Origin of the sequence: Dokdonella soli (assembly GCF_039523175.1) — a bacterium.
Classification (GTDB): domain Bacteria; phylum Pseudomonadota; class Gammaproteobacteria; order Xanthomonadales; family Rhodanobacteraceae; genus Dokdonella_A; species Dokdonella_A soli.
In genome coordinates, this window is sequence record NZ_BAAAEU010000001.1 from 1 (window position 1) to 56,660 (window position 56,660).

Below are 56,660 nucleotides of genomic sequence, written 5' to 3' on the forward strand. Positions count from 1 at the left end.
CCTCTTCGTCGCGGAGCGGGAATCTTGTGACCGGTTGACGAGGGCGGCGAAATGGTGACCCCTGTTTTGACGCAGGACAGGCGGCCTTCAGGGTCGCCAAAAGAGACGCCAGGTCGCCACAAAGCGCTCGCACCACCTCTTCGTGGCGAGGTTCAGAATTCAACGTCACAACGAGAAAAATGGCGGCGCTTGTAAGCTTGGCGACAACCGGCTGCGGAATGACGGAAGACACTATCCACCCCCTCACGAATTGTCTTTCCCAGTATGGCCGAGCTCGATGGATCTCCAAAACGAGCTGGAGCCTAGCCTCCTGACAATTGCATCAAAGGGAGAGAAAGTCGACTCTGACCCCTGTTTTGCGGACCCCTGTTTTGCGACCCCTGTTTTGCGCTTATTCGGACTCCGGTTTCATTCTGGCGTCCGCAGCATCGGCGGACTGCGCAGTTTCCGTAGAAAAATTCCGCGGAGACGTGTAGCGCACAAAGAGCGCCATCGTCACGGGTACGACGGTCCGAGCTTTACCGTACGTGATGAGCAAACGATGAACTTCCTGGCGCGCGAAACCGCCGCGGGGGACCGAAAACTCCAGCTGTGCACCTACCCACGGTTCAGCGCTCATGGGGTTCCAGTCCCTCCGCATCGGTTCAACGGCATCTCGGAGCGACGCCGCGAGCGCCTCATGCGGACGCGCATCCGCACGGTTTGCCGCCGCGTCACCAACAGCCCGCAACGCTGTACGCATCGCCTCGAACGCATCCGACATCCTTGGTCTGAGCACCGTACGTGCGTGGACTCCCAACGGGTACTCGACGTGACGCAAAGCCTCCACCATCGGCATCCACACTGGGTCCATGCCGTCGCGTGCCGCAACTGTGTGCTCGTGAAGCTGACGCCAGTAGATCGGCACATCCGTGTACACGATGGAGCCCGTCAAAGTGGCAAGATACAGCGCCCCCTCAAGCGGGCACCCCTTGATCACACGCAATTGCGCGTTTGCCGTGCCCACCTCCAACGGTTGGAGCAACGCAATGGGATCATCGTTGAGCTGCGCTTTCATGTGCGCGACGACCTCGTCGAGTAGCGCGTCTGGAATGCTCGGCGTCTGCTGCTTGATGTAGTGTCTCAACGCCGGCTCAGGCAGCCTCCGAACATAGCGAAGCGCCTCGTCGCCATACATGCCCTGGAACCGTCGCGCGCTTTCCTCATCGAGCTCCATGGCGGAGGTTCGTTCTTCGGCCATCCGCATGGCGTTCCATCCGAACTCAGCGTTGAAGTCGCCCGGATCCGGGATGACATGGAGCAAGCCAAACCCAATGTACGGCTCCAGCTCCAGAAACAGCAGGACGTTCTTGAGCGTTTGTTCGCGATGCTGCGCTGGGGATACGACCGGGCTGTATTCGGGCCGTACCGATACGGGGTTCGTGAAGGGATGCACGATCACGATCTCGTCGAAGTACGCGAGCCATCCCGTGATGGTCGGCTCCAGCATTCGAAAGTCCGGCACGCCGAAATACAACGCGCGCAATCGTCCGCGTTGCGGACGGGGCAACAGCGCTTCGAGATCGGTGTCCGGCGGCCATAGGTCTGCAATGGCCTTATGAATGGCGACGACATGATCATCGCTCAGCTCGCGCCGCACGTCCTCCCAAGTCTTTCCTTTATCGAGGCCGAGGATCTCCTCGATGGCGGTTATGAGCGTGAGGTTGCGTTCTCGAATGCCCAACACGGCCCATGAAGGTCGGTCTTCTGGGGCCAGAGATGCGCAGCATTCCCCGAACGGCCGATTGCTGCCGCAGCCGCACGGTTCCTGCGGCGTGGGATCCGCGTCTCGTCGGGGTTTGGCGAGGTACTCATGCGAGCGTGACGTCCGACCGAACGCATCCTGGTAGCTAACGCTGCCGTCGTTATGACCGATGTACGTCTCGCCGCCGAATAGGAAAAGCTCATCACGAGGCTGTAGCACGTTCCCGATGGCGAGCCCATGAGCTCAATGAGCGGGTCGCTTGGGTACGAACAAGCTGAGGACGCTGGCGGAAACGCGGCGTTGTAGGTCGTAACAGGGTGGTCGCTGACGATGAACTTGATGTCTGAGTTCTCGGCCGAAACGATTTCGCGCACCCCTTCCATCCACATCCGGCAATGCATCAGCCTTAGCCCCTGCATCTCCAGCATCAAGTTCGCCTGATCCAGTGTCGGGTAGCGCGTCCGGATCCATTCGAGACCCTTGGGCGTTCGCAGCTTCTGCGCGTCCATGTACTCGAACAAGTCTTGGAAACGGTCGTGCATCGCACGTGCGTCTCCTTCGATGTAAGCGCGCACCGCGCGCGATCCGCGGTCGTCGATGCCCCCGAAGAGTCGCCTCTCGATCTCGTCGTTGACATGCGTGCCGAAGAACGTCGTGTAGAGGTCGCACGCGGCGAACGCGCCGACCGGGGGCAACCGCCGCCTGGCGTTCGGGGTCCACGTGCGCCCATCGGCGAGGACGTTGACGTCCGGCCGGAGGTCGAGTACATGCAGCTCCGTCGCTTCGTGAGCAAGGAAGCCGCGCTGATACCAGACGGGTACGTAATGGTTTTGGCGGGTGATCTCGTCGGACATCGTTCGTCGAGGCGGCAGCGATTCTAAGTTCAGGGGTACAGTCAGCTCACCTGCAGGTCCTGTGTCGGGCGTCCCTTCAATCGGTGGACGCTTGTGCGTCTGACCGAGCCGTCATCTTTACGCCCTCACCCAACCCGATCTCATTTAGTTCAGCTACGACTTCGTTGATCGGTCTACCTGAATAGACATGCCTTATGCACCTATGAAATAGAAACGCATTGACCGTTTCATTCAGGCCAAGCGGCAGGCGCCCGTAAGTATGACCGCGATCCAGCCGGTCACCGAGTGTCATCAAGGCACGTTTAGGACCGATCGGCACACATGCAATTGAATCATGCCGTCCGGGACCGCCACCACGCAGAAAGACGACTGGCCGATCGGACGTTATGAAGACATCGCGATCCGCATCGACCACGACCCAATGGGGCTCCGAGAAGAGATTCGTCATCTTCTCCGCATCACGCATCAGTGTTGCAGCGAAAAATCTACCGGAATCCGTGGGATCAGGGGCACCTGGCGGTAGTCGCGCGATAGTTGTATCGGAGAGCGGTCCCCAAAGCTTTGTTCTGAGCTCGATGATGTTATCGATCGATGTATGGACCGCTACATTTCTTAGATGCAGCAGGCCAACAAATCTCGCGACAGTCTCGCGAAGCACAGGGTCGCTCAAGTCTGGTTTCCCGCTAGTCAATTCCGACCAGACAGAAGCAGCGGCAGACTCCACGCGTCCGAGGAATTCCTCGGCGGACCAATCGCGAACTCCACTCGCGCCTTCAGGAGCATAGAGGTATCGTTGTCCAGCGACATTGCGGATCGCCGTAGGCGCATCTGGCATCTCTAGCTGCTTGGTCAACACCCAGATCTTGGGCGCGCCACCCTTGCCAACGTCTTGTAGCGAGAAGTTCCGAAGGTAGAACTGCGGAACCCAGTGATGATGCTTTGATTTCGCCATGGGCAGCTAGACATCAATCCAAGTCTCCGAATGGACATTCACTCCATCGGCAACTTCAACCCCTGCTCCTTCGCACACTTCACCGCAATCTCATACCCCGCATCTGCATGCCGCATAACGCCAGTTCCCGGATCGTTCCACAGCACGCGCGCAAGCCGCTTGTCCGCTTCTTCCGAGCCGTCGCAGACGATGACCACGCCGGAGTGTTGCGAGTAGCCCATCCCTACCCCGCCGCCGTGATGCAGTGAAACCCAGGTCGCGCCACCTGCAACATTGAGCATCGCGTTGAGCAGAGGCCAGTCGCTGACCGCATCGCTGCCGTCCTTCATCGCTTCGGTCTCGCGATTCGGTGAGGCGACCGAACCGGAATCCAGGTGGTCGCGGCCGATCACGATCGGCGCCTTCAGTTCGCCGTTGCGCACCATCTCGTTGAAGGCGAGGCCGAGCTTGTGGCGCAGGCCCAGGCCAACCCAGCAGATGCGCGCGGGCAGGCCCTGGAAGCTGATGCGGTCCTTGGCCATGTCGAGCCAGTTGTGCAGGTGCTTGTCATCCGGGATCAGCTCCTTGACCTTCGCATCGGTCTTGTAGATGTCTTCCGGGTCACCGGACAGCGCCACCCAGCGGAACGGGCCGACGCCGCGGCAGAACAGCGGGCGCACATAGGCGGGCACGAAGCCTGGGAAGTCGAACGCGTTCGCGCAACCTTCGTCCTTGGCCATCTGGCGGATGTTGTTGCCGTAGTCGAAGGTCGGGATGCCCTGCTTCTGGAACGCGAGCATCGCCTCGACGTGTACGCGCATCGATTTCTTCGCCGCGTCGCGCGTGCCGTTCGGATCGCTCTTCCGGCGTTCGAACCACTGCTCGACGGTCCAGCCTAGCGGCAGGTAGCCGTTGACCGGATCGTGTGCGCTGGTCTGGTCGGTGACCGCGTCGGGCTTCACGCCGCGCTTCACGAGCTCCGGCAGGATCTCGGCTGCGTTGCCGAGCAGCGCGATCGACTTCGCCTCGCCCGCCTTCGTGTACTTCACGATGCGCGCGAGCGCGTCGTCGAGATCGCTGGCCTGTTCGTCGACGTAGCGCGTGCGCAGGCGCATGTCGATGCGGTCCTGCTGGCATTCGATGTTGAGGCTGCACGCACCGGCGAGGCTCGCCGCGAGCGGCTGCGCGCCGCCCATGCCGCCGAGACCGGCGGTGAGGATCCACTTGCCCTTGAGCGAACCGCCGTAATGCTGGCGGCCCATCTCGACGAAGGTCTCGTAGGTGCCCTGCACGATGCCCTGCGAGCCGATGTAGATCCACGAGCCCGCCGTCATCTGGCCGTACATCATCAGGCCTTTCCTATCGAGCTCGTTGAAGTGTTCCCAGGTCGCCCAGTGCGGCACCAGGTTCGAGTTGGCGAGCAGCACGCGCGGTGCGTCCTTGTGGGTCGGGAACACGCCGACCGGCTTGCCGGACTGGATCAGCAGGGTCTCGTCATCGTTCAACTCGCGCAGGGAGCGCAGGATTGCGTCGAAGCATTCCCAGTTGCGCGCGGCGCGGCCGATGCCACCGTAGACGACGAGTTCGCTCGGCTTCTCGGCGACGTCCGGATCCAGGTTGTTCTGGAGCATGCGGAACGCGGCTTCGGTCAGCCAGCTCTTGCAGGAAAGCTGCGTGCCACGGGGCGCGCGGATCACGCGCGTGGTGTCGATGCGGGTGGGGGCGTTCATCGCAGGCTCCGGTAGGACAGGCGGCGATTATATGCGGCTGCCGCCGACGCTTCTTGCCTGCGCTATCGATGCATTGCTCAACCTTCCAACCGTTCGCCCTGAGGTATCGAAGGGTGAACGGCATCGGACGCCGCCGTTCATGGTTCGATACCTCACCACGAACGGCTCTACACAATTCCGAACTGGCGCTCGTTGTAGGAGAGGCATCTACAGAGTTTCGACGCGCGCGCGCTCGACCGGTGGCCGCAACTGCGCCAGCCAGTCGTTCGCGTTGGCGACCTGCGCCTCGCGCTTGAACGCATCCAGCGTGGCAAGATCGAGTTCCGCGAATGCCCAGTCGTCCGCCGCCTGCGCACGCACGGCGACGCCGTCCGATGGAAAGCCGCGGTCGATCGGCGTGTAGATCCCCGCGCGGCCGGTATTCACGTCGAGCGCCGGACTCCATGGGGCCTCGCCTGTAGTGACCGCGCAGGCAACGTAGACCTGGTTCTCCAGCGCGCGCGCCTGGCAGCCGACGCGAACGCGCGTTGCGCCCGCTTCGGTATCGGTGCAGCTCGGTACGAGGATCACGCGTGCGCCGGCTTCGACCTGCGCGCGCGCATAGAACGGAAACTCGACGTCGTAGCAGACATCGATGCTGATGCGACCGAATGCGGTGTCGAACACCTTGAGCGCGTCACCGGGCTCGATCACGCCGGCGCTGCCCTCGAATCCGGTCAAGGTCAGCTTGTCCTGGAACGCGAGCTTGCCGTCCGGCGACACGAAATACGCGCGGTTGCGGTAGCGGCCGCCGCCGATGTCGAGCAGGAACGTGCCCGCGACCAGATACAGCGCGTGCCGTGTCGCCAGCTCCCGTGCGAGTGCGACGTAGCCTTCGTGATGCGCCTGCAGCGCCGCGAGCGAGCGCACGAAATCGGCGCGTACCTGATCGCCCTGCCCGGCCGCCGCTTCCAGCGCGAGATATTCCGGCAGTACGACGAGCTGCGCACCCGCGCGCGCGGCAGTCGCGACGCGCGCGCCGACGCGGCCGGCAAACGCCGCAAAGTCCGAGGGCGCGCCGATGCCGTACTGCGCAGCGGCGATCTTGAGTTTCATTGCTGGTCCAGAGGGCGCAGCCAGAAGCGGAGTCGATGGCAGCTCGCTACATCGTGGCCGATCTCCTGCCATTCAAGCTGGCAGAACATGTCGTCCTGGCGGCGGTAGCCACGCTTGCTCCAGAACACGTCGTTCGGCCGGTGCGTCGCGGGTCGTCGCGAGTCGTCCGCATCGCGCTCGACCGCGCAGAATGCGGTCAGGTCGAAGCGCCCGAGATGGCGTGCGTAGCGCTCGCGCTCGTCGAAGAAGCGGTGGCCGAGACCGAGGCCACGATAGTCGTGCAACAGCACCGATTCACCGAAATAGAAGACATCCTCGAGCGCGATGTCGCGGTCGAGGAACGGCTGCTGGAATGCGGCGGTCTCGTCGGTCAAGGGGATGCCGGTCGAGGCGCCGATCACCTGATCATCGTCGAACGCAAGCACGAACAGGCTCTCCGCCGATTGGGCATAGGTCGCGAGGTATTTCTTCTCATAGCCGGTGTCGCCCGCGTACAGATAGGGCCAGTCGCGGAATACCGCGATACGCAGCGCCGCGACCGCATCGAGATGCGGCGCAACCTGGGAACCGATGAAGGTCTGGATGTCGATCATGCCACCTGCGTTAGCGGCTCTGCCGCCATGTACCCAGCACGAAGCGTGCCACCGGTCTTGTCGGACTCATCGGATGTCTGCTGACACATGGTGTCAGCAGGAGGCCCGCACAGTTCCGGATCTGTCCGACGGAGCCTGCTCCATGCATCTGCGCCACACCGTGTTCAGCGCGATCGCTTCATTGCTCGCAGCCGTCGCCACCGCTGGCGCGAGGCCCGCATCGGCCGCGCCCGATCCATCATCCAGCCGCGGAAACCCCATGACCGACATTGCCCAGGCCCCCTGTTGTTCCATCATCGAACTGCGCCAGTACACGCTCCATCCGGGCCAGCGCGATGTCCTGATCGACCTGTTCGAACGCGAGTTCGTGGAGACGCAGGAAGCCGTCGGCATGCACCTCGTCGGCCAATTCCGCGATCTCGACAAGCCCGACCGCTATGTCTGGATCCGCGGCTTCCCCGACATGCCCTCTCGCGCGCAAGCCTTGCAGGCGTTCTACGGCGGCCCGGTCTGGCAGGCGCATCGCAATGAAGCCAACGCGACGATGATCGATTCGGACAACGTGCTGCTGCTGCGCCCGGTCGATGCGACCGCCGCGTTCGCCGCACCGACGTCCGCGCGCGCTCCGGTCGGCACGACCGTGCGGCCTTCGTCACGTGTGATCGCGACGATCTACTATCGCGACCAGCCCATCGACGACGAGTTCAGGCATTTCTTCGACACCGAGGTGCAGCCACGGCTCGTCGAGGCCGGTGCACGCCCGATCGCGCGCTTCGAGACCGAGACCGCCGAGAACACCTTCCCGCGCCTGCCGGTGCGCGCCGGCGAGCATGTCTTCATCTGGTTCGCGAAGTTTCCGAGCGATGCGGCATGGCGCGAGGCCGAGGCGCGCCTGGCCGCATTGCCCCAGTGGAAAGCTCACGTGCTGCCGGACCTGACCAAGCGCCTGAAGTCGCCGCCGGAACGGCTTGTGCTCGAGCCGGCAGCGCGCTCCCTCTTGCGCTGACAGGCGCGGAGTACACTCGCTGTCATGCCCGGCACCACCACGCTGCTCGAACGCGGATCGCTCTCCGTCATCGATTACCGGTGCAGCGCCGGGCCGGGCGACACGCCCTACGTCGAACAGCACCGCAACTTCTCGGTCTCGTACGTGCGCACGGGCAGCTTCGGCTACCGCTGCCGTGGCGAAGCCTTCGAACTGGTGGCTGGCTCGGTGCTGGTCGGTTATCCCGACGATGAGTTCGTCTGCACGCACGACCACCATGTCTGTGGCGACGAGTGCCTTTCGTTCCACCTCGCGCCCGCGCTGGTCGACACACTGAGCCGGGGTTCGGCAGTGGAAATGCGCACGGCCTGGCGCGTCGGCGGCGTTCCGCCGCTGCCGGAGCTGATGGTGCTCGGCGAATTCGCGCAGGCGGCGGCCGACGGCCGCAGCGATATCGGCCTCGACGAAGCCGGCCTGCTGTTCGCGAACCGCTTCGTCGAGATCGTTTCGGGGCGAACGCGGGAACCGCCACGGCTGCACACCCGCGATCGGCGCCGGGCTGTCGAGGCGGCCCTTCGCATCGACGCGCACTGCCACGAATCGATGGATCTGGAAGACGCCGCAAACGAAGCCGGCCTCAGCACTTTCCACTTCCTGCGAGTATTCGCTGCCGCTCTCGGTGTCACGCCTCATCAATACCTGGTTCGTTGCCGCTTGCGCCGCGCGGCACGCCTGCTGGCCGACGACGTGCACTCGATCAGCGACATCGCGTTCGATGTCGGTTTCGGTGACTTGTCCAACTTCGTGCGCACGTTCCATCGCGCGGCCGGCGTGTCACCCCGACGGTTCCGCCAAGCCAGCCGGGGCGACCGCAAGATTTTCCAAGATCGGCTTCGGGGTGGAGTCGTACCCTGACCTCCCATTCACGAATCGGAGGTTCCATGTACGACCATATCGGCTTGAAGGTGAACGATATCGACGCCAGCGTGCGCTTCTACGAACGCGCGCTCGCACCACTCGGCTTTGTGCTGTGCTCGCGCGACGCCTCGGGTGCGGGCTTCGGCCCGGAAGGTGCGCCCGCCCTGTGGCTCTATGCCGCAAAGGGCTCGAAGGGTCCCGGCGTGCATGTCGCGTTCCGCGCGCGCGACCGCGCGACGATCGACGCGTTCCACAAGAACGGTGTCAAAGCCGGCGCCCGCGACCACGGTGCGCCCGGCCTGCGCGCGGACTACAGCCCGACCTATTACGCGGCGTTCCTGCTCGACCCGGACGGCAACAATGTCGAGGCGGTCCATATCGCCTAGGGAACCTCTGAACAAGCCGTCATCCCGGCGAAAGCCGGGATCCAGCTCTACGGCAAGTCGTTGAAAAACTGGATTCCGGCCTTCGCCGGAATGACGAGCCCTGACTTGTTCAGACCTTCCCTAGCGGATTGCTTGCGGAGCATCGTCCCGTCTGCACTCTTCCGTTGCCCTCGACCAGGAGTCCATCCATGTCAGTGAACATGCCACAAGCATTCGCCGTACTTGCTTCCGCCTTGTTGTCCATCACTGCGGCGCTATCCCATGCCTCCGATGCCGAGGACATGAAGCTCGTCGCCGCGCTGGACGAGCAATATCAGCAGGCTGTCAAAGACCGTGACGCTGCGACGATGGATCGCATCCTCGCCGACAACTTCGTTCTCGTCCTTGGCAAAGGACAGACATTCGGAAAGGCCGACCTGCTGAAGGAGGCTCGCGGAAAGATCGTCTACGAGCACCAGGAAGACACCCACCGGACCGTCCGTGTCTGGAAGGACACCGCGGTGGTGACCGCGCTGCTGTGGGTAAAAGGCACCGACGATGGCAAAGCATTCGACCACACGCTGTGGTTCAGCGACGTGTACACGCGCACGCCGAATGGATGGCGCTATGTGTTCGGCCAGGCCTCGCTGCCGATCGCCGGCACGCTCTGACTCAAGGATCGTTTCGCCTTGGCGAAACATGCGGATCGGAGGTGGTCGCGGCGAGCCAGCTCGCCGCGCCCGCTCCCGCAATGCGTCCGCTTGCGAAACAGGCGGTCAGGAGATAACCGCCGGTCGGTGCTTCCCAGTCGATCATCTCGCCGGCACAGAACACGCCCGGTAATGCGCGCAGCATCAAGTGCTCGTCGAGCGCATCGAAGCGCACGCCGCCGGCTGTGCTGATCGCCTCGTCAAGCGGACGCGGGCGCAGCAAGGTCAGCGGCAGCGACTTGATGGCCGCAGCCACGCGCGCGCTGTCCTCGCGCTCGTCCTTCGCGAGCACCTCGTACAGCAGACCCGCCTTGACGCCCTCGATACCGGCGTGGCGCCGCCAGTGCTCGCTCAGGGAGCGGTGGCCGCGCGGACGCGCGAGCTCGCGGGCAAGACGCTCGAGCTCGCGTCCCGGCGCGAGGTCGAGGCGGATCTCAGTCGCGCCGTGCGTAGCGATCGCGTCGCGCAGTTGCGCGCTGAAGGCATAGATCAGGCTGCCCTCGACACCGTTCGCGCTGATCACGAACTCGCCCTGACGACGCGTCGGCGAGCCGTCCGCGCAGCGCCATTCGAGGACGACCGGCTTGACCGGCTGGCCCGCATGACGCTTCGCGAAGTGTTCGCTCCACGCGACGTCGAAGCCGCAGTTCGCCGGCGCCAGCGGTGCAACGTCGACACCACGTTGCTCGAGCGGAGCGACCCAGCGACCATCGGAACCGAGCACCGGCCAGCTGCCGCCGCCGAGCGTCAGCACGACCGCGTCGGCGGCAACGCGCCGCTCTTCCCCCTCGTGCACGAAACGAAGCGCACCGCTCTGGTCCCAGCCACGCCAGTCATGGTGCATGTGGAAGCGCACGCCGCTCGCGCGCAAGCGGCGCACCCAGCCACGCAGCAGCGGTGCGGCCTTGAGATCGATCGGGAACACGCGACCGGAACTGCCGACGAAGGTGTCGACACCGAGTCCGCGCGCCCATTCGCGCAGCGCATCCGCATCGAACCCGCGCAGCCAGCGCGCAATCTCCGGCTGGCGCACCCCATAGCGCGCCGTGAACGTCTCGAACGGATCGGAATGGGTCAGGTTGAGACCGCCCTTGCCGGCAATCAGGAACTTGCGCCCGACCGAACCCATGCGATCGAAGAGATCGACCTCCGCGCCCGCCGCGCGCGCGACTTCGGCTGCCATCAGGCCGGCCGGTCCGCCGCCGATGACGGCAACATGAGCGATTGTGGCGGGCGCGCCGCATGCGGCCGCGCGCAACGAACCGCGCTCTGTTTGCATCATGCGTCGTTCCTTCAGGCGTACCCGTCGCGGCCGCACGCGCGCAAGGGCTCGGGCAGGAACTCTATCGTAGCGCACACGAAGCACGAGCAAGATCGTGCGACGGGGCTGGCTTGAGCCTCGAACGAAGCCGGGAACGACCGCTCAATTTCGCGAAACGCCTGCGCTATGGACAACCATCGAAGCCGTTGTTGAATACGATATCGTTCTGCTGCAGTTCGTAAGCGCCAATATCGGCCGCACCGTGATCAACGCGCGCATACGGCGAGCCACGCTGATCGAAAGCCAGCCCCGCCGGACTGCTGCCGGCGTCGATGGCGGGACTGTGGCTGAGCAACGCGTGGGTCTGCGTTGGTCCACCATTGTTGCGCAGGGATCCAAGCAACGGGCATTGGTTGAGGATCGTGCCCGGCGGCGCACCGCTCGTTGCCACGCCGATCATGTTGTTCGCGCCGCTGACGGTGACGGTCTTGCCGCCGCCGCTGATCGCGGCGAAATCGGCCTCGTTCGTGCCGTATGTATTGCTGGACAGCAGTGAACTTCGCAGGTCGGCGGAAATCGATCCGTAGCTCGGTATCACCGTCAATCCAGCAGCGAGGAAATAAGGACCGGATTTGTTCGTGGCTGCCGTGTTGAAGGCAATCGTGCTGTTCCGCAGGACGACCGGAACATCCGAAGCCACGCCGCCCACGGCGTTCGTATGCGCGCTGTTCCCGGAAATCGTGCTGCTGTGGATGTAGACGGAATACGCTGCGGGGCTCTTGGAAAACACCGCCATGCCGCCAGCCTCGAACTCCGCGCGGTTGCCGGATATGGTCGAGGCAAAAATATCCACGTTCTTCCGCGCGTAGACGCCGCCAGCTAGGCCATAGCCTGCGCTGCCGCTCGATTGATTGCCGCTGATGGTGCTGTACCTCGCAGTGAAGTTTCCGGCGGCCCAAACGCCGCCGCCGTAGCTATGCACCTTTCCGCTGGAGATCGCCGAATTTCCGCTGATCGTGCTGTACTCGACGGCAATGTTGCCGGCTGCGGCTATGCCGCCACCGGTGGCTCGGCCGACCGTGGATTGAGCGGTGCATTTGGATACCGTGGTACGCAACAGGTGCACGCTGCCTGCTGACGCTATACAGCCGCCGCCCACGGAGCCTGCGCTGGAATACTGTGCACCATAGGTGATGTCGAGGTCGGTCAGTCGCAACGTGCCCTTGCCGGAATGACCGAAGATGTAACTGTGTTGCACGCTGCCGTTGTACTTGCCGGTGATGGTTACCCGGCCGCTCGGCCCCTGCAAGGTCAAGTCACCCTGGCTGATCTTGATCGCACCGGTATGCAGACTGATGGTGCTGCAGGACAAGCTGCCCATGTCCACCGTATCTCCGCTGCTCGCGGAGATAATCGCGGCGCGCAAGCTGCCGATGCCGCTGTCGTTGCAATTGGATACGGAAATCGTATTCGCCAGCACGGCGGGCGACGCGACAGCGATAGCGACTGCCATGCAGGCCGCGAGCGGCTTCTTGCGGATGCGTGTGATGGTGTCCATGGGCTGCTCCATTCGCGGCTAATCGAATCCGTTATAGAAAATCTCGTCGTCGGGATCCTGACGCTCGTAGGCACCGATGTCGGGCGCCGCGCCGACCGTGCGAAACTATCCGGGGCCGCGCTGGTCGCGCCCGGCAGTCAGCGCCGTATCGACGCCTCGATCGACAGCCCGACTGGTCGCAAGCAGCGCATGTGTGCGCGTAAGACCTCCGTGATTGGACAATGGCACCAGCTGCGGGTCACTGGCGATCGTGTCGGCGCGAGCGGCTTGAGCGGAAGATGGCGTGCAACGGACGCGATCTGCATATGCCCTCCGAACTGTCGAATGCCGAACCAACGGCATGGAAAATGGGCGGCCCTACCATGGAAACGGAATACGGCGCAGTTCGCGACATGCCGGCTGTGCTAGGGTTGCCTGGGCGAAAAATCACAGACGGCTATGACGGATCCGGTTCCACTGACTGCATGGCTTCGCGCCGCGGCCGGCGGCGACGGCGACGCCGGCGACCGTGCCTATGCGCAGATCTATGCCGAATTGCGTCGCCTCGCCGCACGCCAGCTGGGAGCAGCCAACGGCCAGGCAACACTGACCCCTACGGCGCTCGTCAATGAGGCGTTCCTGAAATTGGCCGGTGGGTCACTTGCCGCGCTGAACGACCGACGCCATTTCTTCAATCTCGCCGCGCGCGCGATGCGCCAGACGGTGATCGACCACGCACGCGAGCGACTGTCCCAGAAACGCGGCGGCGACCTGGTGCGCACGGAGTTCGATGAGAACATTGCCGACCGCACGCTCGATGCGCCGCAGACGCTCGCGATCGAGCAAGCGCTTACCGCACTCGAACGGCAGGATGCGGAACTCGCCGAGGCCTTCAGTTGGCGCTTCTTCACCGGATTGTCCGTGCAACAGATCGCCGAGCTGCGCAGCGTGACCGTGCGCACCGTGCAGCGCGATCTTGCTCTGGCGCGCAACTATCTGCGTCTTGCGCTCGGCGACATGCCATGAACGATGCACAAATGCCGCCGCTGTTCAGTGCCGAACGCTGGCGCGAACTTCGCGCGCTGATCGATCGCCTCGACGCGTTGTCTGCTGTTGCGCGCGCGAAAGAACTCGACGACATCGCGTTGATCGATGCGGAACTCGCGAGCGCTGCGCGCGCGCTCGCGACCGCGGAGAGCACCGTTCCGCAAGATCCCGCGAACGACGGTCCGATGCAGGTACAGGAAGCGATGCCGGCGCAGATCGGACCCTTCCGCCTGTTGCGCCCAATCGGCGTCGGCGGCATGGGCGTGGTCTATCTTGCGGAGCGCCACAGCACCGATTTCACCCAACGCGTCGCATTGAAACTCCTCGACGGCGGCGCGTCGCAGGCGTCGCGCCTGGCCTCTCGTGAACGCAGCATCCTCGCCTCGCTCGTGCACGCGAACATCACTGCATTCGTCGATGCAGGCATCGAGGGCGGTCGCGCCTGGCTTGCAATGGAATACGTCGATGGCGAGCCGTTGCTTGCCTGCTGCGAGCGTCTCGGTCTCGACATGCAAGCGCGCGTTCGCCTGTTCGACCAGGTTTGCGCGGCGGTGGCGCACGCACATTCGCGACTCGTCGTGCATCGCGACCTCAAGCCGACGAACGTGCTGGTGAGCAGGGACGGCACGGTCAAGCTGCTCGACTTCGGCATTGCGCTGATGCTCGATCCCGGCGAGGAACAGACGGCAGTGACTCGTGTTTTCACGCCGGAGTACGCCGCGCCGGAGCAGCTGCGCGGTGAACGCGCCACCACAGCGACCGACGTGTACGCGCTGGGGCTGATGCTGTACGAACTGATCTGCGGCAAGCGCCTGCCGACAATCGAGCACAGCGGTGAATGGACCACCGCTGAGCTTGCACGCTATGCGACGACGGGAACGGAAACCGCGACCGCGTCGCACACCAATACGAAAATTGCCACGCACCTGTTGCGCGGGGACCTGGGCCGCATCACCGCACACGCGCTGGCGCCGAACCCCGGGCAGCGTTATCAATCCGTCGCCATGCTGCGAGAGGATTTGCAACGCTGGCTCGACCATCGGCCGCTGGGTATCGGACGGCCTGGACTCGCCTATGTCACAACGCGCTTCATGCGCCGGCATCGCGCTGCCGTGGCAATTGCGGCGCTTGCCATCCTCGCGCTGATCGGCACCAGCAGCGTCGCTCTTTGGCAAGCGCACGAAGCCAGACTCATGGCCACGCGCGCCGACCACGCCAAGACGTTCCTGGCCGCGCTATTCGCCGACGCCAACCCTTTTCAATCGAAGCGAAGCGGCAAGACCACGGTCGACCTGCTGCGCGATGCCGCGCAACGCATCGACAAGGAATTCGCCGATGCGCCCGAACTGCAGGTCGACTTGCGCACGACGCTGGCTGGCGGATTAATGCGGCTCGGCGAGCCCAAGCTCGCGCGCCATCTGCAGCAACACAGCGTTGATCAGCTGAGACAGATGCATGGGGAACGTGCTCCGCAGGTGGGCGCGGCCTTGGGGCAGCTGGCGATCGCGATGGAGGAAAGCGGGGACATCGACGACGCGCGAGCGCAGTTCTCCGAGGCGTACACGATCCTGCGTGGCGCAGACGACGCGTACGGGCGCGATCGCATCAGCGTCATGACCGGGCTCGCGAAGATGGCCAATCGCCAGAGCGATCACGCCGAGGCGCTGCGCTGGCACGAAGCCGTGCTGAAGGAGCGCGAAGCGAAGGAAGGACCGGAAAGCGCCGATATCGCCATGGATTTGATGAATCTGTCGGCCGACGCCGCCTACCAGGAAAACTTCGCCCGTAGCGAGACCCTGGCTCAGCAAGCGCACACGATGCTGGAACACGTACTCGGCCCGGGGCATGCCCGCAGCATTTACGTCGACAACGAACTGGGAGCATCGGAAGTCGATATGGGGCATTGCGCAGCGGCGATCACGACGCTCGGCAACGCTGTCGGCGTCGCGCGACGCGCCCTGCCACCGGGCGCTGGCATGCTCGGCATCACGCTGTCAAACCTCGGTCACGCAGAGTCCTGCACCGGCGACGATGAAGCGGCGATCGTTACGCTGCGTGAGGCGAGGTCACTGCTCGCCGCAGCGAACGACCCGAGCGTCGGCACCACCGAATTGAAGCTGGGTATGGCCGAACTGCGCGCGCATCACGCCGAGGCATTGCAGACACTGGACGCCAGCCGGGTCCATCTAGCCGGAGTCACATCGCGTCTCGCGAGCGCCACGGAAACCGCCTTGTGGGCACAGGCTGCCTATGGCGCGGCATTGGCATCCAGCGGCCGTCTGGCGGAGGGAGAGCGTTTCGCACGCGAGGCACGCACCATGTTGCTGGCCAGAAAAAGCGCCAGTCACGTCACGCAGGCCGAGATCGACAAGCTGCTCGCCGACGTGCTCGACCACGAGAACGCTGCAGGCGAAGCAAGGGCGCTGCGTGAGGAAGCACTTGCGGCGTACCGGCGTGTTTATGACGCCGAGCACCCGAGCATCCGCGCATTGGCGAGGGAACTCGATTCCACGGCTGGCCGCTGAACATCGATGCGCGGGATGCGCGTCGTCTCGATACGCCATGCGCATCGGAGAAGGCTGATGCCAATAGGGGCTCAGGCGCCGCCGACCTGCGCGATCCAGTCCTGCAGGTTGTAGTAGTTGGTCACGCGCGCGATGCGGCCGTCACGGATCTCGAAGAACGCGCCACCGGGCAGTACATACTTCTGGCCATGCGCTGGTGGCAGGCCCTCGTCGCTGATCTTGTAGGTTCCGTGCACGACGTATTCGGCCGCTGCGCGCGTGCCATCGGGATTCGACGCGACGACGATGTCACGCAACTGCTCGGAATAGCTTCTCTCCATGCGTGCGAGAAATGCGCGAAACGCCTCGCGGCCCGTTTCGCGCGGACCCTGGTTGAGGTCGTGCACGACGTCGTCGGTCAGATGGTTGAGCATCGCGCTCCAGTCGCCACGGTTGAATGCGGCGTAGTAGTTCCCGATCAGCGTGAGCGCATCCTGCATCGTCATCTTCGTCATCCCGGCAAGGTCCGCCGGCATTATCGGTGCGTGGTGCGGAAGTTTGTACCCGGAAGACGTGCGCATCACCACCCATGGTGGCCGAGCCCGCTCCAATGGAACGCCCGGAACAATCCGAACGCAGTCCAGAACAGTTTCTTCAGCCCGCGCGCGAGCAGCCACGCAACTGCGATGGCCAGTACGAACGGCAGGTACTTTTCGAGCGTCTCGCGCTGCGGCGACGAGAGATCCGGAAGCTCGATGTTCATGATGTCTCCTCCCGCACCATCGGTGGTGCGGGAGGATCATCGCGATTCGCGGTGAGCCGGATCAGGCACAGGCGTCAGCGATCGCAGGTGACGGCGGTCATGTGCAACATCGCTGCACACCATGGCATTCGGCCGTGCCTCAATCTGGACCCTCACGCCGTTCGCCTGTCCGGGCCGGCGTTCGCTCCTTTCAATCCTTGACCGGAAACACTTCCGCATCGGGCTTGACGTCGCCGACCACGTCGACGCCTTTCGGTGGCACGAACTTGAACGTACTCGTGGGCAGCGCAGGATTGCGTTTCCAGTCGCCGAAGCGGATTTCGGTGGTGTTGCCGAGCTGGTCCTTGAACCGCATGCGCTGCAACGTGCCTGCGTCGAAGCCGAGTTCGGCGTATTCGAACTCGGGCTCCTTTGCCTTCGAGGCCAGCCTGAGCCACGTCAGCCCATCGCGCTCGCCGGCCTCACCTGGCGTGAACTGCCGATCGAGCTGGGACAGATCGGTCAGCACGGTCAGCGGACTGTGCGCTTCCTCCGAACTCTGGTTGCGCACCGAAACCTGCTGCAGGTCCGGTTCGTAGACCCAGACCTTCGCGCCATCGGCGACGATGGTCTGCTGGTATGGCGCGCTGGTCTCCCAGCGAAACTGGCGCGGCGCCTCGAGCGCCAAGGTTCCGCGCGACTCGTCGCCGCGATGGCCATTCGCGTCGGTGACTGACTGGCTGAAGCTCGCGGTGACCGAATGCAGGCCCTTGGAAAATGTTTCCATGCGCGAGCGTGCGCTGTCGGTGGCCAATGCAGTGGTGGCGGCAAGAAGTGCGAGAAGCGGAACGAGAACACGCATGGAATGAGTCAACCTCGGAAGCGCAGAGCGTCGATTATCCGGGCTCTGCATGAATGCGGACAGGATCAGGCATCGCCATCAGGCCGCAGGACCGCGTCGATGTTCCGCGACACCTGCCTGCGGGTCCGCGCCCCGATCCGTCCGAGCGGCTCGGCATCGCGTGCGTCGATCGTCGCGACCTTCGCAGTGCGGATCACCGACGGCACCGGCAGCCCCGCCTTGACGAGGTCGGGAACGGCCACGTCGCCGGGCCAGCCGCGGTTCTCGGCGCTGGTGATCATCAGCACCCAGAGCAGGCCGTGTGTGTCCTGCAGGTTCGCAGCGGAAATCACCAGCGCTGGACGGCGCTGCCGCGTAGCGCGATCCGTATACGGAAACGGGACTTTTACGACATCGCCCGGCTCAAAGTTTTGCATACGCGCGCCGATCCGCCTCGCTGTCCCACTCGTCGAAGGTGCGGAACGGATCGTCAACCGGCGCCGACCTTGCCTTGGTCAGGATCACGCGATCCCCGTCAATCTCGTAGGCAATTTCGTCGCCGTCACGTACGCCGAGCGCCGCGCGTACCGGCTGCGGGATCGTCGTCTGCGCCTTGGTCGTCAGTTTGCTCGAAATCATTGCCGGATCTTCATAAAGAAGCGGATTGAAGTGTAAGGAAATTCCTTACCACCTTCAATCCCCGGCAGGACGCACTAATCAGATGGCGGCGGCGGTGCCAGTACCGTGCGGTTGCCGTTGGTTTCCGGCGGCGTGACGATGCCTTCCCGTTCCATGACCTCGATCAGGCGCGCGGCGCGGTTGTAGCCGATCTTGAGGCGACGCTGCACGCCCGAGATCGAGGCGCGACGCGATTCGGTGACGATGCGCACGGCCTGGTCGTAGAGCTCGTCGTAGTCGCCATTGCCGCCTTCGCCTGCAGCGTCCTCGGGCAAGCCGGATTCGCCGATGACCTTGCCGTTGCCGAGCGACTGCACTTCCTCGAGCACACCCTCGATGTATTCGGGTTCACCCTGCGCGCGCAGCCAGCTGACCACCTTGTGCACCTCATGGTCGTCGACGAACGCGCCGTGCACGCGTTCCGGCGCGGCGGTGCCGGGCGGCAGGTAGAGCATGTCGCCGTGGCCGAGCAGCGTCTCGGCGCCGGACTGGTCGAGGATTGTGCGTGAGTCGATCTTGGAGGACACCTGGAACGCGATGCGGGTCGGGATGTTCGCCTTGATCAGGCCGGTGATCACGTCGACCGACGGGCGTTGCGTGGCGAGGATCAGGTGCACGCCGGCCGCGCGCGCCTTCTGCGCGAGGCGTGCGATGAGTTCCTCGACCTTCTTGCCGACGATCATCATCATGTCGGCGAATTCGTCGATGATCACGACGATGTACGGCAGCGGCTGCAGCGGTTGCGCGGTGACGTTCGGCTGTGAGGCATCCGGACGGAACAGCGGATCGAGCAGCGGCTGGCCCGCGTCGTCGGCGTCCTTGACCTTCTTGTTGAATCCGGCCAGGTTGCGCACGCCGACCGCGGACATCAGCTTGTAGCGGCGTTCCATCTCGGCGACGCACCAGCGCAACGCGTTGGCAGCCTCCTTCATGTCGGTGACGACCGGCGCGAGCAGATGCGGAATGCCCTGGTAGACCGAGAGCTCCAGCATCTTCGGGTCGATCATGATCATGCGCACATCGCGCGCGCTGGCCTTGTAGAGCAGGCTCAGCACCATCGCGTTCAGCGCGACCGACTTGCCGGAGCCGGTGGTTCCGGCGACCAGCAGGTGCGGCATCTTCTGCAGGTCGACCACGACCGGCGCGCCGCCGATGTCCTTGCCGAGCGCGAGCGCGAGCGGTGACTTCAGCGCGTCGTACTTGCCCGAACTCAGGATCTCCGACAGATACACGATCTCGCGGTTCGAGTTCGGGATCTCCAGGCCGATCACCGACTTGCCCGGGATCACGTCGACCACGCGCACGCTGACCACGGACAGACCGCGCGCGATGTCCTTGTCGAGGCTGGAGATCTGGCTGCCTTTGACACCCGGTGCCGGCTGCATCTCGAAGCGCGTGATGACCGGTCCCGGGTGCGCGCTGACCACCTGCGCGTCGATGCGGAAATCCTTGAGCTTGAACTCGACCTGGCGTGACAGCGCCTCGAGCGTTTCCTCAGAATAACCCTTGGTCTGCGGCATCGGCTCGTCGAGCAGCGACAGCGGCGGCAGCTCGCCGTCGTGGGAGGCACCGGCGAACAACGGAATCTGCGTCTCACGCTGCGCGCGCTCGCTCTTCTCGATCGGTGCGAGCGTGGGTTCGATCTTGATCGGCTCGCGCTTGGATTGCTTGACCGTGTCGATCTTGCGCACGACCTCGCGCTCGGCACGTGCTTCGCGTGCGGCGTTCCAGTCCTCGGCACGGCGCATCTTGCTGGCGACACCGGCCCCGGCACCAAGCAGGAAGCGGCCGATGCTGTCCATCAGCTTGAACCACGAAAGGCCGGTCGCGAGCGTGACCGCGATCAACAGCAGCGCGAGCAGGAACAGCCCGGCGCCGAGCGGCCCGAACGTGCGCATCAGGCTGCCGCCGACCAGTTGACCGAGGATGCCGCCCTCGCCGGCCGGCAGGATCGTCGGCTGGGTTCCGTGCAGGAATGCGAGGCCGGGCGCAGCGATGAAGAACGCCACGAAACCGACCAGGCGCAGGGTCGGTTCGAGTGGCGAGCGCTCCTCCGTCGCGACCCCGCGCAGGACGACACCGCCGACGACCAGCAACAGCACCGGCAACGCGTACGCGACGATGCCGCTGAGGTAGAACGCGAGGTCCGCGATCCACGCGCCGAACGCACCGCCGAAATTGTGGATGCCGTGCGCAGGCTCGCCTGCGTGCGACCAGCCAGGATCATTCTGGCTGTAGCTCAGCAAGCAGGCGAACAGGTAGATCGCGAGCGGCAGCAACAGCAGAAACGCCGCCTCACGCAGCCGCTTGTGCCAGTGCTCATCGAGGCGGGGAGCCGGTTTTGCCGCTTTCAGGACGCGCGCCACCAGGACAATTTACCCGAAGTTCCTGCAGTAAGCCATTGTTATAAATCAGGACTTGAGCGCGGGATGGACGATCTTTCCACCTTCGACGTTGATGCCGCTCTTCAGCGGCTCGAACTTGCGCCAGTTCTTGTCCGACGCGAGACGGTTCACGTACGGCAGGATCGCTGCGCAGATCGCCTGTGACGACGTCTGCGGCACCGCACCCGGCATGTTCGTCACGCAGAAGTGAATGACGTCGTCGACGACATAGGTCGGATGCGCCCAGGTGGTCGGCTTCGAAGTCTCGAAGCAGCCGCCCTGGTCGATCGAGATGTCGACCAGCACCGAACCCGGCTCCATCGACTTGACCATCGCGCGGGTGACCACGCGCGGCGCCTTCGCGCTCGGGATCAGCACGGCGCCGATCACGATGTCGGCATCCTTCACTTCGCGCGCCACAGTTTCCTCGTACGGATACAGCGCGGTCACGTTGGCGCCGAGCGCCATCATCTGTGCGAGACGGTCCGGGCGCATGTCGAACACGACCACGTTCGCGCCGCCGGCCGCAGCCAGCGCTGCCGCGTTGCCGCCGGCCGCGCCTGCGCCGAGCACGACGACCTTGCCGCGTTCGGTCGAGGGCAGGCCGCCGAGCAGCTTGCCCTTGCCGCCGGACGGCTGGTGCAGCAGGTGCGTGCCGATCTGCGTCGCGATGCGACCGGCGATGATCGACATCGGCGCCAGCAGCGGCAGCGAGCCATCGGCTTCGGTCACGCTCTCGAACGCGACGCCGGTGAGGCCGATCTCGAGCAGGCGCTCGGTCAGCTTCGGCTCCGCAGCGAGATGCAGATAGCAGAACAGCAGGTGATCCTTGCGCAGCAGCTTGAGGTCGCCGGCGATCGGCTCCTTGACCTTGACGATCAACTCGCCCGCTTCATAGAGCTTCTTCGCGCTCTGCACGAGCTTCACGCCGACACGCGCATAGTCCTCGTCATGGAAACCGCTCTTCAGGCCGGCGCCGGCCTGCACGTACACCTCATGGCCGCGGCGCACGAGATCGGCGCAGGCGGCGGGAACGAGGGCGACGCGCCCTTCCAGGGTCTTGGTTTCCGAAGGTACACCGATGCGCATTGCGAAAATCCTCACTAAGGGCGTTCTATACGATCACGGGTGGCGCCTTGAATCACGCACGCATTCCCCTCATTCTCCCGGTTCCCGCACGACCGCATGCCGCGATGCGACAGACGGACAGTGACCGGGAATCGGGTTCGCCGGCGGCATTCTTGATCGCGCCAGCGTCGGAAAAAACGTTACGAGATGGTCGCCTTGAAAGCGGCCCGGATTATACATGAGCACTGCCAAGCACTCGCGTCTGATCATCCTGGGTTCCGGCCCGGCCGGCTACACCGCTGCCGTCTATGCGGCGCGCGCGAACCTCAAGCCCACGCTCATCACCGGCCTCGCCCAGGGCGGCCAGTTGATGACGACGACGGACGTCGACAACTGGCCCGGTGACGTCGAGGGCCTGCAGGGCCCTGACCTGATGAAGCGCATGGCCGAGCACGCCGAGCGCTTCCATACCGGGATGGTGTTCGACCACATCCACAGCACCGATCTCTCGAAGCGCCCGTTCCGCCTCAAGGGCGACAGCGGCGAGTACACCTGCGACGCGCTGATCATCGCGACCGGCGCGACCGCGAAGTACCTCGGCATCGCGTCCGAGGAGCATTACAAGGGCAAGGGCGTCTCCGCCTGCGCGACCTGCGACGGCTTCTTCTTCCGCGACCAGGAAGTCGCGGTCGTCGGCGGTGGCAACACGGCGGTCGAAGAAGCGCTGTACCTGTCCAACATCTGCAGCAAGGTCACGCTCGTGCATCGTCGCGACAAGTTGCGCGCCGAGAAGATCATGCAGGACAAGCTGTTCGAGAAGCAGCGCGCCGGCAAGATCGACATCGTCTGGAACCACGCGATCGACGAGGTGCTCGGCGACCACAGCGGCGTCACCGGCGTGCGCCTGCGCAGCGTCAACGACAACTCCACGCGTGATATCCCGGTGACCGGCACATTCATCGCGATCGGCCATACGCCCAACACCTCGATCTTCGAGGGGCAGCTCGAGATGCACAACGGCTACATCCAGATCCAGACCGGCCTGCACGGCGGCGCGACCGCAACCAGCGTGCCGGGCGTGTTCGCGGCCGGCGATGTCGCCGATCAGGTCTACCGGCAGGCGGTCACCTCGGCCGGCTTCGGCTGCATGGCCGCGCTGGACGCCGAGAAGTTCCTCGACAAGATCTGACGACGCCGTCCCATCGTCCACGTTTCCGTAGGAGCGGCTTCAGCCGCGATGCGTTTGCTCCTGAGCGCATGTCATGGCAAAAGCATCGCGGCTGAAGCCGCTCCTACAAAGCAGCGTACGACGACAATATCCGACGCATGGTCCAAGCCCGCTTCCATCGTGCGCTCGATGAGATTCCGGAAGGTGCCTGGAACACGCTGCTGCCCGACGATAATCCGTTCGTCGACCACGCTTTCCTTGCCGGCCTCGAACGCCACGGCTGCATCGATGCGCGCACTGGCTGGCGGCCGCATCATCTGGGTCTCTACGAAGGCAGCCGCCTGATCGCGGCCGCACCGCTGTACCTCAAGGGCAACTCGCACGGCGAATTCGTATTCGACTGGAGCTGGGCGCACGCCTATGAGCAGCACGGCCTCGACTACTACCCGAAGCTGCTCTGCGCTGTGCCCTACTCGCCCGTGACGGGGCCGCGCCTGCTGACAGGGCGTGGAGCGGATGCGCAGGCATTGCGCGCGGCATCGATCGCCGCGATCCATGCCGAAGCGCAACGGCTGGGGCTGTCGTCGGCACACCTCAACTTCACGGGCAGCGAGGACACCGCAGCATTCGCCGGCAGCGACTGGCTGCCGCGCTTCGACTGGCAGTTTCACTGGCACAACGAGGGCTGGCGCGATTTTGATGACTTCCTCGCCGCGCTGAACCACAAGAAGCGCAAGAACATCCGCCACGAGCGCATGCAGGTCGCGCGCGCCGGCGTGCAATGCGAGATTCGCCACGGCGACGAACTCGACGATGCCGACTGGCAGGCGCTGCACGATTTCTATCTCGCGACGTTCGACGACAAGGGCAACTATCCGGCGCTGACGCTGGATTTCTTCCGCCACCTCGGTACATCGATGCCGCGCCGCGTCGTCGCAGTGCTGTGCCGCCGTGGTTCCGGATTGGTCGCCGGCGCGCTGCTGCTGCGCAGTTCGACGACGCTCTACGGACGCTACTGGGGCTGCCACGAGCACGTCGAAGGCCTGCATTTCGAGGCCTGCTACTACCAGGGCATCGAGTACTGCCTGCGCGAAGGCCTGACGACGTTCGAGCCCGGCGCGCAGGGCGAGCACAAGGTCGCGCGCGGTTTCCTGCCGGTGTGCACGCGCTCGTTCCACTGGATCGCCGACGCACGCTTCCGTGCCGCGATCGCCGAGGCGCTGCGGCAAGAGGCGGAAATGCTGAATGGTTATCGCGACGAGGTGCTGGAACACTCGCCGTTTGCGCACACCGCGACACGGGCGACGCCATCCCCTTTCGCCCCTTCGATTGAGCGGAAGGGCGTTCAATGATTCGCCTGCCCTTTCTCGATCTGGCGCGACCGGATGCATTTCCGCCTGTCGAGACCGCGCTGGACGAACCGGACGGTCTGCTGGCGGCCGGTGGCGATCTTTCGTCCGCGCGCCTGCTTGCCGCCTACCGGCGTGGCATCTTCCCGTGGTATTCGGGCGACCAGCCGATCCTGTGGTGGTCGCCTGCGATGCGCACCGTGTTCGATACCGCGAACATACACGTACCGCACCGCCTCGCACGCTGGTTGCGCGGCTGCGATTGGGAAATCCGCGCCGACAGCGCATTCGCCGAGGTCATGCGCGCCTGTGCGGCCCCGCGCGCGCGCGAACGCGGCACCTGGATCACCGACGACATGCTCGCTGCCTACCAGCGCCTGCACACACTCGGCCATGCGCACTCGGTCGAAGCCTGGGACGGCGAACGCCTCGTCGGCGGCATCTATGGCGTCGCGATCGGGCGCATGTTCTACGGCGAATCGATGTTCAGCGCGGCGACGAATGGATCGAAGGTCGCGCTGCTCGCGCTATGCCATGCACTGCATGAGTGGGACTTTCCCTTGCTCGATGCACAGGTCGCCTCCGACCACCTGCTCACGCTCGGTGCACTCGAGATGCCGCGCGCCGCATTTTGTCGGGAGGTCTCGCGACTCACGGCGGAACCCGGGATCGTCGGCTCCTGGCGCACGCGCTTCGGGTCGCCGCGACCAGTGGAACTGGCCTGACCGGGTGCTGGCTGCACCCCGTGATTCCTGTCGTCCGGTGGCGTACCTCGATGTGTATGCTGCCGGCCTGTCGCCATCGCAGCCGGCGGCGGATGAGGATGGCATGTCCGGGTTCACCACGACATTACTGTTGAAAACGCCGACCGTCGCCGTCCACGACATGTGTTGCCGCGGCGACGGGCAACATGAACACCTCGACGACGTCACCCATCTCGTGTTTCCGTACCGCGGCATCTACGTACGCCATCTGGCGAACGCCGCCGTGGTCGCCGAGGCGGGACAAGTGCTGTTTTTCAACGCCGGCGAGAGCGATCGGATCAGTCATCCGGTGCCGGGCGGCGACCGCAGCCTGGCCGTGTTCGTCGAGGAAGGCATGCTGGGCGAGCTCGCGCCGAAAGCCTTGCGGCGCGAAGGCACAGGCCTGGTGTTCCGGCAGCGGCGGCTGCGCATCGATGCACGCGCGCAGGCACTGGTCGCGTTGCTGCGGCACAGCCTGCGCGAAAAGATCGCCGAATCCCTCGAAGCGGAAAGCCTGGCCCTGACGCTCGTCCAGCGTTCGCTCGGACCACGCACCACGCATGCCGTGGGCGCCAGCGCCGGCCGCCAGCATCTGGTCGACCGCACCAAGCTGGTGCTGGCGAGCGATCTCTCCCGGCGCTGGGCGCTGGCCGACATCGCCGCCGAGGTCGGCGTGTCGCCGGTGTATCTCACGCAGGTGTTCCAGCAGGTTGAAGGCCTGCCCCTTTACCGCTACCAGTTGCGCCTGCGTCTGGCACGCGCGCTGGACCTGCTCGCGCAGTACGACGATCTCAGCAAACTGAGCCTCGATCTGGGCTTCTCCAGCCACAGCCATTTCAGCGCGGCCTTCCAGCGCACCTACGGCCGTTCACCTTCCGAATTCCGTCAATCCGCATTGCAGCGCTGACGGCGGCGCAGGATCGCTAAAGATTCTGACAGCGGGATCTCCCTCCGAAGGTGTCCACTATGTCTGCTCGGATTTCGAGCGGCCCGGAGAATGTGTCATGGCAGAGAAAACATGCGCGGCATGCGACTGTCCGCTGGATGAGAATTCCTTCAAGGTGAAGATCGGCGGCCGGACCGTCGAGGTGTGTTGCGACGAGTGCGCGCAGAAGTTGAGAGAGGCGCACGACTCAGCGACGTCGTCGGGCGGGAACTGAGCGATGACGAACCTTCCTCGGCCACGTTTCTCCGCGATGCCGGAACGGTCCTTCGTCACTGGCGTCGGTGCGTCATGAATCGCCGAAACTTCATCGCGGCATCGGTCTGCGCGTTGACGCTGACCGCCCTGGCGGGCTGCAAGCAATGCAGCCTCGCCGGGGTAGCGTCCGCCTCACGGGAGTCCCTGGATTCCGGCGACTACCGTGCGCTGCGGCGCTTCACGAAGACGCGTTTCGGTGATGTCGCTCACGTCGATGTCGGCATCGGTCCCGTCGCCCTGTTCCTGCACGGGTTTCCACTCAACGGATTCCAGTGGCGCGGCGCGATTGCGCGGCTGTCGCCGTATCGCCGCTGCATCGCGCCGGATTTCCTCGGCCTGGGCCATACGCGTGTCGCCGAAGGAGGAAACGTCGCACCGGCAGCACAGGTCGAGATGCTCGTATCGCTGCTCGACGCATTGGCGATTCCGAGCGTCGACCTGGTCGCCAACGACAGCGGCGGCGCCGTAGCCCAGTTGCTCGTCGTCCGGCATCCGCAACGCGTGCGCACGCTGTTGCTGACGAATTGCGACGTCGAGACCAACAGCCCGCCACCGGCGTTGCTGCCCGTCATCGAGCTGGCCAGGCAAGGCCGGTTTGCGGATGAATGGCTGGCGCCGTGGCGGGCCGACAAGGCGCTCGCGCGTTCGTCGAAGGGCATCGGTGGCATGTGCTACGCGGATCCCGCGCAGCCCACCGACGACGCCATCGAGACCTACTTCGCGCCATTGCTGGCGTCGAAGCGCAGCAGGGAGCTGCTGCATGCGTATGCGATCGCGCTCGAACGCAATGCTTTGACGGGTATTGAAGCGGAGCTCAGGCGCAGCACGGTTCCGACGCGGATCGTATGGGGCGCCGGCGATACGATTTTCTCGCCGGCCAGTCCTGACTATCTGGACCACACGTTCGGTGCATCGCGCGGCGTGCGACACCTGCAGGGCAGCAAGCTGTTCTGGCCGGAAGAGCGTCCGGATGTCATTGCCGAAGAAGCTCGGCGGCTCTGGAACGCATGGGCGCCGCAAGCCGCCGGATGGCGATAGCGCTCAGGCCGACACCTTAAAGCTTTCCGTTTCACCAGGGATTTTCGATAGCGCCAGAAATCGGCGCTCGGGTTTCTGTTCGCTTTTTTCCAAGAGGCTCTGACGACAATGCAAGGCATACCCAGCTTGATGACACGCATGCGGCGCTTTTTTGTCATGGCTCCGCTCGCTGCGATCCTTTCCTTGACCGGAATCGGCTCGCACGCATCCGACCACCTCGATACGCCCACCGTGATCGCCAATCCGAGCGCGGACATCGGCGACATCTACGCCTGGACTTCGCCCAATGGCCGGCAGCTCAACCTGGTGATGACGATCGTGGGCCACACGTTCTCCGACAAGCTCGACTACGTGTTCCACGTCGACAGCGGGAAGCGGTTTGACCGGACCACCGCAACGACGACGATCGCTTGCCATCTGGCAAGCGCTTCGGTGATGGAGTGCCGCGCGGGCTATGGCGACTACGCGCGCGGCGACGCCAGCATTCCCGACGGTCAGGAGACATGGAATTCACGATTCCGCGTTTTCGCCGGATTTCGGGACGATCCGTTCTTCAACAACGTCAAGGGAACGCGAGCCGCCTACCAGACGGCCGCCAAGGCGCTGCGCAACGGCGCCGGCATGGATGCGGCGGGCTGCCCGAACTTCGATGCCACGACCGTGCACGAGATTCTCGACCAGTGGAGGCACACCGATGGGGGTCCGGCGAGAAACTTCCTGGCCGGCTGGACGTCCTCGGCACTGGTCGTCTCGATCGATCTCGATGTCGTCGCCAAGGGCGGCAAGCTGCTCGCGGTCTGGGGCGCGACGTCCCGACAGGGCAAACAGATAGACCGCGCCGGCCGGCCGCTGACGGGCAACGCACTGCTCGGCACGATCGCACCCGACGACATCAGCGACGCCCTGAAGGAGCAATACAACGCGGCGACTCCGGCGACGTCGGCGCGATTCATTCCGGAGATTGAGAAGGGCCTCCAGTTCTACGATGGCCTCGACGGCACGTGTGGCAACCAGTGGCTCACTGACCGCAAGGCGGCACCACCCGGCCGCTATCGTGCGCTCGCAACCCTGCTCGCCGACGACCGACTCTGGGTCAACAGTGCATCGGCCGTCTGCAATCAGTTCTTCGCGGTCGAGCTCGCCAGCCTGTCCGCGCGCAACGACCTCAGTGGCGACTGCGGCGGGCGGACACCCACCATCGATGCGATCGACGTCTATCGGTCGTTGTTGGTGAACGGCACGACCTCCGGCGTCGATGACGGCGTCGATCGTGACGATCGCGAGCATTCGTCGACCGTGTTTCCGTTTCTCGCCGCACCAGACCCGATGCCACCACATGGACATTGAGCGGAGCGCAGGCGACGCGAACGCTGAACGCATGCGGCGGGTGCAACCCGCCCGCAAACGATTCCCGATCCGCAAAACGAGCCTCGCCATGCATCCATTCCGGAACACTGCCTGCCGTTTTCGTTCGACGCCGACCTGCGCCCTGCTCGGCATCACCATCCTGACCTTTGCGAGTCCGGCCACCGCGCACATGGGCACGGGGCTGTCCGGCGGATTCGCCTACGGATTCCGCCATCCGTTCACCGGACTCGACCACCTGCTCGCGATGGTCAGTGTGGGCCTGTGGGGCGCCTTTCTCGGACCGCCGCTGATCTACGTGCTGCCGGTCGTGTTTCCGATCGCGATGGTCGCGGGCGCGGTGTTGGGAATGCTCAGTGCGCCACTGCCTCCGGTCGAGATCGGCATTGCGCTTTCGGTGCTGATGCTGGGCGCCTGCATCGCATTCGCGCTCAAGGCGCCGATCTGGGCGGCCTCGCTCGTCGTCGGCCTATTTGCGCTGTTCCATGGGTACGCGCACGGCAGGGAACTGCCATCGGCGGCCGACCCGTTCGGCTACAGCGCGGGATTCGTGTTCGCTACGGGACTGCTGCATGTACTCGGCATCGGCATCGGCGTCCTCAACGCGCGCCCAAGCGGCCGCGTGGCGACGCGCGGCCTTGGCGGATTCATCGCCGCGTTCGGCATCTGGTTCCTGTACCGGGCGGTCGGCACATGAGGAGCGCATTCGTTGCGGCATTGATGCTGTGCGCGGCGACGGGGCTGGCACTCGCGGTGGCGCCACGCAGCGCGCGGATACCCGGCCTCGTCGCACTCGCGCTGGCATCGACGGGGGCCGTCTTCGCACCGGTTCCATCCGGCTGGACCGACGCGGTATTCCTTGGTTGCTGGATCGGCGTGGCTGCGAACGCCGCAACCGTGCATCTGCGTCGCGGGCTGCGTGCGCGATGGGCGGTCGCGCTATCGCTCAATGCGGGAGCCTGGGCGGGTGCCGTGGTTGCGCTGGCTGGATCGCGATTCGAACTGCTGGAGGCCCTGCCCTGCACCCTGGCGCTGCTGGCGACTGCATCCATCGCCGGGCGACGCCTGCCGATCACATTGAAAGTGGTATCGAGCTGGCTGATCGCCGTGGCGTTGCTCGCCGCGATATTGCCGTTTGTATCGGTGACACCCGGCTATCTGCCGGACCATCTGGAGTAGTACGAATGTGTCCGAAGATTCGCGCGCGCATCGATGTGTCTCGCCGTGTGTTCCAGCTCGTGCTGCCGGCCGCGTTCTGCTGCGTCTCCTCCGTCATGGCGCACGATTTCTGGCTGCAGCCGGCTGCGTACTGGCAGCAACCGGGTGCGACCACCGCGCTGACGCTGCAGGTCGGTCACGGACCGTTTCGCCAACGATCGCCGATCCCGCTCGGCAGGATCACCCGTTTCGGAGCGATCGCGCCCAACGGAAGCGCGATCGACCTGCGCGGCAACCTGCATCCGGGGCGCGCCACCGAGGACGGCATCCTGCGCTTTGCGGATCCCGGCACCTACGTGCTGGCGCTGGAAACGGATGCTCGCGCACAAAGCCATCTGCCGGCCATCCGCTTCAACGACTACCTCGAGGTCGAAGGTCTCACGCCCGCATTGGAGCAGCGGCGACGCACGCACCGGATGGATGCCGACGGCTCCGAAAACTACAGCCGATGCGCCAAGTCGATCGTGCAGGTGGGACCTGCGGACCCCGTCGCGCAGGCGCAGGTGACCCGGCCGCTCGGCCTGCCACTCGAAATCGTGCCGGAACAGAGTCCTTACCTGCAGCCGCGGTCTGCGACCCTGCCCGTACGCGTGTTCTACGAAGGCCAGCCCCTGCAGGGCGCCCTGGTCAAGCTCACGGACCTCGAACACGACGAAACGCCATTCGAAACGCAGCTGACCGACCGGGACGGACGCGCGCGCTTCAGCATGCCGCCAAGCGGCGACTGGCTCCTGAACGTGATCTGGACCAAGCCACTGCCGAAATCGAGCGAAACGGATTTCGAAACGGTCTTTTCGAGCCTGAGCTTTGGCCTGCCTGCGATCTCCAAATGAGCCAGCCTGATCGCTCCGTTGGCGCCGCACGAGCGAACCCGGACGCGGCGTGATGGCGGTTTTGCTTCCCGCGACCGCCCGATCGTGGCAGAATCGCGCGCCTTTCCGGGCCGCCCGGCCCAGCCATCCTCAGGGAACAATGTCCAAAGACGACGTCATCGAGATGGAGGGTACGATCCTCGAAACCCTTCCCAATACGATGTTCCGCGTGAAGCTCGAGAACGGGCACGTGGTCACCGCACACATTTCCGGTCGCATGCGCAAGAACTACATCCGCATCCTGACCGGCGACAAGGTCAAGGTCGAGATGACGCCTTACGACCTGACCAAGGGGCGGATCACGTACCGCATGAAGTGACGCAGGACTGGCTATGGCGCCAGCTCCACGAACTCCTTGAGCAGGTTACGCCGGGATCCATAGCGTGATTTTCAATGGATTCCGGCCTGTACCGGAATGACGAGCAAAGAAAAGCCGCGCACCTGCGCGGCTTTTCCATTGACGGGCTCACGAGGCGTGCGCCGGCAAGCAGCACTCGCTGCCTACTCCACGACCGCCGGCATCTTCTCCGCCGCCTCGCTCTCGACCGCGAGCTTGCCGTCCTTGACCGACAGCAGCACCTTGCCGCCGCTGGCGAGCTTGCCGAACAGCAGTTCGTCGGCGAGCAGGCGCTTGACGTTCTCCTGGATCACGCGGGCCATCGGACGGGCGCCCATCTGCGGGTCGAAGCCGTGTTCGGCGAGCCAGCGCCGCGCGTCGCCGTCCACGTGCAGGGCAACGTGCTTCTCCTGCAACTGCGCCTCGAGTTCGATCAGGAACTTGTCGACCACGCGCAGGATGTGCTCGAAGTCGAGCGAATTGAACTGCACGACCGCGTCGAGACGGTTGCGGAATTCTGGAGTGAAATTGCGTTTCAGCGCTTCCATCGCATCGGTCGCGTGGTTCTGCTCGATGAAGCCGATCGTGCGCCGCGCGGCCATCTGCGCACCGACGTTGGTCGTCATCACCACGATCACGTTCTTGAAGTTCGCCTCGCGACCATTGGTGTCGGTCAGCGCGCCGTGATCCATGATCTGCAGCAGCACGTTGTAGACGTCCGGATGCGCCTTCTCGATCTCGTCAAGGAGCAGCACGCAATGCGGATGCTTGACGATCTGTTCGGTGAGCAGGCCGCCCTGGTCGAAGCCCACATAGCCCGGAGGTGCACCGATCAGGCGTGACACCGAATGCGCTTCCATGTATTCGGACATGTCGAAGCGCACCAGCTCGATGCCGAGCTGCATCGCCAGCTGGCGCGTGACCTCGGTCTTGCCGACGCCGGTCGGGCCGGTCAGGAGGAAACAGCCGATCGGCTTCTCGGGGTTGCCGAGACCCGAGCGCGCCATCTTGATCGCGCCGGCCAGCTTGTCGATCGCGGCGTCCTGGCCGAACACGACCATCTTCAGGTTGCGGTCGAGATTGCGCAGCACATCGCGGTCCGAGGCGGAGACCTGCTTCGGCGGAATCCGTGCCATGCGCGCGACGATGAACTCGATGTCGGGCACGTCGACCTTGCCGGTGCGCTGGCTTTCCGGCAGCAGGTGCTGACGCGCGCCGGCCTCGTCGATCACGTCGATCGCCTTGTCCGGCAGCAGCCGGTCGGCGATGTGCTTGACCGAGAGGTCGACCGCCGCCTTCAGCGCGTCGCTCGTGTACTCGACCTTGTGGTGCTCCTCGAAGCGCGTCTTCAGGCCCTTGAGGATCTCGATGCTGTCGGCGATCGACGGCTCCACGATGTCGATCTTCTGGAAGCGCCGCGCCAGTGCGCGATCCTTCTCGAACACGCCGCGGTATTCCTGGAACGTGGTCGAGCCGATGCAGCGCAGTTCGCCGCTGGCGAGCACCGGTTTGATCAGGTTGGAAGCATCCATCGTGCCACCGGACGCCGAACCGGCGCCGATGATCGTGTGGATTTCGTCGATGAACAGGATCGCGCCTGGCTCTTTCTTGAGCTGCGCGATGACGCCCTTGAGGCGCTTCTCGAAGTCGCCGCGATACTTGGTGCCGGCGACCAGTGCGCCGAGGTCGAGCGCCCAGATCGTGCAGTCGGCGAGCACGGCCGGTACCTCGCCCTCGACGATGCGCTTGGCGAGACCTTCCGCGAGCGCGGTCTTGCCGACGCCGGCTTCGCCGACGTATAGCGGATTGTTCTTGCGGCGTCGGCACAGCACCTGGATCGTGCGTTCGACCTCTTCCTGGCGCCCGATCAGCGGATCGATCTTGCCCTGCCGCGCGAGCTCGTTGAGGTTGTTCGCGAATTCGGTGAGCGGATTGCCGCGCGGTTCCTCGCCGCCTTCGGCGTCACGCGCGGCCTCGCCGCTGGCCGGCTGCGCACCGGCGTCGTGGCCGATCTTGGCAATGCCGTGCGAGATGTAGTTGACGACATCGAGCCGCGACACGTCCTGCTGGCCGAGGAAATACACCGCGTGCGAGTCCTTCTCGCCGAAGATCGCGACCAGCACGTTGGCGCCGGTGACTTCCTTCCGCCCGGACGACTGCACGTGGTAGACCGCACGCTGCAGCACGCGCTGGAAACCGAGCGTCGGCTGGGTGTCGCGCTCGTCGTTCGGCGGCAGCACCGGTACGGTTTCGGTGATGATCGAGCGCAGGTCGCGCCCGAGCTTGGCCGTGTCCGCGCCGCACGCGCGCAACACCGCCGTCGCCGATGCATTGTCGAGGAGTGCCAGCAGCAGGTGTTCCACGGTCATGAACTCGTGGCGCTGCTCGCGGGCCTCCTTGTAGCACTGGCCGATGGTGATCTCGAGATCCTTGCTGAACATGCCGGAATGGTCTCCGAAGTCGCTGCCTGCACTATTGCTGCTTGCAATATATGGACCGTCGCGCGGTCTTCAATCTGACACGCCGGTCAGGCCTTTTCCATCGTGCACAACAGAGGATGCTGATGGGTCCGGGAAAATTCGTTGACCTGGGTCACCTTGGTTTCCGCGACCTCGCGGGTGAAAACGCCACAAACGCCCTTGCCGCGCGTATGCACATGGAGCATGACCTGGGTCGCGCGTTCGCGATCCATGCTGAAGAATGTCTCCAGTACGACGATCACGAAGTCCATCGGGGTGAAATCGTCGTTGAGCAGGATCACCTGGTAGAGCGGCGGGCGCACGACTTCCGGTCGCGCCTCCTCGACGGTGAGGCCGAGTCCATGTTCGGTGTTCGGATCGTGCTGTTGCGCCATGGGAAAACGGTTTGTGTCGGCCAAGTCGAGTATACCCCTGAGTCGCGGAACGCCGCGTCGCTACATGTTGTCGAAATGTGTGGCTGCAAGGGCTGCGCGGGCGCCTGCTAAACTGCGCGGATGAGCCAGCTTCCCCAGCATTCCGCCGAACTCGACGACGTCGACATCTGGCGACCGCACGTGACCGTCGCTACCGTGGTCCCGCAGGACGGGCGCTTTCTGCTGGTTGAGGAAGATGTGCGCGGCCGCATCGTGCTGAACCAGCCGGCCGGGCATCTCGATCCGGACGAAACGCTGCACGCCGCCGCGTTGCGCGAGACGCTCGAGGAAACCGGCTGGGAGGTCACGCTGACCTGCCTGCTCGGCGTGCAGCAATGGCGTTCGCCATCCGGACGCCAGTTCGTGCGCTTCACGTTCGGCGCCGAGCCGGCACGCCATCATCCCTCGCGCCCCCTCGACGACGGCATCCTGCGCACGCTCTGGCTGAACCGCGACGAGATCGCAGCCGCCGGCGCGCGCCTGCGCAGTCCGATGGTGCTCGCCAGCGTCGACGATTGGCTCACCGGGCGACACCTGCCTCTGGATGCAATCAGGGCTTTCAGCGCCCGTCCATGAACGCGAGCAACAACGGGTTGTGACCAGCGCGGAGATCATCGTCGGCATGTCCGGCGGCGTCGATTCATCGGTTGCCGCCCTGCTGCTGCAGCGCTCCGGTGCGGCGATCGCCGGCTTGTTCATGCAGAACTGGGAGGAGGACGACCGCAAGGGTCCGTGTCGGGCCGACGAGGACCGCAAGGACGCCGTCGCGGTCTGCGCAAAGCTCGGCATTCCGCTGTACGCACGCAACTTCTCGGCCGAATACTGGGACCAGGTCTTCGCACACTTCCTCGACGAATACCGCCGTGGACGCACGCCGAACCCCGACGTTCTCTGCAACCGCGAGATCAAGTTCAAGACCTTCCTCGATCACGCGCGTGCGCTCGGCGCGGACAAGATCGCGACCGGCCACTATGCACGCGTGGACGAGGTCGACGGCCGCTGGCGCCTGCTGCGCGCACGCGACAAAGGCAAGGATCAGACCTATTTCCTGCATGCGCTCGGCCAGCACGCCCTCGCCGCCGCCGTGTTTCCGCTCGGCGAACTGCAAAAGAACGAAGTGCGCCGAATCGCGCGCGAAGCCGGTTTCGCCACGCATGACAAGAAGGACTCGACCGGCATCTGCTTCATCGGCGAGCGCGATTTCCGCGCGTTCCTGTCCGAGTACATACCGGCGCAACCCGGCCTGATGCAGACGCCCGACGGCATCACGGTCGGTGAGCACCCGGGCGTGTTCTACTTCACGCTTGGCCAGCGCAGCGGCCTCCGCATCGGCGGTCGCCGCGGCGCCGAGGGCGAACCCTGGTATGTCGTCGGCAAGGACGTGGCTACGAACGTGCTGTATGTCGCGCAAGGCAACGCGAACCACTGGCTGCACTCGCGCAAGCTTGCGGCGAGCGGTCTGAGCTGGGTGGCCGGGGTCGCACCGGGCACGCAGCTTCGTTGCGTCGCGATGACGCGCTATCGGCAGGACGCGCAAGCCTGTCACGTCGAAATCAACGGTGACGCCTGCGTCGTCCTGTTCGACCAACCGCAACGCGCGGTCACGCCAGGCCAGTCGGTCGTGTTCTACGACGGCGATGCCTGTCTCGGCGGCGGGGTCATCGATCGCTGTGATGCACCGTTCGGGGGGTGGCATGCGTGAGTCGCGAGTGATCGCCCTGGCCGGCGTGCTGCAGGCGTGCCGGCTCGTGCGCGACGTCGCGACGAACGGTCGCGCCGACGCGGCCGGCGCGGAAGCCTGTCTTGCCAGCGTGTTCCGCATCGATGCGGACAGCGCCGCGGACGTGTTCGGCGGGCTCTCCGGTGTGCGCATGGGCCTGGAAACCCTGCATGCGCAGTTCGAGGGGCGCCAACGTGACCTCGCGCTGACCCGGCTCGTGCTCGGCGTGCTGCGGCTGGAGCGCCGGCTTGCACGCAATCCGCGCATGCTCGGCGATCTGCGCAACGGAATCGTGGCCATCCAGCGCCAGGCCGACCATTTCGGCAGCGCGCATGCGACCGTGCAGGCTCGGCTGGCCGACCTGTATGTCGCCACCCTCTCGCAACTGCGTCCGCGCGTGATCGTGCACGGCAATCCGCTGCATCTGGCCAACGCGCAGCTGGTCGAGCAGATCCGCGCGTTGCTGCTCGCCGCTGTACGTTCCGCGGTTCTGTGGCGCCAGGTCGGCGGCGGCCAGCTGCGCCTGCTGCTCAGGCGGCGCGAGTACGCGATGCTCGCGCGCGGCCTGCTCGCACGCAGCACCCTCGACCGAGGCTGAAGCCACCGCGCGCTGAACGCGTGGCAGCCCGATGTCGCGATGCGACACGGGTTTGAGCGATAATGGCGGGCCCTGTTCACCCGCCCGCTTTCCCGCGTAGGGTCTGGACAAGTCGTCGTCCCGGCGCAAGCTTGAACCCGGCGTCTCGGCAATCGCCCGCAGACGCTGGACGACCAGCCTCGCTGTCGTAAGGCTCGTTCGGCTTGCCCCGGAACGGCGAGAGAAGACTTTCTCGCCCTACTGCGAGCGCAGGATCGCGCGTCAACGCGATCCGCCAGCGAACGCCCGCCAGCCAGCAAGGAGATTCAGATGACAGATTCGTTCTCGACCCGAGACGTTTTCGAGGTTAACGGCAAGCGCTACCACTACGCCAGCCTCGCCAAGCTCGGCCAGCGCTTCGATCTCAAGCGCCTGCCCTATTCGATGAAGATCCTGCTGGAAAACCTGCTGCGCCATGAGGACGGAGTCAACGTGACCGCAAAGGAGATCGAGGCGGTCGCGAACTGGGACGCGAAGAAGGAGCCCGACACCGAGATCTCGTTCATGCCGGCGCGCGTGGTGCTGCAGGACTTCACCGGCGTGCCCTGCGTGGTCGACCTCGCCGCGATGCGCGATGCGGTGGTCAAGCTCGGCGGCGACGCGACGCAGATCAATCCGCTGGCACCGGCCGAACTCGTGATCGACCACTCGGTGCAGGTCGATGCGTTCGGTTCCCGGGCCGCACTGGAGACCAACGTCGAGATCGAGTTCGAGCGCAACCAGGAACGCTACTCGTTCCTGCGCTGGGGCCAGAAGGCGTTCGACAATTTCAAGGTGGTGCCGCCGCGCACCGGCATCGTGCACCAGGTCAACCTGGAGCACCTCGCCCGCGTGGTGTTCACCAACGAGAAGAACGGCGAGAACTGGGCCTACCCGGACACGGTGTTCGGCACCGACTCGCACACCACGATGATCAACGGCCTCGGCGTGCTCGGCTGGGGCGTCGGCGGCATCGAGGCCGAGGCCGCGATGCTCGGCCAGCCCTCGTCGATGCTGATTCCGCAAGTGGTCGGCTTCAAGCTCACGGGCAAGCTCGGTGAAGGCATCACTGCGACCGACCTCGTGCTGACCGTGACCCAGATGCTGCGCAAGCTCGGTGTGGTCGGCAAGTTCGTCGAATTCTTCGGCGACGGCCTCAAGCACCTGCCGCTGGCCGATCGCGCGACGATTGCGAACATGGCGCCGGAATATGGCGCGACCTGCGGCATCTTCCCGGTCGACCAGGAAGCGCTGAACTACCTGCGCCTGTCGGGTCGCGACGAGGCGCAGATCAAGCTGGTCGAGGCGTATGCGAAGGCACAGGGCCTGTGGCATGACGACACGACACCGCACGCGGACTTCACGACCACGCTGGAACTCAATCTCGCGGAGGTCAAGCCGTCGCTGGCCGGACCGAAGCGTCCGCAGGACCGCGTGCTGCTTGGAGACGTCAGGAAGAGCTTCCACGACGCACTCGGCGGTTTGACCGCCAACCGCAAGCCGCTCGCTACGACCGTCGAGCGCTTCGCCAACGAAGGCGGCGCGACCGCAGTCGGCCACGACGAAAGCGCATGCGCCGAAGGCCCGCACGTCGAATTGAACGGCGAGAAATTCCGCTTGCGTGACGGTGCGGTCGTGATCGCCGCGATCACCTCGTGCACGAACACGTCGAATCCTGCCGTCATGCTCGCCGCCGGCCTTCTTGCGAAGAAGGCCGCTGCACGTGGCCTGAAGTCGAAGCCATGGGTCAAGCCCTCGCTTGGGCCTGGTTCGCTGGTCGTCACCGATTACCTGAAGAAGACCGGTCTGCTCGAGGAACTCGAGAAGGTCGGGTTCTATCTGGTCGGCTACGGCTGCACGACCTGTATCGGCAACTCCGGCCCGCTGCCGGTCGAGATCAGCAAGGGCATCGCCGACGGCGATCTAGCGGTCGCCTCGGTGCTGTCGGGTAATCGCAACTTCGAGGGCCGCGTGCATCCCGAAGTCAAGATGAACTACCTCGCCTCGCCGCCGCTGGTGGTCGCCTACGCGCTGGCCGGCAGCCTCGACATCAATCTGGAAACCGATCCGCTCGGCATCGGCAGCGACGGCAAGCCGGTGTACCTGAAGGACATCTGGCCGAGCAACCAGGAAATCTCCGACACGATCGCCGGCGCGATCAACCCGGCGATGTTCACCAAGAACTACGCCGACGTGTTCAAGGGCGACAGCCGCTGGAACCAGATCGCCTCGCCGGATGGCGCGCTGTTCAAATGGGACGATTCGACCTACATCAAGAATCCGCCCTACTTCGACGGCATGAGCAAGGAAGCCGGCCGCATCGAGGACATCCACGGCGCCCGCGTGCTGGGCTTGTTCGGCGATTCGATCACCACTGACCACATCTCGCCGGCCGGTTCAATCAAGAAGGATTCCCCGGCCGGGCGCTTCCTGATCGAGCATGGCGTCGCACCGAAGGACTTCAATTCCTACGGCTCGCGCCGCGGCAACGACGATGTGATGGTGCGCGGCACGTTCGCCAACATCCGCATCAAGAACCTGATGCTCGACGGCGTCGAAGGCGGTTACACGCTGCATGTGCCGAGCAGCGAGCAACTGGCGATCTACGACGCGGCGATGAAGTACAAGGCCGAGAAAACCCCGCTGGTCGTGCTGGCCGGCAAGGAATACGGCACCGGTTCGTCGCGCGACTGGGCGGCCAAGGGCACCCTGCTGCTGGGCGTGAAGGCGGTGATCGCGGAAAGCTTCGAGCGCATCCACCGCTCCAACCTGGTCGGCATGGGCGTGCTGCCCTGCCAGTTCCAGGACGGCCAGAACGCGCAGTCGCTGGGTCTGACCGGCAAGGAGACGTTCGACATCACCGGCCTCAACGGCGGCGAGTCGAAGGAGGCCAAGGTTGTCGCCACCGCCGCGGACGGCAGCAAGAAGGAGTTCACCGTGAAGGTGCTGCTGCTGACGCCGAAGGAACGCGAGTTCTTCCGCCACGGCGGCATCCTGCAATACGTGCTGCGCCAGCTCGCCGCGAAAAAGGCGGCATAACAGCGGAACATCGGCACCGTTAGGTTCACGGGACGGCGCGGTCATCGCGCCGTCCTGCTTTCATGGCGTCACAGACGATGTTCGCTAGGGCTTCTGCTCCCAGCTCGCGTTGTAGCAGCGCCAGGCACCGCGTTCGCGGCGCCAGCCGGTGACGAAATGCAGGGTCGTGCTGCGCTCCGCGAACCAGCGGCCGGACGCATCGGTCAGCGTCACATCAAAGCGCGCCGTCGCACGCTCGCCGGACATGTCCACATCGATGCCGCCCAGCCGCACGCCGATGCTCCGGTTCGCGAGCAGTTGCATACGCAGCAGATTCGCGAGCTGGGCCCGATCGACCTCGCCGGTGTTGCCGGCAAAGTCGTCACTGACGCGCGCGAGCACATCGGCACTCTGATGCGCTTCGGTTGCGCGGCTGATTTCCATGATCGCGGCGCGGACCGCATCCGCGTCGGATTGCCGCGCGCACGCGGCGACGAAGATCGAGCAGGCGAGCGTCGTCCACCAGCGCATCTCGCAAACCCTCCGATACGGAATGTCAACGCTGCAATGCGGCTTGCCGCTTGTTCCGGCGTTATGCTGCAATCGCGCGAGACTTGGCACCGCGGAGCGTAACGCAGATGGCTCCGCTGGCGCTGGCCCGGTTTGTGCGTGCACGCCGGACGTTCGGCCGTATCAAGCATGCCGCGTGCAGCCGCGGCGGACCACGGAGGAAGAATGGCGATCGAAGAGCGACCCTGGCTGGCAAACTATCCGAAGGGCATTCCGGCACAGATTGACCCTGGCCAATACCGCTCCGTCGCTGCGCTGCTCGAGGAATGCTGCGACCGCTTTCGCCACCGACCCGCCTTCACGAACATGGGTCGCAGCATTACCTACGGCGATCTCGACAGGCTCAGCGCGACGTTCGCGGCCTTCCTGGTCAACGATCTCAAGCTGGCCAAGGGCGATCGTGTCGCACTGATGCTGCCGAATGTGCTGCAGTATCCGATCGCGATCATGGCCGTGCTGCGCGCCGGCCTGACGGTCGTGAACACGAATCCGATGTATACGCCGCGCGAGCTGAAGCATCAGCTAGACGACTCCGGCGCGAGTGCGATCGTGGTCCTCGACAACTTCGCGCACACGGTCGCCGAGGTCATCGGCGGTACTTCATGCAAGCACGTTATCTGCACCGGCATCGGCGACCTGCTCGGCTTCCCGAAGTCGGCGATCACGAATTTTGTCGTGCGTCATGTCAAGAAGATGGTGCCGCCGTATTCGATCGCGAACACGATCCGCTTCAACGAGGCGCTCGGCCGCGGCACGCGCTCGAAGCTTGGCAAGATCGACGTCAGCCCGGACGATCTGGCATTTCTGCAATACACCGGCGGCACGACCGGCGTCGCCAAGGGCGCGATGCTGACCCACCGCAACATGGTCGCGAACATGTTGCAGGCATACGCATGGATCGGCCCGACCATGCGCGAGGGCGAGGAAGTCGTCATCACCGCCTTGCCGCTGTACCACATCTTCGCATTGACCGCGAACTTCCTGGTGTTCGCGAGAGTCGGCGGTTTCAACCACCTGATCACGAACCCACGAGACATGCCAGGCTTCGTGCGCGAGATCCGGTCGACGGGTTTCACTGCACTGACCGGCGTCAACACCCTGTTCGCCGGACTGCTCAACACGCCCGGCTTCGACCAAGTCGATTTCTCCAAGCTGCATCTGACTCTTGGCGGTGGCATGGCCGTGCAACGTGCCGTCGCCGATCGCTGGAAGAGCATGACCGGCTGCACGCTCGCGGAAGCCTACGGATTGACCGAAACCTGTCCCGCGGTCTGCATCAACCCGCTCGACATCCCCGAATACAACGGCTCCATCGGCCTGCCGATCCCGTCGACCGACATCAGCATCCGCGACGACGACGGCAACGTGCTCAAGAACGGCGAGACCGGCGAGCTGTGCGTGCGCGGCCCGCAGGTGATGAAAGGCTACTGGAACCGCCCCGACGAGACCGCCAAGGTGTTGTCATCTGACGGCTGGCTGCGCACCGGCGATATCGCCCGCATCGACGAAAAAGGATTCGTCTACATCGTCGACCGCAAGAAGGACATGATCCTGGTATCCGGTTTCAATGTTTATCCGAATGAGATCGAGGATGTCGTCGCGCAGCTGCCGGGCATCCTCGAGGTCGCTGCGGTCGGCGTGCCGGACGAAAAATCCGGCGAGGCGGTGAAAATCGTCGTGGTCAGGAAGGACCCGAATCTGACCGAAGAGGCGATCCGCGCGCACTGCAAGGCGAATCTCACCGGCTACAAGCTGCCCAAATACATCGAATTCCGCGATTCACTGCCGAAAACCAATGTCGGCAAGATCCTGCGTCGCGAATTGCGAGAATCCATGGCTGCCGCCCCAACGCATTAGCCGGCGGCGTCCGCCATTGGTGCGGCACCGCATGGCATCAGGTTGAATAAGGCTCGAGCCGGTCCGCGTAGCCGCCGAGCAGGTTCCAGAGCGGCACTTCCTTGTTTTCCGGGATCCGCGCATAGGCGAACCCGAGCCGGTCGTCGGTCACGCGAGCGAGCCGCGCCTCGACATGGATGTCGAGCGAGTCGCCGATCAGCATATCCAGCGCAAAGACGTCGCCGACCGCGCCGCTCCAGTTGTCCGGCTTTCCGACCAGCACACCGGTTGCGGAGATATCCTCGATCTCGCTGCTCCACGCGTTGTGGCCGCTGCTGATGAATACCGCCGAACGGATCGACATGCGTGCGGAGCGAAGGCCGCTTTTGTTTGCCTGGTTTGTCATCATTTCCCTCAGAACTCCGCCCCCATGCAAGATCCAGACCCCGCATTATTGCGGAATCGCGGCATGCCGGATATTCCCGATTAACTTCTTAACACATAAATCGCCGTATGGTCATATTTGACGCAAATTGTCAATGACCGGTGATGCTTGCGTTAGACTGCCCCGGATCGTCCCGTTCCGGGGAGCACTGGGGTGCAGAGCGTTTGCCGCTCGGCTTACGATCAACGAGCGGTGTCCTGTCCTGAGGTACAAGCCATGACCGCCGTCGAAATGTTGCATCGTAACCACGACTATCGCCTGCTGCGCACGATTGAGGATCCAGTCGCGAATGCACATTGGTGCTTCATGCATGCGCATCGTCTTCCGCGCGACACCGGATATCGCGCCTGCTTTTCCGTCGCCTTGATGAAGGAAATGCGCGACTTCCTCAAGCGCACATCCGACCATCTCACGCTGAGTTCCACCAATGCCGATGCCAACCTGACGCATGTGGTCATGGCATCCGACGCAAATGTTTACAATCTTGGTGGCGATCTGGAGCTTTTCTGCAGGCTGATCCGCGAGCGCAATCGCGAGCACCTGCTCGCCTATGCGCGCCTGTGCGTGGAAGGCGTCCTTGAGATCCATGCCGGGTTGAACCGCAACGTGCATACCGTGGCCCTGGTGCAGGGCGACGCGCTCGGCGGTGGCCTCGAACTCGCCCTGTCCTGCCAGACGGTAGTTGCGGAGAGCGGCGTCGGCATGGGCTTCCCGGAAGTCCTGTTCGACCTGTTCCCCGGCATGGGCGCTTACTCGTTCCTCCGCCAGCGCGTCAGCCCGCGCTTTGCCGAGGAGATGATGCTGAATGGAACGATCTACTCCAGCGACGAACTGCACCGGCTGGGCCTCGTCGATGTGCTCGTGCCCAAGGGAGAAGGGGTGCAGGCCGTGCACAACCTGATTCGCCGAAACCAGCGCATCCCGCATGCGCGCACCGCGTTGAACCGCCTGCGCCAGATCGGCAATGCGGTGACGCTCGCTGAATTGATGCAGATCACTGAGATTTGGGTCGATACCGCGATGCAGCTCGGCGAGAAGTCGCTGCGCACGATGGAACGCCTCGTTCGCGCCCAGCAGAAGCGTCCGGCTGCGGTGGAAGACACGGATGCCGCGGTAGCACCGATTGCGAACGTTGCCGCACGTTGACGGGGGTCACACCCCCGGGATACAGGACTTGCGAGGCCGGATCATCCGATTCGATCCGGCCCGCTGTCGAGCTTCTCTCCTGGCAGTGAGTCCCTGAGCGCCAACCGCGTCGCCTCCAGCTGCTCGCGCAATTGTCGGACGCGCGCCTGCCACTCCCGCGGAAGCTGCCAGTTGCCCAGCTTCATGGTCTCCGACGCTGCGCCTGCGAGGCGCGAAGCGCCTACGTTTCCGGCCACGCCTTTCAGCGCGTGGCACTGGTCGCGGAACATGTCCCATTGCGCCGTCGCACCGCTGCGCTCGAGATCGCTGATCGTCTTCAATGCATCGCGCAGGCATTCGCCGACGAACAAGTCGACGAATCCTGGACCGAGCTGAAGCTCGGCCAGCTCTTCGAGGACTTGACGGGAGATAACCGATTCGGCGTCTCTGGAAGGAACACCTGAGCAGGTACTCGATTGGAGTACCTGCACTTCGGAATCCGCGCGAGCAAGCGTCAAATCCGCCAAAGCCTCCAGCAGTCGATTCAACGCAATCGGCTTGGTCAGGAAATTGCGTGCTCCAGCCATTTCACAGGCACGCATCGTCGTCGCGGTAGCGTCCGCACTAAGCACGATGAAAGGAGTCAGCTCGCGGCCCGCCTGCATGACCCTGACCTGCTTGAGCACGTCCAGACCACTGATGCCCGGCATGTGCAGATCGATGATCACGGCATCGAAACTCTCGGCTTCGAGTGCCGAAAACACTTCCTCGCCGCTGCGGACCGTGCGGGCGCTGTGCCCGGCCTTTTCCAACAAGCGGCAGAGCACAGTGATGTTGGCCGGCTGGTCGTCCGCGATCAGTACGCGCAGCGGTTTGACGCGTGCGCGATGCCGCACGAACGGATCGTCGAACGGAATGACATTTTCGCCGGCGCGTTGCACATAAGCCTTTTCCGAGGCCGCCGCGTTCACCCTGAACGGGATTTCCGCCCAGAAATGCGTCCCCACGCCCTCCGTGCTCTCGAAGCCGATCCTGCCGCCGAGCAGTTCGGTCAGCGATTTCGCGATCGTCGTACCGAGGCCGGTTCCGCCGAAGCGCCGGCCATGGCCTGTGTCAGCCTGCTCGAAGGCCTTGAATATGCGCTGCTGGGCTTCAGCCGGGATGCCGATGCCGGTATCGCGCACCGAAAACATCAGCACGGCCGCGTCGTTCGCTTCCGTGCGGGTCCGCTCAACGTGGACGCACACACTGCCCCGCTCGGTGAACTTGATCGCATTGGAAATCAGGTTCATCAGTATCTGGCGCAGATGATCGCCGTCGCCGTGCAGGCCGGTCGGCACGTTCCCTTCGACGTCGATATCGAAAGCGATGTCCTTGCTGGCCGCCACCGGCTGCAGCATGACGTGGATACCATCGAGGATGTCCGTCAGCCGGAAATCCAGTTCGGCGCGTTTGAGCTTGCCGACCTCGATCGCCGAAATGTCGAGCACGTCTTCGACCAGCGCGAGCAGCGCTCTGGCCGAAGCGCGAATGACGTCCGCACATTCGCGCTGCTCCGACGTAAGCCGGGTCGTCGACAGCAGCTCCGACATGCCGACGACGCCGTTCAGCGGCGTGCGGAACTCGTGGCTCATGTTCGCCAGGAACGTGCTCTTGGCCTCGTTGGCGCGGCGTGCGTCCTCGGTGGCCCGGGTCAACGCGCGCAGCAATGAGGTCAGGTAAGCCGGGATCGCCATCAGGCCCACCAGCAGACCCCAGGCCAGCGCCTGGTTCTCCAGCCAGTAAGGCGTCATCGTGATGACGGCGAGAAACGAGATGCTGGCCAGCGCCACCGCTATCATCAGATAACGTGTGCCATAGCGCAGACCATTGCCGATGGTCACCCAGAGCAGGAGTACATAGACCGGCGCCAGACGCCCGCCCATCAGGTGCATCGCGGCGCCCATCATCGTGTAGTCGACAAGCATTCCGGCGATGCGGCGTGCGCGCGATACGCCGGGCCACATTGCTATTGCCGCCAGGATCGCCGAACCGGCCACGGATTCGACGGCAACGAACACGAAGACCATGCGCAGGGCCGCATCATGGAACCCGGCGATACTGCCTACGCCGAACAGGTAGACGAGAACGATGCCGAGGATTCCGAGGCGGATGATCGCCTGCTCGTGCTCGCTGTCGGGCCGCTTCGCGTAACGCGCCTTGAGGCTGGCAAGGGCGGAATTCATTGTCTCAATCCACGATGGGCCCGGAGCCCGCCGGATCAGACACCGAGACTCGGCGGCGCCAATCTGGCGTGCAGGATTTCGAGAATACGCGTTTGATTGGCAAGTAGGGCATCTACGCAGGATGGATCAAAAAGCGTGCCACTGTTGGCCTTAAGGTAGTCGAAGGCCTCTTCCGGGGACCAGGCATGCTTGTAGGGCCGCTCCGACGTCAGCGCATCGAATACATCGGCGACCGCGACGATGCGCGCCGGAAGCGGAATCTCTTCGCCCTTGAGACCGTCCGGATAGCCACTGCCATCCCAGCGCTCGTGGTGACGCAAAGCGATCAGGGCGCCCATCTGCACGAAACGGCTCGGGCTGTCGCGCAGGATCTCGTAGCCGATCAGCGGATGCCGGCGCATGGCCGAGAATTCCTCTTCGGTCAGGCTGCCACGCTTGAGCAGGATCGCGTCGGGAACACCGATCTTGCCGATATCGTGCAGCGGCGCGGCCGAGGTCAGGGTGCGGACGTCCTCGTCGGCCATGCCCATGGCTTCGGCAAGGACCTCGGCGTAGTGCGACATCCGCAGCAGGTGAATGCCCGTGCCGAGGTCGCGGTATTCGATCGCCTTGGCCAACCGGTACAGGGTTTCGCGCTCGCGTTGCTCGACCTCGTGCAAGCCCTCCAGGACCCGTTCCTCGAGCGAACGCGCGCGTTCCTTGATCGATTCGCCCTGCTGGCGCAGTTGCAGAAGGTTCTTGCAGCGCGTGCGCAATTCGCGCGGCCGTACCGGCTTGACCAGGAAATCAATGACCCCGGCCTCGAGCGCGGCCTGCCGCACGGGCTCGTCGCCGACCACGCTGATCAGCACGATCGGCACGTCACGGCGTGACAGTGAGCGTCGGAACCGGCGCGCGAACTCAAGGCCGTCCATCTCGGGCATGCGGTAGTCGAGCAGCACGAGATCCGCGACGTTACCCTCGGACCAGCGCAGTGCTTCGACGGGATTCCCGAAATCGGTCGCGTGAATGCCAGGCCCGATCGCCTCGACGACATGCCGGAGCATCGTCCTCGCGGAAGGCTGGTCGTCGACGATCAGTACATTCACGCAAACTCTCCGCAATGGGCGCAGGTCGGGCGATCCATTCGCGACGATCCGTCGACACATCGCCCGCTGGCGACGCACCGGAAAGTGGCGCAGAAACGGCTGCGCAGCCGGCACCGAGTTCGCTGCCATTAGGCTAGCACACCCGTCCGGAACGATCCGGCCTGGCAGGCGCCAGGCTTCGGAACTGCCGCGCAGCTCACACCGCGAGAATTTCGCGGCGCCCCGTCAAAGTATACAAAGTATTTGAACTCATGCTTGCGGACGCATGTACGGGAACAGCAGGACGTCGCGGATCGAGGGTACATTCGCGAAAAACATCACCAGGCGGTCGATACCGACGCCGAGACCGCCGGTCGGCGGCATGCCGTACTCGAGCGCGCGGATGTAGTCGGCATCAAAGTGCATTGCTTCGTCGTCACCCGCATCCTTGGCCTGCACCTGGGCGAGGAAACGCCGGGCCTGATCCTCGGGATCGTTGAGCTCGGAGAATCCGTTGGCCAGTTCCTTTGCGCAGATGAACAGCTCGAAGCGGTCGGTCACTTCAGGATCGGCATCGCTCGCTCGCGCCAGTGGCGAGACTTCGGTCGGGTACTGGGTGATGAAGGTCGGCTGCACCAGCGTGTGCTCGACGGTCTTCTCGAAGATCTCGAGCAGCAACTTGCCGGCGCCATAGTCGGACTTGATCGCGATGCCGAGCCGCGTGCAATGTCGAGCCAGCGCGTCGCGGTCGCCGATCTCGTGCCCGCCGATCTCGGGATTGTGATGACGTACGGCCTCGGCCATGGCCCAGCGCCGAAACGGCGCACCGACGTCGATCTCACAGCCTTCCCAGCTCAGATTCGTTCTGCCGAGCGTCGCCTGCGCGGTCTCACGGATCATCGCCTCGGTCAGGTCCATGACGTCGGTGTAGGTTGCGTAAGCCTGGTACAGCTCGAGCATCGTGAACTCGGGGTTGTGCCGCGTCGACACCCCCTCGTTGCGGAAATTGCGGTTGATCTCGTAGACGCGCTCGAAGCCGCCGACGACGAGGCGCTTGAGGTACAGCTCAGGCGCAACTCTCAGGAACATCTGCAGGTCGAGCGCGTTGTGGTGCGTCACGAACGGCTTCGCGGTCGCGCCTCCCGGAATCGGATGCATCATCGGCGTCTCGACTTCCATGAACCGCCGTGGCGCGGCTTCGAGCCACTGCCGGATGTAGCGGATCACCGCCGAGCGCAGTTCGAATACACGCCGCGCTTCCGGCGTCACGATCAGGTCGACATAGCGCTGGCGATAACGCTGCTCGACATCGGCGAGGCCGTGCCACTTGTCCGGCAACGGTCGCAGCGACTTGGTCAGGAGGCGCAGCGCCTCCACGCGCACTGACAACTCGCCCGTCTTGGTGCGCATCAAGGTTCCCGCGGCACCGACGATGTCGCCGACATCCCAACCCTTGAACGCCTCGTAGACGCCCTCGCTGACCGTGCCCTGGTGGATGAACAGCTGGATACGCCCGCTGACATCCTGCATCTGCACGAAACTGACCTTGCCCTGCACGCGCTTCAATACGATGCGTCCGGCTACCGCTACGCGGCGTGCAGCAGCGTCGATCGCTTCCGCGCTCCAGCGCTCCGCATCCGAGAACTCGGCCTGCAGATCGCCGGCAAAAGCGTCGACACTGAAATCGTTCGGGAAGGCGATGCCCTGTTCGCGCAACGCGCGCAGCTTCTCGCGCCGTTCCGCGATCAATTTGTTCTCGTCAGCGGGCTGTGCAGTGGCCGGGGTCGGGTCGACTGTCCCGGCGGGACCGGTGTTGGACGTCATCGTTGTATCCGTGAGGGTGTGGCAGGCGTGATGCCCGTGCGTTGCGATCGCGCGAATTTCGTTTGCATCGTACAGCGGCAAAAACACGCAGTTTAATCCAGTTACCCCACTCCGCGCCCACGATTGCGTGGCGATTCGCGAGGTCCATACTGCACGTCCCGTCGCATTGGCGGTAGCGCCGCCCGGGCGGGGTATCCACGACATCCACTGACGGAGGACGAACTATGAAAGCTCGATGTCTCCATTCGACGCTGGCTGCGATGCTGGCGCTGGCGCTGGTGTTTGTGCTGCTGCCCGGGATGGCGGCCGTTGCCGCCGACAAGGCGATGCCCAAGGCTGCGCCCGGCAATATCGCCGACAGGTGGGTCCTGTGGCCCAAGGCCGGCCAGGAAAAGGAATTCGAGGCGGCGGTCAAGCAACATGCCGCCTGGCGCAAGAATGCCGGCGAGCCGTTCACCTGGGTGACCTACCAGCCGATCGTCGGCACCGACCTCACCTATTACGTGATCCGCTCCGATGACCACCAGTGGAAGGATTTCGATGCCGAAGAAGCCTGGGAAACCAAGGCGAAGGCCAATGACGCCTACGAGCAGCAGGTGGGCGTGCACGTCGCGCGGGTAGAGCATTTCTTCGAGGAGACCGATGCCGAGCACAGCCAATGGATCGACAGCAAGAATATCAAGGACTACAAATACTTCGGCGTTTACTCGCGGCGCCTGAAGGGCGGCTCACGCGGCGAGATGGCGGCTGCGCTGGCCAAGATCCAGAAAGGCATAACGGATGAAAAATGGCCGTACCACTACCGGCTCGCCTGGCTGATCGGTGGCGCTGACCGCCTGCGCATCGTCATTCCGATGAAGAGCTACGCCGACATGGCCGACCCTGATCCTCCGTTGCGCAAGGTACTGGCGAAATCGCTGGGATCGGAGGAGTCCGCCGACGCAACACTGAAGCAGTTCAGCAGCTCGTTCGAGGACTATGACTACACGGTCTATGCCATCCGGCCGGACTTGTCGACGCAGAGGTAGTACACCGCACGCATCGATGCGCCCCTCCCGGACTTCGGGAGGGGCCGTTGCCGCTCAGGCATCCGCGCGCTTGGCGCCCGCCTCGAGGCCGGCCTTCAGACTCGCCTCGATGAATCCATCGAGATCGCCGTCCAGCACCTTCTGCGTGTCGGTGCGCTCGATACCGGTGCGCAGGTCCTTGATGCGCGACTGGTCGAGCACGTAGTTGCGGATCTGGCTGCCCCAGCCGATGTCCGACTTGGTCGCTTCCAGCGCATCCTTCTCGGCGTTGCGCTTCTGGATCTCCATCTCGTAGAGCTTGGCCTTCAGCATCTTCATCGCGCGGTCGCGGTTCGCGTGCTGCGAGCGCTCGGTCTGGCAGGCCACCACGATGCCGCTCGGTCCATGCGTGATGCGCACCGCCGATTCGGTCTTGTTGACGTGCTGACCACCGGCGCCGGACGAGCGATAGACATCGGTCTTGAGGTCGGCTGGGTTGATCTCGATATCGATGTCGTCGTCGACTTCCGGCGAGACGAACACCGAAGTGAAACTCGTGTGGCGGCGGTTGTCCGAGTCGAAGGGAGACTTGCGCACCAGCCGGTGCACGCCGATCTCGGTCTTCAGCCAGCCGTAGGCGTAGTCGCCCTCGACGCGGAACGTCGCGCTCTTGATGCCGGCGACTTCACCCGCCGAAGCTTCCAGCAGCTCGGTCTTCCAGCCGCGCGCCTCGGCCCAGCGCAGATACATGCGCAACAGCATCTCGGCCCAGTCCTGCGCCTCGGTGCCGCCGGCACCGGCCTGGATGTCGACGAACGCGTTCGCGCTGTCCATCTCGCCGGAGAACATGCGCTGGAATTCGAGCTTCTCGACTCTCGCGGCGAGCGCCTCGACGTCGTCCGCAACCGCGACCGCGGTGCCCTCGTCGCTCTCGCCGATCGCGAGGTCGAGCAGGTCACCGGCTTCGGCCAGGCTCTCGGTCAGGTTGCGGATGCCGCCGACGATGCGGTCCAGGCTCGCGCGTTCCTTGCCGAGATCCTGCGCGCGCTGCGGGTTGTTCCAGATGTCGGGGTTTTCGAGTTCCCGGGTTACTTCCTCGAGACGTTCGGCCTTGGTCTCGTAGTCAAAGATACCCCCTAAGCGACTCGACGCGGCCCTTGAGGTCCGCGATGCGCGAGAGGATCGGATTGGTTTCGATCATGGGTTGAACCAGTGGCTGCGGGCTGCCGGTCGGCGCCGTCGGTAAAGCACGCAAGGATAGCAAACAGGTCATGCCAGTGCGTGGCTGTGCACATCGCGCACCGCCCTGCCCGATGGATCGGCCGCGTTCGCGAACGCAGGATCCCAGGCCAGCGCCGCGGGTGACGAACAGGCGATCGACTTGCCGCCCGGCACGGTCGCCGCGCAGGCTTCGCCCGGGAAATGCTGCTCGAAGATGCGTCGGTAGAAATAGGCCTCCTTGGTTGCGGGCGTGTTGAACGGGTAGCGCGCAGCCGCCGCGGCGAACTCGCGATCGCTGACCGCCTGCTCCGCGTGGGCCTTGAGGCCATCGATCCAGCCGTAGCCGACGCCATCGCTGAACTGCTCCTTCTGCCGCCACAGGATCGCATCGGGCAGCGCGCCCTGGAATGCCTCGCGCAGCACCGCTTTCTCGATCCTGCGGCTTCCGTCCGGCAGGGTCCCGGCCATCTTGTGCTTCGCATCCATGCCCATCGCCACGTCGACGAATTCGAGATCGAGGAACGGCACGCGTGCTTCCACGCCCCACGCCATCATCGCCTTGTTCGCGCGCAGGCAGTCGTAGCTGTGCAGTGCATCGAGCTTGCGCACGGTCTCCTCGTGGAACGCCTCGGCGGAGGGCGCCTTGTGGAAGTACAGGTAACCGCCGAAGAGTTCGTCCGAGCCCTCGCCTGAGAGCACCATCTTCACGCCCATCGCCTTGATCCGTCGTGCCAGCAGGAACATCGGCGTCGCGGCGCGGATCGTGGTGACGTCATAGGTTTCGATATGCCGGATCACTTCCGGCAACGCATCCAGGCCTTCCCAGAACGTGTAGACGAAGCCGTGGTGCACGGTGCCGAGCGCATCCGCAGCGACCTGTGCAGCAGCGAGGTCCGGCGAACCTGCGAGTCCGATCGCGAACGAATGCAGGCGAGGCCACCACGCTTCGCTGCGGTCATCGTCCTCGATGCGCTCGCGCGCATAGCGGGCGGCGCAGGCGGCGACCAGCGAGGAATCCAGTCCACCGGAAAGCAGCACGCCGTACGGCACGTCGGTCATCAGCTGTCGATGCACGGCCTGCTCGAATGCGCGGCGCAATATCGGCGCAGTCACTTCCGTGCCCTGCGTATGCGCGTGGTCGCGCCAGGGTTTGTGGTAGTAGCTGCGCAGTTCACCGTTCGCACTGTCGTAGACATGGCCCGGCGGGAACGCCGCCACGTCGGCGCAAACGCCGACCAGTGCCTTCATCTCCGAGGCGACGCACAGACGCCCGTGCACGTCATGGCCCCAGTACAGCGGACACACGCCGATCGGATCGCGCGCGATCAGGTAGCGTTGCACCGCGCTGTCCCACAACGCGAACGCGAAGATGCCGTTGAGCTGGCCGACGAAGTCCGCACCCTGTTCGCGGTACAACGCGTTGATCACTTCGCAGTCGGAACCCGTCGTGAAGTCGTATGCGCTCGTGGCGCGCAACTCGCGGTGGTTGTAGATCTCGCCGTTCACCGCCAGCGCCAAGGTACCATCGCGCGAACACAGCGGTTGCGCGCCGCTGGCCGGATCGACGATGGCCAGGCGCTCATGCACCAGGATCACGCCGGCATCGACGAACACCCCGCTCCAGTCCGGCCCACGATGGCGCTGGCGCTGCGACAGCTCCAATGCCAGCCGGCGTAACGCGGCGAGGTCGTCGCCCGGCTGCAGATCGAACATCCCGAAGATCGAACACATGTGAGTTTCCCTCGTTGAAAAGCCATGCCTGAAAACGACGAAGGCCCGCACTGGGCGGGCCTTCGTCGCGTAGGGTTTTCGTCGAACTGCGGCTACGCGCCGGCCCACCTGTGGCTGCAGGCGTTATTGTTCGAACGGTTATTGCCGGCCAGCGCCGACGCGCGCACGAGTGGCGCGGCGATTACGGATTGGCTGGCGGGACTGCGATGCATGTGCCGATAGGAGCAGATTCGCGAGCCCGATGCAAGTGAGCGCATCTCAGATCGTCTCGATGTGTCGCACCAGCAGCTGCAGGCTTTCGCGGCCGTTCCACTCATTGAGGTCGAGCTGATAGACCGCGCGCAACCGCGATGGTGGCGGCATCACCTCGAGCGCATTGAACATGATCGCGTCGAGCGCCTCGGCACGGTCGGGAAAGCGCAGCCGCATCTTGAGGTGGCGTTCGCCGACCGCACGCCAGGACTCGACCTCGAACACGTTGTCGAATGCGGGTTCCGGAAATGCCTGCCCCCACGGACCGGCATAACGCAGCGCTTGTGCGGTGTCGACGGTGAAGTCGACGGCGTCGAGCTCGCCATCACTCCACACGTGATGCTCCAGCAACTCCGGGTCGAGACGTCGCCGCGCGACTGCATCGAACTCGGCGGCGAAACGCGGCAGATTGGCTTCGTCCAGGCTCAGGCCGGCCGCCATCGCATGACCGCCAAAGCGCGCGATCAGGCCGGGGCAGGTCGCATCGACCTCGGCCAGCGCATCGCGCAGGTGGAAACCGGCGATCGAGCGCGCTGAACCGCGCCACTCGCTGCTGCCCTCGCCCACCGGCGCACAGGCGACCACCGGGCGATGCAGGCGTTCCTTGAGCTTTGAAGCAACCAGCCCGACCACGCCGGGATGCCAGTCCGGCTCGGACAGCACGATGCCGTATGGCAACGCGCCGTCGCGATAGCGCTCGATGAAGCGGGTGACCATGGCCTCGCCCTGCTCGACCATCGTCGACTGCAATTCCTGGCGTTCCTGGTTGATCGCTGACAGGCGCTCGGCGAGTTCACCCGCGCGCTCCGCGTCATCGGTCAGCAGGCACTCGATGCCGAGGCTCATGTCGTCCAGCCGGCCCGCTGCATTGATGCGCGGACCGAGTGCGTAACCCAGGTCGCTCGCGACCGCGCGCGTCATGTCGCGCCCGGCGGTCTTGCAGAGCGCCGCGATACCGGCACAGCAGCGTCCTGCGCGGATGCGCTTCAGGCCGGCCTCGACCAGGATGCGGTTGTTCGCATCCAACGGTACGAGGTCGGCGACGGTGCCGAGGGCCACCAGGTCGAGCAGGACGGAAAGGTCCGGTTCGGCTCGCCCGGCAAACGCTCCCGCGGCGCGCAGATGCGCGCGCAACGCCAGCAGCAGATAGAACACGACACCGACACCCGCCAGCGACTTGCTGGGAAACCCATCGCCGGGGAGGTTCGGGTTCACGATCGCATCCGCGTCCGGCAATGTATCCCCGGGCAGATGATGATCGGTCACGACGACGCCGATGCCGCGCTCGCGGGCTGCGGCGACGCCTGCGTGACTGGCGATGCCATTGTCGACGGTGAGAATCAGGTCCGGCGCGACATCTGCCAATGATTCGACCAGCCCCGCCGACAGGCCATAGCCATCGCGAAACCGGTTCGGCACGCGGTAGCAGACATCACGCGCGCCGAGCTGACGCAAGCCGCGCACGGCGGTGGCGGTGCCGGTCGCGCCATCGGCATCGAAATCGCCGACGACGCAGATGCGCTGGTCCGCGGCGATCGCTGCGGCAAGCAGGTCGCAGGCGCGTTCGATGCCGCCCAGCGCGGAGGGCACGGCAAGATCGGCGAGACGCATCTGCTTGACGTCACCGGGTGCAAGGCCACGTGCGGCAAAGATCCGGGCCAGGATCGGATGCAGATGGACCGGCCACGCGTGTCCGCAATCAACGGCCACGCGTCGCCGGATCTCGGCTGGCTTCATGCGGATCGCATTGCCTTAGTCATGAGCCGCGCACGCATGGCGGACGTGCTCTCAGACTTCGTAGCGCACGCCGGTGATTTCGTAGTTGCGCGTGCCGTTCGGCGCCTGGAACTCGAAGCTGTCGCCAGCGCTCTTGCCGATCAGCGCGCGTGCGAACGGTGACGAAACCGAAATCAGGCTCTGCTTGATGTCGGCTTCGAGATCGCCAACGATCTGGTAGCTGACCTCCTCGCCGGAGTCCTCGTCGGCGAGTTCGACGATCGCGCCGAACACGATGCGCGAGCCCGCGTTGAGGCGTGCCACGTCGATCACCTCGGCATGCGACAAGGCCGCCTCGAGCTCGTTGATGCGACCCTCGATGAAACCCTGCATCTCGCGTGCCGCGTGGTATTCGGCGTTCTCCTTGAGGTCGCCGTGCGCGCGCGCCTCGGCGATCGCGGCGATGATGCGCGGACGTTCCTTCCCCTTCAGGCGGTCCAGTTCGCTGCGCAGGCGCTCGGCGCCCTTCTTCGTCATCGGGGGGCGCTTCATGCCAGTTCCTTGTGCAGTTCCTGCAAGCTGTTCACATCGGTGCTGTCGCGGAAGTCCAGCGAATGCAGCAGCGCGCGCGCGCCGCTGACCGTGGTCGAATAGGTGACGCGCTGCTGCAGCGCTTCGCGGCGGATCGAGAACGAGTCGGCGATCGCCTGCTTGCCCTCGGTCGTGTTCACGATGAACGCGATCTCGCCGTTCTTGATCAGGTCGACGATGTGCGGGCGGCCTTCGAGCACCTTGTTGATGCGTTCGCAGGCGATGCCGTGCGCGTCGAGGAACGCGTGCGTACCGCTGGTCGCGACGATGCCGAAACCGCGCCGGACCAGATCGCGCGCGATATCGAGCAGGCGCTCCTTGTCCCCGTCGCGTACCGAGAGGAACGCCTTGCCCTGTGTCGGCGCGGCGATGCCGGCGGCTTCATGCGCCCTGGCGAACGCGGCGCCGAAACTGCGGCCGACGCCCATCACCTCACCGGTCGAGCGCATCTCCGGCCCAAGGATGGGATCGACGTTCTGGAACTTCAGGAACGGGAAGATCGCTTCCTTGACCGAGTAGTACGCCGGCACGACCTCGCGCGTTGCCCGCTGCGCGGCCAGCGATTGGCCGACCATGCAGCGCGCAGCGATCTTCGCAAGCGCGACACCGGTGGCCTTGGCGACGAACGGCACCGTGCGCGATGCACGCGGATTGACTTCAAGGATGAAGATCGTCTCGCCCTGCACCGCGAACTGCGTGTTCATCAGGCCGACGACCTTCAGCTCGCGGGCGAGTACCGCGACCTGGCGGCGCAGTTCGTCCTGCATCGCCGGCGACAGCGAATACGGTGGCAGCGAGCACGAGGAATCGCCGGAATGCACGCCGGCTTCCTCGATGTGCTCCATCACGCCGCCGATCAGTACATTGCCATCAGCATCGGCGACGATGTCGACGTCGACTTCGCCGGCGTGATCGAGGAAGCGGTCGAGCAAGACAGGCGAAGCGTCGGATACGCGCACCGCCTCGCGGATGTAACGCGACAGATCCGCGTCGTCGTGCACGATCTCCATCGCGCGGCCGCCGAGCACGTAGCTCGGCCTCACGACCAGCGGATAGCCGATCTCGCGCGCCAGCGCGAGCGCCTCGTCGGCGTTGCGCGCGGTGCGGTTCGGCGGTTGCCTGAGCCCGAGCTTCTCGACCAGCTTCTGGAAACGCTCGCGGTCTTCGGCGAGGTCGATGCTGTCCGGACTCGTTCCGATGATCGGCACGCCAGCCGCCTCGAGCGCGCGCGCGAGCTTCAGCGGCGTCTGCCCGCCGTACTGCACGATCACGCCCTTCGGTTTCTCCTTGTCGACGATCTCGAGCACGTCCTCGAGCGTCAACGGCTCGAAATACAGCCGATCCGAGGTGTCGTAGTCAGTCGACACGGTTTCCGGATTGCAGTTGACCATGATGGTTTCGAAACCATCCTCGCGCAGCGCGAGCGCGGCGTGCACGCAGCAGTAGTCGAACTCGATGCCCTGGCCGATGCGGTTCGGGCCGCCACCGAGCACGATGATCTTGTCGCGCGCGGTCGGCTCGGCCT

At 64.6% G+C, this 56,660-nt stretch carries 52 protein-coding genes and 1 pseudogene (1 of these 53 running past the window's edge); 24 read left to right on the plus strand and 29 right to left on the minus strand.

Going from position 1 to position 56,660, the window contains the following annotated elements; genetic code table 11:
• From ABD002_RS00005 to ABD002_RS00035, 7 genes and pseudogenes are all read right to left on the minus strand, one after another.
• Positions 1 to 232, minus strand: a pseudogene (locus ABD002_RS00005) (hypothetical protein); the annotation flags it as partial.
• Positions 233 to 391: 159 nt separating this feature from the next.
• Complete coding sequence (locus ABD002_RS00010; protein WP_343785842.1) at positions 392 to 1,726, minus strand: hypothetical protein; 1,335 nt, start codon at positions 1,724 to 1,726, stop codon at positions 392 to 394.
• On the minus strand, positions 1,690 to 2,598 hold the full coding sequence (locus ABD002_RS00015; RefSeq protein WP_343785844.1) for a hypothetical protein: 909 nt from the start codon (positions 2,596 to 2,598) through the stop codon (positions 1,690 to 1,692). Before ABD002_RS00015 ends, ABD002_RS00010 begins: the two co-directional genes overlap by 37 nt.
• 76 nt (positions 2,599 to 2,674) lie before the next feature.
• A complete protein-coding gene (locus tag ABD002_RS00020) occupies positions 2,675 to 3,550 on the minus strand; it encodes a DUF4238 domain-containing protein (protein WP_343785846.1) in 876 nt (291 codons plus the stop codon).
• A gap of 38 nt (positions 3,551 to 3,588) precedes the next feature.
• Positions 3,589 to 5,259, minus strand: a complete 1,671-nt coding sequence (hutU, locus tag ABD002_RS00025; protein WP_343785848.1) for a urocanate hydratase — start codon at positions 5,257 to 5,259, stop codon at positions 3,589 to 3,591.
• 207 nt (positions 5,260 to 5,466) lie between these two features.
• Positions 5,467 to 6,354 carry a carbon-nitrogen hydrolase family protein gene (locus tag ABD002_RS00030; RefSeq protein ID WP_343785850.1) on the minus strand — a complete coding sequence of 296 codons (888 nt, stop codon included), beginning with the start codon at positions 6,352 to 6,354 and terminating at the stop codon, positions 5,467 to 5,469.
• Positions 6,351 to 6,947, minus strand: a complete 597-nt coding sequence (locus ABD002_RS00035; protein WP_343785852.1) for a GNAT family N-acetyltransferase — start codon at positions 6,945 to 6,947, stop codon at positions 6,351 to 6,353. The genes ABD002_RS00030 and ABD002_RS00035 overlap by 4 nt, the downstream gene beginning before the upstream one ends.
• A gap of 259 nt (positions 6,948 to 7,206) precedes the next feature.
• Here ABD002_RS00035 and ABD002_RS00040 point away from each other — a divergent pair, with 259 nt between their 5' ends.
• The 4 genes from ABD002_RS00040 (at position 7,207) to ABD002_RS00055 (ending at position 9,886) form a co-directional block, all read left to right on the plus strand.
• The gene (locus ABD002_RS00040) at positions 7,207 to 7,953 is read left to right on the plus strand and encodes an NIPSNAP family protein (protein ID WP_343785854.1); all 747 of its coding nucleotides are present in this window, start codon (positions 7,207 to 7,209) and stop codon (positions 7,951 to 7,953) included.
• A 24-nt stretch (positions 7,954 to 7,977) separates the two neighbouring features.
• A complete protein-coding gene (locus tag ABD002_RS00045) occupies positions 7,978 to 8,847 on the plus strand; it encodes a helix-turn-helix domain-containing protein (RefSeq protein ID WP_343785856.1) in 870 nt (289 codons plus the stop codon).
• A 26-nt stretch (positions 8,848 to 8,873) separates the two neighbouring features.
• On the plus strand, positions 8,874 to 9,236 hold the full coding sequence (locus tag ABD002_RS00050; RefSeq protein WP_343785858.1) for a VOC family protein: 363 nt from the start codon (positions 8,874 to 8,876) through the stop codon (positions 9,234 to 9,236).
• A gap of 200 nt (positions 9,237 to 9,436) precedes the next feature.
• The gene (locus ABD002_RS00055; RefSeq protein WP_343785860.1) at positions 9,437 to 9,886 is read left to right on the plus strand and encodes a nuclear transport factor 2 family protein; all 450 of its coding nucleotides are present in this window, start codon (positions 9,437 to 9,439) and stop codon (positions 9,884 to 9,886) included.
• A gap of 1 nt (position 9,887) precedes the next feature.
• On the opposite strand, the gene ABD002_RS00060 is transcribed toward ABD002_RS00055, so the two are convergent.
• Positions 9,888 to 11,207, minus strand: coding sequence for a TIGR03862 family flavoprotein (locus tag ABD002_RS00060; RefSeq protein ID WP_343785862.1), 1,320 nt, complete (start codon positions 11,205 to 11,207; stop codon positions 9,888 to 9,890).
• Positions 11,208 to 11,370: 163 nt separating this feature from the next.
• The gene (locus ABD002_RS00065; protein ID WP_343785863.1) at positions 11,371 to 12,567 is read right to left on the minus strand and encodes a choice-of-anchor Q domain-containing protein; all 1,197 of its coding nucleotides are present in this window, start codon (positions 12,565 to 12,567) and stop codon (positions 11,371 to 11,373) included.
• Between ABD002_RS00065 and ABD002_RS00070 the strand changes: the two genes are divergently transcribed.
• Complete coding sequence (locus ABD002_RS00070; RefSeq protein WP_343785865.1) at positions 12,566 to 12,766, plus strand: hypothetical protein; 201 nt, start codon at positions 12,566 to 12,568, stop codon at positions 12,764 to 12,766. The two genes, ABD002_RS00065 and ABD002_RS00070, sit on opposite strands and share 2 nt — an antisense overlap.
• Positions 12,767 to 12,849: 83 nt before the next feature.
• Here the strand turns inward: ABD002_RS00070 and ABD002_RS19605 are convergent, their stop codons facing one another.
• A complete protein-coding gene (locus ABD002_RS19605; RefSeq protein ID WP_379988378.1) occupies positions 12,850 to 13,086 on the minus strand; it encodes a choice-of-anchor Q domain-containing protein in 237 nt (78 codons plus the stop codon).
• Between the two features lie 96 nt (positions 13,087 to 13,182).
• Here ABD002_RS19605 and ABD002_RS00075 point away from each other — a divergent pair, with 96 nt between their 5' ends.
• Positions 13,183 to 13,749 carry an ECF-type sigma factor gene (locus ABD002_RS00075; protein WP_343785867.1) on the plus strand — a complete coding sequence of 189 codons (567 nt, stop codon included), beginning with the start codon at positions 13,183 to 13,185 and terminating at the stop codon, positions 13,747 to 13,749.
• Complete coding sequence (locus tag ABD002_RS00080) at positions 13,746 to 16,295, plus strand: protein kinase domain-containing protein (RefSeq protein ID WP_343785869.1); 2,550 nt, start codon at positions 13,746 to 13,748, stop codon at positions 16,293 to 16,295. The genes ABD002_RS00075 and ABD002_RS00080 overlap by 4 nt, the downstream gene beginning before the upstream one ends.
• Positions 16,296 to 16,366: 71 nt before the next feature.
• On the opposite strand, the gene ABD002_RS00085 is transcribed toward ABD002_RS00080, so the two are convergent.
• From ABD002_RS00085 to ald, 7 genes are all read right to left on the minus strand, one after another.
• Positions 16,367 to 16,789 carry a ketosteroid isomerase-related protein gene (locus ABD002_RS00085; RefSeq protein WP_343785871.1) on the minus strand — a complete coding sequence of 141 codons (423 nt, stop codon included), beginning with the start codon at positions 16,787 to 16,789 and terminating at the stop codon, positions 16,367 to 16,369.
• Between the two features lie 65 nt (positions 16,790 to 16,854).
• Complete coding sequence (locus ABD002_RS00090) at positions 16,855 to 17,037, minus strand: hypothetical protein (RefSeq protein ID WP_343785873.1); 183 nt, start codon at positions 17,035 to 17,037, stop codon at positions 16,855 to 16,857.
• A gap of 190 nt (positions 17,038 to 17,227) precedes the next feature.
• A complete protein-coding gene (gene lolA, locus ABD002_RS00095; protein WP_343785875.1) occupies positions 17,228 to 17,878 on the minus strand; it encodes an outer membrane lipoprotein periplasmic chaperone LolA in 651 nt (216 codons plus the stop codon).
• A gap of 65 nt (positions 17,879 to 17,943) precedes the next feature.
• Positions 17,944 to 18,294, minus strand: coding sequence for a type II toxin-antitoxin system PemK/MazF family toxin (locus tag ABD002_RS00100; RefSeq protein WP_343785877.1), 351 nt, complete (start codon positions 18,292 to 18,294; stop codon positions 17,944 to 17,946).
• Complete coding sequence (locus tag ABD002_RS00105; protein ID WP_343785879.1) at positions 18,281 to 18,496, minus strand: AbrB/MazE/SpoVT family DNA-binding domain-containing protein; 216 nt, start codon at positions 18,494 to 18,496, stop codon at positions 18,281 to 18,283. Before ABD002_RS00105 ends, ABD002_RS00100 begins: the two co-directional genes overlap by 14 nt.
• 74 nt (positions 18,497 to 18,570) lie before the next feature.
• A complete protein-coding gene (locus ABD002_RS00110; RefSeq protein WP_379988375.1) occupies positions 18,571 to 20,901 on the minus strand; it encodes a DNA translocase FtsK in 2,331 nt (776 codons plus the stop codon).
• 45 nt (positions 20,902 to 20,946) lie between these two features.
• Positions 20,947 to 22,008 (minus strand): alanine dehydrogenase, encoded by a 1,062-nt coding sequence (ald, locus tag ABD002_RS00115; RefSeq protein ID WP_343785881.1) that lies wholly within the window; start codon positions 22,006 to 22,008, stop codon positions 20,947 to 20,949.
• Positions 22,009 to 22,225: 217 nt separating this feature from the next.
• Here ald and trxB point away from each other — a divergent pair, with 217 nt between their 5' ends.
• From trxB to infA, 10 genes are all read left to right on the plus strand, one after another.
• Positions 22,226 to 23,176 carry a thioredoxin-disulfide reductase gene (gene trxB, locus ABD002_RS00120; protein ID WP_343785883.1) on the plus strand — a complete coding sequence of 317 codons (951 nt, stop codon included), beginning with the start codon at positions 22,226 to 22,228 and terminating at the stop codon, positions 23,174 to 23,176.
• Positions 23,177 to 23,313: 137 nt separating this feature from the next.
• Entirely contained in the window at positions 23,314 to 24,507 is a 1,194-nt protein-coding gene (locus ABD002_RS00125; RefSeq protein WP_343785885.1) for a GNAT family N-acetyltransferase, read from the plus strand.
• Positions 24,504 to 25,229 carry a leucyl/phenylalanyl-tRNA--protein transferase gene (aat, locus tag ABD002_RS00130; RefSeq protein ID WP_343785887.1) on the plus strand — a complete coding sequence of 242 codons (726 nt, stop codon included), beginning with the start codon at positions 24,504 to 24,506 and terminating at the stop codon, positions 25,227 to 25,229. Before ABD002_RS00125 ends, aat begins: the two co-directional genes overlap by 4 nt.
• Before the next feature lie 103 nt (positions 25,230 to 25,332).
• Positions 25,333 to 26,154: a helix-turn-helix transcriptional regulator gene (locus ABD002_RS00135; protein ID WP_343785889.1), complete on the plus strand. Its 822-nt coding sequence runs from the start codon at positions 25,333 to 25,335 to the stop codon at positions 26,152 to 26,154.
• Between the two features lie 327 nt (positions 26,155 to 26,481).
• Complete coding sequence (locus ABD002_RS00140; RefSeq protein ID WP_343785891.1) at positions 26,482 to 27,486, plus strand: alpha/beta fold hydrolase; 1,005 nt, start codon at positions 26,482 to 26,484, stop codon at positions 27,484 to 27,486.
• 156 nt (positions 27,487 to 27,642) lie between these two features.
• On the plus strand, positions 27,643 to 28,833 hold the full coding sequence (locus ABD002_RS00145; protein WP_343785893.1) for a DUF4331 family protein: 1,191 nt from the start codon (positions 27,643 to 27,645) through the stop codon (positions 28,831 to 28,833).
• An 88-nt stretch (positions 28,834 to 28,921) separates the two neighbouring features.
• Positions 28,922 to 29,548, plus strand: a complete 627-nt coding sequence (locus ABD002_RS00150) for a HupE/UreJ family protein (RefSeq protein ID WP_343785895.1) — start codon at positions 28,922 to 28,924, stop codon at positions 29,546 to 29,548.
• Positions 29,545 to 30,030 carry a hypothetical protein gene (locus tag ABD002_RS00155; RefSeq protein WP_343785897.1) on the plus strand — a complete coding sequence of 162 codons (486 nt, stop codon included), beginning with the start codon at positions 29,545 to 29,547 and terminating at the stop codon, positions 30,028 to 30,030. Before ABD002_RS00150 ends, ABD002_RS00155 begins: the two co-directional genes overlap by 4 nt.
• A 5-nt stretch (positions 30,031 to 30,035) precedes the next feature.
• Complete coding sequence (locus ABD002_RS00160; protein ID WP_343785899.1) at positions 30,036 to 30,902, plus strand: DUF4198 domain-containing protein; 867 nt, start codon at positions 30,036 to 30,038, stop codon at positions 30,900 to 30,902.
• A 139-nt stretch (positions 30,903 to 31,041) separates the two neighbouring features.
• A complete protein-coding gene (gene infA, locus ABD002_RS00165; RefSeq protein WP_343785901.1) occupies positions 31,042 to 31,260 on the plus strand; it encodes a translation initiation factor IF-1 in 219 nt (72 codons plus the stop codon).
• 182 nt (positions 31,261 to 31,442) lie between these two features.
• Here infA and clpA read toward each other — a convergent pair whose 3' ends face one another.
• Together clpA and clpS are read right to left on the minus strand one after the other, a co-directional pair.
• Positions 31,443 to 33,719: an ATP-dependent Clp protease ATP-binding subunit ClpA gene (gene clpA, locus ABD002_RS00170; protein ID WP_343785903.1), complete on the minus strand. Its 2,277-nt coding sequence runs from the start codon at positions 33,717 to 33,719 to the stop codon at positions 31,443 to 31,445.
• Positions 33,720 to 33,805: 86 nt separating this feature from the next.
• The gene (clpS, locus tag ABD002_RS00175; RefSeq protein ID WP_343785905.1) at positions 33,806 to 34,132 is read right to left on the minus strand and encodes an ATP-dependent Clp protease adapter ClpS; all 327 of its coding nucleotides are present in this window, start codon (positions 34,130 to 34,132) and stop codon (positions 33,806 to 33,808) included.
• A gap of 120 nt (positions 34,133 to 34,252) precedes the next feature.
• Here clpS and ABD002_RS00180 point away from each other — a divergent pair, with 120 nt between their 5' ends.
• From ABD002_RS00180 to acnA, 4 genes are all read left to right on the plus strand, one after another.
• On the plus strand, positions 34,253 to 34,747 hold the full coding sequence (locus ABD002_RS00180) for an NUDIX hydrolase (RefSeq protein WP_343785908.1): 495 nt from the start codon (positions 34,253 to 34,255) through the stop codon (positions 34,745 to 34,747).
• Positions 34,748 to 34,766: 19 nt separating this feature from the next.
• Positions 34,767 to 35,873, plus strand: coding sequence for a tRNA 2-thiouridine(34) synthase MnmA (mnmA, locus tag ABD002_RS00185; RefSeq protein WP_343785910.1), 1,107 nt, complete (start codon positions 34,767 to 34,769; stop codon positions 35,871 to 35,873).
• Complete coding sequence (hflD, locus tag ABD002_RS00190; RefSeq protein WP_343785912.1) at positions 35,866 to 36,489, plus strand: high frequency lysogenization protein HflD; 624 nt, start codon at positions 35,866 to 35,868, stop codon at positions 36,487 to 36,489. The genes mnmA and hflD overlap by 8 nt, the downstream gene beginning before the upstream one ends.
• Before the next feature lie 309 nt (positions 36,490 to 36,798).
• On the plus strand, positions 36,799 to 39,546 hold the full coding sequence (acnA, locus tag ABD002_RS00195) for an aconitate hydratase AcnA (RefSeq protein ID WP_343785914.1): 2,748 nt from the start codon (positions 36,799 to 36,801) through the stop codon (positions 39,544 to 39,546).
• Between the two features lie 84 nt (positions 39,547 to 39,630).
• Here the strand turns inward: acnA and ABD002_RS00200 are convergent, their stop codons facing one another.
• The gene (locus ABD002_RS00200) at positions 39,631 to 40,056 is read right to left on the minus strand and encodes a hypothetical protein (protein ID WP_343785916.1); all 426 of its coding nucleotides are present in this window, start codon (positions 40,054 to 40,056) and stop codon (positions 39,631 to 39,633) included.
• A 204-nt stretch (positions 40,057 to 40,260) separates the two neighbouring features.
• Here ABD002_RS00200 and ABD002_RS00205 point away from each other — a divergent pair, with 204 nt between their 5' ends.
• Entirely contained in the window at positions 40,261 to 41,952 is a 1,692-nt protein-coding gene (locus ABD002_RS00205) for an AMP-binding protein (RefSeq protein ID WP_343785918.1), read from the plus strand.
• A gap of 37 nt (positions 41,953 to 41,989) precedes the next feature.
• Here ABD002_RS00205 and ABD002_RS00210 read toward each other — a convergent pair whose 3' ends face one another.
• Entirely contained in the window at positions 41,990 to 42,295 is a 306-nt protein-coding gene (locus ABD002_RS00210) for a PilZ domain-containing protein (RefSeq protein ID WP_343785920.1), read from the minus strand.
• A 297-nt stretch (positions 42,296 to 42,592) separates the two neighbouring features.
• On the opposite strand from ABD002_RS00210, the gene ABD002_RS00215 reads away from it, so the two are divergent.
• On the plus strand, positions 42,593 to 43,522 hold the full coding sequence (locus ABD002_RS00215) for a crotonase/enoyl-CoA hydratase family protein (RefSeq protein ID WP_343785922.1): 930 nt from the start codon (positions 42,593 to 42,595) through the stop codon (positions 43,520 to 43,522).
• 41 nt (positions 43,523 to 43,563) lie between these two features.
• Here the strand turns inward: ABD002_RS00215 and ABD002_RS00220 are convergent, their stop codons facing one another.
• The 3 genes from ABD002_RS00220 to lysS form a co-directional block, all read right to left on the minus strand.
• Positions 43,564 to 45,726, minus strand: coding sequence for an ATP-binding protein (locus tag ABD002_RS00220; protein WP_343785924.1), 2,163 nt, complete (start codon positions 45,724 to 45,726; stop codon positions 43,564 to 43,566).
• A 35-nt stretch (positions 45,727 to 45,761) separates the two neighbouring features.
• Positions 45,762 to 46,874, minus strand: coding sequence for an HD domain-containing phosphohydrolase (locus tag ABD002_RS00225; RefSeq protein WP_343786715.1), 1,113 nt, complete (start codon positions 46,872 to 46,874; stop codon positions 45,762 to 45,764).
• 189 nt (positions 46,875 to 47,063) lie between these two features.
• On the minus strand, positions 47,064 to 48,617 hold the full coding sequence (gene lysS / locus ABD002_RS00230; RefSeq protein WP_343785926.1) for a lysine--tRNA ligase: 1,554 nt from the start codon (positions 48,615 to 48,617) through the stop codon (positions 47,064 to 47,066).
• Between the two features lie 260 nt (positions 48,618 to 48,877).
• Between lysS and ABD002_RS00235 the strand changes: the two genes are divergently transcribed.
• Complete coding sequence (locus ABD002_RS00235; RefSeq protein WP_343785928.1) at positions 48,878 to 49,645, plus strand: hypothetical protein; 768 nt, start codon at positions 48,878 to 48,880, stop codon at positions 49,643 to 49,645.
• Positions 49,646 to 49,699: 54 nt separating this feature from the next.
• Here ABD002_RS00235 and prfB read toward each other — a convergent pair.
• The 5 genes from prfB to carB all read right to left on the minus strand — a co-directional run.
• Positions 49,700 to 50,825 (minus strand): peptide chain release factor 2 gene (gene prfB / locus ABD002_RS00240; protein WP_343785930.1). Its coding sequence is split into 2 segments (ribosomal slippage): positions 49,700 to 50,749 and positions 50,751 to 50,825, totalling 1,125 coding nucleotides; the frame shifts between segments, so codons are not numbered across the junction.
• Positions 50,826 to 50,893: 68 nt separating this feature from the next.
• Positions 50,894 to 52,576: an asparagine synthase B gene (gene asnB / locus ABD002_RS00245; protein ID WP_343785932.1), complete on the minus strand. Its 1,683-nt coding sequence runs from the start codon at positions 52,574 to 52,576 to the stop codon at positions 50,894 to 50,896.
• A gap of 258 nt (positions 52,577 to 52,834) precedes the next feature.
• Complete coding sequence (gene recJ, locus ABD002_RS00250) at positions 52,835 to 54,565, minus strand: single-stranded-DNA-specific exonuclease RecJ (RefSeq protein WP_343785934.1); 1,731 nt, start codon at positions 54,563 to 54,565, stop codon at positions 52,835 to 52,837.
• Between the two features lie 51 nt (positions 54,566 to 54,616).
• Positions 54,617 to 55,096 carry a transcription elongation factor GreA gene (gene greA, locus ABD002_RS00255; protein WP_343785936.1) on the minus strand — a complete coding sequence of 160 codons (480 nt, stop codon included), beginning with the start codon at positions 55,094 to 55,096 and terminating at the stop codon, positions 54,617 to 54,619.
• Positions 55,093 to 56,660: the end of a carbamoyl-phosphate synthase large subunit gene (gene carB, locus ABD002_RS00260; protein ID WP_343785938.1), read on the minus strand. Its footprint extends 1,657 nt past the window's final position; the window shows 1,568 of its 3,225 coding nt (coding positions 1,658-3,225); the start codon falls outside the window, past its right edge; it ends in the stop codon at positions 55,093 to 55,095. The genes greA and carB overlap by 4 nt, the downstream gene beginning before the upstream one ends.

Excerpts from the sequence above, each read along its gene's own strand:
- lolA (WP_343785875.1), bottom strand. The coding sequence starts at position 17,878 with ATGCGTGTTCTCGTTCCGCTTCTCGCACTTCTTGCCGCCACCACTGCA.
- ABD002_RS00080 (WP_343785869.1), top strand. The coding sequence starts at position 13,746 with ATGAACGATGCACAAATGCCGCCGCTGTTCAGTGCCGAACGCTGGCGC.
- ABD002_RS00040 (WP_343785854.1), top strand. The coding sequence starts at position 7,207 with ATGACCGACATTGCCCAGGCCCCCTGTTGTTCCATCATCGAACTGCGC.
- ABD002_RS00205 (WP_343785918.1), top strand. The coding sequence starts at position 40,261 with ATGGCGATCGAAGAGCGACCCTGGCTGGCAAACTATCCGAAGGGCATT.
- ABD002_RS00135 (WP_343785889.1), top strand. The coding sequence starts at position 25,333 with ATGTCCGGGTTCACCACGACATTACTGTTGAAAACGCCGACCGTCGCC.
- ABD002_RS00050 (WP_343785858.1), top strand. The coding sequence starts at position 8,874 with ATGTACGACCATATCGGCTTGAAGGTGAACGATATCGACGCCAGCGTG.
- infA (WP_343785901.1), top strand. The coding sequence starts at position 31,042 with ATGTCCAAAGACGACGTCATCGAGATGGAGGGTACGATCCTCGAAACC.
- ABD002_RS00075 (WP_343785867.1), top strand. The coding sequence starts at position 13,183 with ATGACGGATCCGGTTCCACTGACTGCATGGCTTCGCGCCGCGGCCGGC.
- ABD002_RS00225 (WP_343786715.1), bottom strand. The coding sequence starts at position 46,874 with ATGTGTCGACGGATCGTCGCGAATGGATCGCCCGACCTGCGCCCATTG.
- ABD002_RS19605 (WP_379988378.1), bottom strand. The coding sequence starts at position 13,086 with ATGCCGTTGGTTCGGCATTCGACAGTTCGGAGGGCATATGCAGATCGC.
- ABD002_RS00035 (WP_343785852.1), bottom strand. The coding sequence starts at position 6,947 with ATGATCGACATCCAGACCTTCATCGGTTCCCAGGTTGCGCCGCATCTC.
- ABD002_RS00155 (WP_343785897.1), top strand. The coding sequence starts at position 29,545 with ATGAGGAGCGCATTCGTTGCGGCATTGATGCTGTGCGCGGCGACGGGG.
- ABD002_RS00085 (WP_343785871.1), bottom strand. The coding sequence starts at position 16,789 with ATGACGAAGATGACGATGCAGGATGCGCTCACGCTGATCGGGAACTAC.
- aat (WP_343785887.1), top strand. The coding sequence starts at position 24,504 with ATGATTCGCCTGCCCTTTCTCGATCTGGCGCGACCGGATGCATTTCCG.
- ABD002_RS00015 (WP_343785844.1), bottom strand. The coding sequence starts at position 2,598 with ATGTCCGACGAGATCACCCGCCAAAACCATTACGTACCCGTCTGGTAT.
- clpS (WP_343785905.1), bottom strand. The coding sequence starts at position 34,132 with ATGGCGCAACAGCACGATCCGAACACCGAACATGGACTCGGCCTCACC.
- ABD002_RS00220 (WP_343785924.1), bottom strand. The coding sequence starts at position 45,726 with ATGAATTCCGCCCTTGCCAGCCTCAAGGCGCGTTACGCGAAGCGGCCC.
- ABD002_RS00215 (WP_343785922.1), top strand. The coding sequence starts at position 42,593 with ATGACCGCCGTCGAAATGTTGCATCGTAACCACGACTATCGCCTGCTG.
- asnB (WP_343785932.1), bottom strand. The coding sequence starts at position 52,576 with ATGTGTTCGATCTTCGGGATGTTCGATCTGCAGCCGGGCGACGACCTC.
- ABD002_RS00045 (WP_343785856.1), top strand. The coding sequence starts at position 7,978 with ATGCCCGGCACCACCACGCTGCTCGAACGCGGATCGCTCTCCGTCATC.
- ABD002_RS00060 (WP_343785862.1), bottom strand. The coding sequence starts at position 11,207 with ATGATGCAAACAGAGCGCGGTTCGTTGCGCGCGGCCGCATGCGGCGCG.
- ABD002_RS00065 (WP_343785863.1), bottom strand. The coding sequence starts at position 12,567 with ATGGGCAGCTTGTCCTGCAGCACCATCAGTCTGCATACCGGTGCGATC.
- ABD002_RS00070 (WP_343785865.1), top strand. The coding sequence starts at position 12,566 with ATGTCCACCGTATCTCCGCTGCTCGCGGAGATAATCGCGGCGCGCAAG.
- ABD002_RS00235 (WP_343785928.1), top strand. The coding sequence starts at position 48,878 with ATGCTGGCGCTGGCGCTGGTGTTTGTGCTGCTGCCCGGGATGGCGGCC.
- ABD002_RS00125 (WP_343785885.1), top strand. The coding sequence starts at position 23,314 with ATGGTCCAAGCCCGCTTCCATCGTGCGCTCGATGAGATTCCGGAAGGT.
- ABD002_RS00210 (WP_343785920.1), bottom strand. The coding sequence starts at position 42,295 with ATGTCGATCCGTTCGGCGGTATTCATCAGCAGCGGCCACAACGCGTGG.
- lysS (WP_343785926.1), bottom strand. The coding sequence starts at position 48,617 with ATGACGTCCAACACCGGTCCCGCCGGGACAGTCGACCCGACCCCGGCC.
- trxB (WP_343785883.1), top strand. The coding sequence starts at position 22,226 with ATGAGCACTGCCAAGCACTCGCGTCTGATCATCCTGGGTTCCGGCCCG.
- acnA (WP_343785914.1), top strand. The coding sequence starts at position 36,799 with ATGACAGATTCGTTCTCGACCCGAGACGTTTTCGAGGTTAACGGCAAG.
- hutU (WP_343785848.1), bottom strand. The coding sequence starts at position 5,259 with ATGAACGCCCCCACCCGCATCGACACCACGCGCGTGATCCGCGCGCCC.
- hflD (WP_343785912.1), top strand. The coding sequence starts at position 35,866 with ATGCGTGAGTCGCGAGTGATCGCCCTGGCCGGCGTGCTGCAGGCGTGC.
- ABD002_RS00090 (WP_343785873.1), bottom strand. The coding sequence starts at position 17,037 with ATGAACATCGAGCTTCCGGATCTCTCGTCGCCGCAGCGCGAGACGCTC.
- ABD002_RS00020 (WP_343785846.1), bottom strand. The coding sequence starts at position 3,550 with ATGGCGAAATCAAAGCATCATCACTGGGTTCCGCAGTTCTACCTTCGG.
- ABD002_RS00180 (WP_343785908.1), top strand. The coding sequence starts at position 34,253 with ATGAGCCAGCTTCCCCAGCATTCCGCCGAACTCGACGACGTCGACATC.
- recJ (WP_343785934.1), bottom strand. The coding sequence starts at position 54,565 with ATGAAGCCAGCCGAGATCCGGCGACGCGTGGCCGTTGATTGCGGACAC.
- ABD002_RS00160 (WP_343785899.1), top strand. The coding sequence starts at position 30,036 with ATGTGTCCGAAGATTCGCGCGCGCATCGATGTGTCTCGCCGTGTGTTC.
- ABD002_RS00100 (WP_343785877.1), bottom strand. The coding sequence starts at position 18,294 with ATGCAAAACTTTGAGCCGGGCGATGTCGTAAAAGTCCCGTTTCCGTAT.
- ABD002_RS00030 (WP_343785850.1), bottom strand. The coding sequence starts at position 6,354 with ATGAAACTCAAGATCGCCGCTGCGCAGTACGGCATCGGCGCGCCCTCG.
- ABD002_RS00105 (WP_343785879.1), bottom strand. The coding sequence starts at position 18,496 with ATGATTTCGAGCAAACTGACGACCAAGGCGCAGACGACGATCCCGCAG.
- ABD002_RS00055 (WP_343785860.1), top strand. The coding sequence starts at position 9,437 with ATGCCACAAGCATTCGCCGTACTTGCTTCCGCCTTGTTGTCCATCACT.
- ABD002_RS00200 (WP_343785916.1), bottom strand. The coding sequence starts at position 40,056 with ATGCGCTGGTGGACGACGCTCGCCTGCTCGATCTTCGTCGCCGCGTGC.
- ald (WP_343785881.1), bottom strand. The coding sequence starts at position 22,008 with ATGCGCATCGGTGTACCTTCGGAAACCAAGACCCTGGAAGGGCGCGTC.
- ABD002_RS00140 (WP_343785891.1), top strand. The coding sequence starts at position 26,482 with ATGAATCGCCGAAACTTCATCGCGGCATCGGTCTGCGCGTTGACGCTG.
- clpA (WP_343785903.1), bottom strand. The coding sequence starts at position 33,719 with ATGTTCAGCAAGGATCTCGAGATCACCATCGGCCAGTGCTACAAGGAG.
- ABD002_RS00150 (WP_343785895.1), top strand. The coding sequence starts at position 28,922 with ATGCATCCATTCCGGAACACTGCCTGCCGTTTTCGTTCGACGCCGACC.
- ABD002_RS00145 (WP_343785893.1), top strand. The coding sequence starts at position 27,643 with ATGGCTCCGCTCGCTGCGATCCTTTCCTTGACCGGAATCGGCTCGCAC.
- greA (WP_343785936.1), bottom strand. The coding sequence starts at position 55,096 with ATGAAGCGCCCCCCGATGACGAAGAAGGGCGCCGAGCGCCTGCGCAGC.